Genomic DNA, 57,671 nt, shown 5'->3' with positions numbered 1-57,671 from the left:
TTCAACCTGCCACACGCCGTAGCCAAGCTGGGGGATGGTGTTGCCGTCATTGAAAGTCAGTTCCGGTGAAAAAGTCATATAAGTATCCTGCCAACTTCGGCGCCCTCCGGCCAGCGACAGGGCGCCGCTAAGCTAGGCGCGTAACCGGGAATACCCGGGAAATTAAGGGAATGTCGGGAAACCCAGCCATGCCGGGGCGGGCCTGTGCAAGAGACTAATTCGCGTAGCGGCTCAGGCTGGCGTCGGGCCGCCGCCGTCGGCTTCCGCAAGCCGCCGCTCGGCGTCGTGGACCTGTTCCAGCACGGAATCGGCGCGCCGCCGCACCGACGCGGCGCCCGCCGGGACCGGACCCACGGCAAGCCGGAGCATCGCGGCCGCCTCAGCCGTCATGGCCAGGGAGTTGCCCGCCGTCGACAGGGCGCGGTGGACCCCTGCCAGCGGCCCCGGGATGTCCAATCCATTGCTGGGAAAGCGCCGCTGGGCCTCCACGCAGACCTGCCGGACCCGGGGCGCGAGCGCGGAGAGCTGATTGGCGATCTCGACGAGCTCGCCGTACAGGGCCTCGTCTTCGACCCCCTCGAGGACCTGGTGGTAGCGGTCAAGCCCGCGGTTGAACCGGTCGTGGGCGCGCCGCCAGAGCCCCTTGCCAAGTTCTGCGTCGTCCCTGCGGCCTTGCCGTGCTGCGCTGAAGAAGCCCAAGGTCGCGCTAAAGGTACTGGCCCGGGCCATGGTCCGGGTCCGCGGGTTCGGGCGGCTCGGGGGACTCCGCGCCGTGACGCGGCGCGGCGGCGCGGACCGGTTCGCCGTTTTCCCCGATGATGACGCCCGGCGCGATCACGGTTCCGGGCGGCAGCTGGCGCAGCTGCATTTGGGCGTAGGTGTGCTCCCTGGCGGCGTGCTGCGCCGCGATGGCCGTCTGGATGCCGTGGAAGAGCCCCTCAAGCCAGCCGACCAGCTGGGCCTGGGCTATCCTCAGTTCCGCGTCGGAGGGGGTTGCGTTCTCCGGAAAGGGGAGGTTGATCCGTTCAAGCTCCTCAACGAGCTCCGGGGCCAGGCCGTCCTCGAGTTCCTTGATGGACCTGTCGTGGATTTCGGCCAGCCGGACGCGGGCAGCGTCGTCCAGGGGCGCGGACTTCACCTCGTCCAGCAACTGCTTGACCATCGTGCCGATCCGCATGACCTTGGCGGGCTGGTCCACGAGGTCCTGAAGTTCGCTGCCCCGGGGCGGCCTGGGCCCGGCACCGGGTCCACCGGCGCGGCCGGGCGGCACTGCAGCCGGTGGCGCCAGGGGCGTCCCGGGCAGGGCGTCATCCACGGGTGTGCCTTCGACGGGCACGTCGTCGGCAGTTTGGGCGCTGGGCTGAGTGTCGTGCTGATCGCTCATGGCTTCATACTCTCACGCGCCGGGCGGCCCGGACCCGGCGTCCGCCGGGAGCGGAGGGGCGGCGTCGGACACCGTTGTGCCCCACGCCGCCCTCCCCCGGCCCGGCCGGGCCAGCTGCCCAGCATCAGCCGCTCAGCAACACCGGCTCAACAACACCGCCCCTGCGGGTTGGTGTCCTGCCGGTCGGTCCGGTCACGCCAGAACTCCCGCTCGGTGAGGGGAAGGCTGGTGTGCCCGGAGGCCTCATGGTGCTCCAGGTACTTCTTGTAGGCATCGGCGCCCAGCACACGGCCGAGGTACCCGGCAAACCCGCGGAACCCCGCGAGGACCGCGTTCACGTCCGGCCCGGCATCAGTGGTGCCCGGACTTTTCGAGCCGGTCTCCGGCCGGGAGCTGGTTCCACTCGGCCACGAGGTCACGCTCCGCCGCCGTGGGGACAAATCCTGCCGGGGCGAAGACTCGGGAGGCCTGTGCGGGGTCTTCGTGCTCGGCGTTGGGCAGCCCCGCGGCGGTGTTCCGCAGGGCCTTGATGGTTGCCATCACTGCCGTGATGATGACGACGATGCTCAGCACCACGAAGATGATCGAGAGCCATCCCTGGATCATCGTGTTGCGGACCACGGCCTCCATGGCGGCCTGGGTCTTGGCGGTCCCAAAGGAGGTCTTGCCGTCCGCCAGAGCCTTGGCGAAGGCTGCGTTGTTGGCGAAGTAGCCCACCGCCGGAACGGGCGAGAAGATCTTGTAGAAGCTCGCCGTGATGGTCACGACGGCGGCCAACGCCAGCGGCGCCGCCACGATCCACAGGAACTTCGGGGCGGTGCGCTTGGCGGCAATGGCCAGACAGACCGAGAGGGCGATGGCCGCGAGCAGTTGGTTGGCGATCCCGAACAGCGGGAACAGGGTGTTGATGCCGCCCAGCGGGTCGGTGACACCCATCAGCAGGACCGCGCCCCAGGCGGCCACCATGATGGCGGTGCAGAGCCAGGCGCCCGGGCGCCAGGAGTGTTCCTTGAACTTCGGGACGAAGTTGCCGATCGAGTCCTGGAGCATGAAGCGGGCAACGCGGGTGCCGGCGTCGACGGCCGTGAGGATGAAGAGGGCCTCAAACATGATGGCGAAGTGGTACCAGAAGGCCATCATCGCGGTGCCGCCGATGAACTGCTGCATGATGTGGGCAAGGCCGACGGCGAGGGTGGGCGCGCCGCCCGAACGTGACACGATGCTTTGCTCCCCCACGTCCTTGGCCGTCTGTGCGAGGTCACCGGCCGTGATGTTGACGCCGGACAGGCCCAGGCTGTTGACCCACGCGGCCGCGGTCTCGACGGTCCCGCCGGTCAGCGCCGCGGGGGCGTTCATGGCGAAGTAGATGCCGCGGTCAATGGAGATTGCGGCGACGAGGGCCATGATGGCCACGAAGGATTCCATGAGCATGCCGCCGTACCCGATCAGGCGCGTCTGGCGCTCCTTCTCGATCAGCTTCGGTGTGGTGCCGGAGGCGATCAGCGCGTGGAACCCGGACAGCGCGCCGCAGGCGATCGTGACGAAAAGGAACGGGAACAGGGCGCCGGAGAACACCGGACCGTTGTCCCGGCCGGCGAACTCGCTGAAGGCAGGCACGGTGATTTCGGGGCGGACCACAATGATGGCCAGCGCCAGCATCACAATCACGCCGATCTTCATGAACGTGGAGAGGTAGTCGCGGGGGGCCAGGAGGAGCCAGACGGGCAGGATGGCTGCGATGAAGCCGTAGATGATGAGGCCCCAGGCGATGGTGACCTTGTCCAGGTGGAAGAACGCGGCACCCCATTCGGTGCCCGCCACGGCGCCGCCGCCGATGATGGCGGCCATGAGCAGCACGAAACCGATCAGGGACACCTCCATGACCTTGCCCGGCCGTATGAAGCGCAGGTACACGCCCATGAAGAGGGCGATCGGGATGGTCATGCCCACCGAGAAGACGCCCCAGGGGCTCTCGCCGAGGGCGTTGACGACCACCAGGGCGAGGATGGCGACGATGATCACCATGATGAGCAGGGTTGCGATGAGGGCGGCCGTGCCGCCGATGACGCCGAGTTCCTCGCGGGCCATCTGGCCCAGGGACCGGCCCCCGCGGCGCATGGAGAAGAACAGGACGAGGTAATCCTGGACGGCGCCGGCAAGGACGACGCCGATGATGATCCAGATCGTGCCGGGCAGGTAGCCCATCTGGGCCGCGATGACCGGGCCCACCAGTGGGCCGGCGCCGGCGATGGCGGCGAAGTGGTGGCCGAAGAGGACGTTGCGGTCCGTCCGGACGTAGTCCTTGCCGTCGGCCTTGTATTCGGCCGGGGTGGCACGGCGGTCGTTGGGCTTGGTCAGGTAACGCTCAATGACCTTGGAGTAGAAGCGGTAGCCGATCAGGTAGGTGCAGACGGAGGCGAACACAAACCAGATGGCATTGACGGTCTCGCCGCGGATGATGGCGAGCATGAACCAGGCGATCCCGCCCAGCAGCGCAATGGCCGCCCACAGCGCGATCTTGGCGGGCGTCCAGGCGCGGTCCGCGGCGTCGCGGACCGACTCATCCACCGACGTCGGCGGGAGGGACGGGTCCGGAACGACCCCGTCGTCGAGTTGCGCGGTGCCACGCGCGCTGCCCTGCGTGAGGTTGTTTGTGCTTTCGCGTTGTGTGCCATCTGGCATTGTGCCCATGTCTCCTCCTTGAGAAACCCAGCTGGGCAGTCCACCGGTACAGAACTGCCCTCCGGCACCCTACCAATGCGGGCGGGTCCCGGCCGCAGCCCTGCGCCCGGCGGTGTGGATTGCGCGACGAGCGGTCGGCCCGGCTACGCCCGGAGGTTGCTGAGCTGCACGAGGCGGGCCTCGCAGAGGTCCAGCCAGCGCACCTCGGCTTCGGTCTGGAAGATGAGGGAATCCAGCACCAGGAGCCGGGCGGTGTCGGCCGGGCGCTGAAGCGCGGCCGTGTCGCGGCGGGACTTGGTGTAGTCCTGCAGCGCGCGGATGGAGACCGTCCGCTGGGCCTGGATGATGGCGCCGACGTCTGTCCCGGGAATCGTGAGGCCGAGGGCGAGCTTGATGGCCAGTTCATTCCGGGGCGGATTCGCGCGGGATACCGGGGCCGTGAACCAGGCGCCGACTTCGGTCCGGCCGGCCGTGGTGATGCTGTAGATGACGTGCCCGTCGCCGTCGCCGCCGTCTTTGCGGACCAGCCCGTCGCGTTCCAGCCGGTCCAGGGTGGTGTAGACCTGTCCGATGTTCAGCGGCCAGGAGGACCCGGTGCGGTCCTCGAATTCGGTCCTGAGCTGGTACCCGTAGCGCGGGCGGTCCTGCAAGAGGGCGAGGAGACTGTGACGTATAGACATGGCGCCCCCCGGAATCGCTAAGTCACGAAATCACACAGCATACACGCGCCCCAAGACGCGTGTATACCGCGTATGGAACCACGCTATCGTCTTTGGTGTCTTTGCCGCAAAACAGCGCATGCCCCGCACGGAATAAGTCGGCCCGGACCTGCGGTTTTAGGCCGGATTCCACACCCCGTTACATGACTAGAAGGACCTTGCCCACGTGGTCGCCGGAGTCGAAGTAGGTGTGTGCGGCGGCGACTTGGTCCAGCGGGAAGCTCTTGGCCACGAGGGGCCGGATCCTGCCGTCGGTCAGCATCGGCCACACGGCGTCGCGGACGGCGTTCATGATCACTGTCTTTTCCTCCACCGGGCGGGGACGCAGTGCGGTGGCGATGATGGCGGCCCGTTTCTGCAGCAGCTGGCCAAGGTCCAGTTCCGCCTTCGCGCCGCCCTGCAGCCCGATCACCACGAGGCGTCCGTAGTCGGCGAGCGCATCGATGTTCTGCTCGAGGTATTTGGCCCCGACGACGTCGAGGATGACGTCCGCGCCTTTGCCGCCGTTTTGCGCGCGCAGGCTCGCCGGGAAGTTTTCCTCCGCGTAGTTGATGGCGATGTCCGCCCCGAGGAAGGCCTTGGCGGTGCCGACTTTTTCCGCGTTCCCGGCCGTCGTGGCCACGCGGGCGCCAACGGCCTTGGCCAGCTGGATGGCCATGGTGCCGATACCGCCTGTGGCTCCGTGGATGAGGACAGTTTCGCCCGGCTGCAGCTGCGCCGTCATGATCAGGTTGGAATAGACCGTCGCCGCGACCTCGGGCAGCGACGCCGCCGTGACCAGATCCACGCCGTCGGGGATCCTCAGGACCTGACCCGCGGGGACGGCCACCTGCTGGGCGTAGCCGCCGCCGGCGAGCAGCGCCACCACCTTGTCCCCCACGGAAAACGCCTTGGTCACGCCCGGACCGAACCCTGCGATCCGGCCGGAGACCTCCAGCCCGGGGACCTCCGAGGCGCCCGGGGGCGGCGGGTAGAAGCCCTTGCGCTGCTGGACATCGGCACGGTTAAGGCCCGCGGCCACGACGTCGATCAGCACCTCGCCGGGGCCGGCCACCGGGGCCTGAACCTCACGGACTTCGAGGACCTCGGGTCCGCCGGGCTCTGAGATATAGACGGCCTTCATGGAGCACTCCCGATTCCTAACTGGCTCCGCGCACGTTCGCCGCGATCGCCAGGTCCGATCAACATCACTCCCCAGAATATGGCGGGGAGCTGCACGCGTCCGCAAGCGCACCGTGTTTTTGGTTTTTGTTGCAGCCGACTGCCTATGAAAGACTACTCGTTAGGGAAGGTTGTCCGAGCGGCCGATGGAGCTGGTCTTGAAAACCAGTGTGCGGTGACCCCGTACCAAGAGTTCGAATCTCTTACCTTCCGCGGGAGCGCAGATCATGCGCGGTTCAGAGGCCGGCCCGGGGCGATCGAAAGATCGTTCCGGCCGGCCTTACTCGTCTCCGCCCCGGAGTGAAACTCCCGACCGGCCCAAGAATTATCGGCTGTGAATGTTGGTCGGGTTGGCGGCCAACTGGCAGCCCAAGGTAACGGTTCTGCACCGTCTTTCGGACCTGACAATAACTTCCGGGCCCATACCTGATACTGAGGTCTCGAGCGGGATATTCACCCCGCCGTCGCAATATTGGGGGAACAAAAAAGTGGGTCTCAACAGCACCGGGTTTTACGCGCATGTCACAATGGCGGGCATCGCGCTCAGCCTCGTCCTTGCCGGATGTGCATCACAGCCAGGAACTGATCCTGCCGCTGCCGCTCCGCGCTCGACCACGGGGGCCACGGCTGGGGCCGCGCCGACCGTGACGGCCACACCAACCGCCACTCCAGCACCGGTGGCCCCGACCGCCAGCGCGGCACCCCCGGTTGCGGCGCCTGCCCCGTCAGCGAAGCCTGCAGCACCTGCGCGGAAGACGTTCACTTTCCCGGATGGCCACATTTCCTTCACGTATCCGTCGACCTGGACCGTGCGAACGGTCCTCCCGCCTGCCCGAACCGTCCCCGGCGTTGAAGCGATCGTTTCCGATGGCGCCGGCAACGATCTGCTTTCACTACAAAATGGCTTTACAACTGGTTGCGCAACTGCGCCCACCTCCCGCGAAGTGTTCGATAAGGTGCAGACTCCGGGAATGACCGCACCGGGCGGCACTAAACCCGTTTTTGGGTTCGCCGTGGAATCCTCTTCGACCCGCGATTTTTACGGAATGGGTCTCCGCGACCCTCGATACCTGGAGCAGGGCAAAGGCGTCACCTCAAGCTGCGGGCTCCTGGCCACGGGGAACGGCGGGCTCACCACGAGTGTTCTTTTCAACGACCCCGCGTTCCCGACCCGGGCCGCCGCAAAGGCCTGGATGGCAACAGACCAGTACGCCCAGCTTAAGGCGCTGCTCATCAGCCTGAACTACGTCTAAGGCAACTCCGGCGCCGGGTAGCACGCTCTCTGGCGGGCACGGAACTTGCCTCCCGTCAGCTGGTTGCCCGCCGCCGTTCGATCGTGGCGTCTTCGCTTGCACTCCAACTGGCGAGGAGGTGCAGCCGTTCCGCTGAGGGCGAGCCCGGCTCGGCGGTGTAGACCAAGAGGACCAGGCCCGGTTCCGCGGTGATCGCCAGTTCCTCGTAGGCCAGCGTGAGTTCGCCGGCCACGGGGTGGTGAAAGCGTTTCGTGCCGGACCCGTGAGTCCGCACATTATGGGCGCCCCACAGTGTCCGAAACGTCTCACTGCGGGTCGACAGTTCGCCGACCAGGTCCTGCATGGTGCGGTCGTGGGGGTCGCGGCCGGCTTCAGCGCGCATGATGCCGACGCACATTTCACCGAACAAGTCCCAGTCTGGGTAGAAGTCGCGCGAGGCGGGGTCGAGGAACTGGAACCGCGCCAAGTTCGGGGTGCGGCCGCCGTCCCCGATCACTGGAGAGTAGAACGCCCGGCCCAACGCGTTCGTCGCGAGCAGGTTCTGGTACGGGTCGCGAACGAATGCGACGCCCTCGGTGATCGCTTCCAGCGCCCACTGCAGGCTCAGACGCGCCCCGGCCTGGACGGTCGCGCGCCTGCGCGACCGTCCAGAGGTCGGGATGCCGTCTGCGGCGCGGGCCAGATCGAACAAGTGGGCACGCTCGGTGTCGTCAAGCCGGAGGGCACGCGAGATGGATTCGAGCACGGACGAGGACGCACCGGCGATGGAACCGCGCTCCAGCTTGGCGTAATACTCCACGCTGACGTCGGCGAGAACCGCAACCTCGCTGCGCCTCAATCCGGCCACCCGTCGGTTCGAGCCTGCCGCAAGGCCCGCTTGTTCCGGCGTCAGTCGTGCACGGCGCGACATCAGGAACTCACGCACTTCACCCCGGTTATCCATGCATCAAGGGTAAATCGCTGCGGCCGAACAAGGGGTTCCCTCCCGGTACACGTCTCACCGGGGACTCCCCCGCCCGCGGAAATCGGGATTGACTGGCCGGAGGGTTGAGCGGTGCTTCGCGGCCTGCGGAACGGTCGACGACGTCGGGCGAGGCGCCGCTTCCGGTGGCTACGCAGCCACGCGTGACCAACCCCAACGCTGAGGCACTACCGCCACGCACGAAAGGAACCGCATGACGACCGCCCCCACCCGAACACCGGCACAGGAAGCCAGTGCCTTGGTCGACGCCACACCAGAGGGCAGCGCACAAGAAAACAATGCACAAGAAAACAGCGCACAGCAAAGACTGCCCCTGACCGCACTGGTGGTCCTGGCCGCCATGGGATTTATCCTCGTCGCCACCGAGACGATGCCCGCCGGCCTGCTTCCTGTCATTGCCGCCGGCCTCCACACCGGCGAAGGTACGGTGGGTCTGCTGGTCAGCGCGTACGCCCTCGGAACGGTCATCGTCACCATCCCCGCGATCATGCTGACGCGTGGCATGCGACGAAAGCCGCTCCTGCTCGGCGGTATCGCCGGTCTCGTGCTTGCCACCACGGTCACCGCAGTCTCCCCCGATGTGACGTTGTCACTCGTGTCACGATTCTTTGCGGGCGCATTCTCGGGAATCATCTGGGGAATGCTCGCCGCTTACGGGCGCCGCATCAGCCCGCCCCGGCACGCAGGGTTGTCCTTGGCCATCGTGTCCACCGGGGCGCCCCTCGGATTCGCGTTCGGCACCCCACTCGGCGCCTGGATCGGAACAGCTTTCGATTGGCGCTGGTCATTCGGTGCCCTGTCCGCCCTGGGGGTCATCGTGGCTGCGCTGATCCTCGGATGCGTCCCCGACGCCGCCGGCCAACCGCGGGCGTCACGGCTCCCCCTGGGCCGGGTGTTCAAAATCCCCGGCGTCGCCGTCATCCTGGCCGTCATCGTCGCCTGGATGCTCGCCCACAGCACCATCTACACCTACATCGCCCCCTACCTCCGGGCCACCGGCACCGGCCTCTCCGCCAGCCTGGTCCTGCTGGTCTACGGCATCGCGTCCGTCGTCGGGGTCGCCGTCACCGGTGCGCTGCTGGACCGCCACCCGAGGCCCCTCCTTCACCTCAGCGTCACCGTGTTCGTCGCTTCCGGACTCATTCTGCTGATCGGACATGCATCGGTAGTCGCCATCCTGATCGCCGCCGCGCTCTGGGGCCTCACCTTCGGCGGCGCATCAGCCCAAGTCCAGGGACCACTCACCACCGCCGGAGGCGACAACGCCGACGTCGCCAATGCATTCCTCCCGGTCGCCTTCAACCTGGCTATCTTCGGCGCGGGCATTCTCGGCGCGCTCCTCCTGACCCCATTCGACGGGCTGGCGCTCCCGGTCGTCATGATCGCCCTCGGCATCACCGCCCTGCTGCTCACCCTGTATGGCCGCCGCTCGGCATTCCCGCGCCGGCTCTGACTGGCTATTGGTGCCAAGAACAGCTACGGCAATGATCCCCTGAACGTTCCGGGGAGACCGGTGTCCATGCCTTGCGACAATGGTGACGGGACAAGAACGGCCGGCTGGTAGGCCGGCCGTTCCTGTTTCTCCTCGGCAAAGGAAAAGGATTCAGCCCAGCTGAATCCTTCTTGTCCTGCGTCCGGGCCGCGATGGAGGTTGTTGCCCCTGGTTAGCGCGGCACGGGTCCGCAGCTGGTGAGTGGTTGCTGTGCCCCTAGCCTCAGGCGCCTGCTTCCGCTCCGTAAAGCCTGTCGAGCAGCCGCAATCCCCGGTGCGCCCAGGAAATTTCGGCTTCAGAGTCGAGAATCAGCCCCTCGTAGGCATAGCGTTTGAAAGCCCGGGTACCTTCTCGGTCCTCCGGTGCCATTTTCTCGAGCCGACGGTTAAGTATGGGCGAGGCGCCGGAGTCGATCTGGTAAAGGATTTTCTCCCATCCTTGGATCTGGTCACTGTGGTGCTCTATATGCGCCCGAAGCTGTGCCCGAGCTGCCGAGGGCTCCGCGGTTTCCATGTAAGTCGCACGCAGGCGGACCTGGTCGCGCTCAGGCTGATAGGTGTTGGGTGTGTCCATCCAGGCCGCAAAGGCCTCTTTCCCTGACGCCGTGATGTGGTAACGGCGTTTGGTTCCGGAGCGCCCGCCCGGCATCTCCTCCCCCTCAAGGAGCCCTTCACGTTCCATCTTGCGCAGTTCGGGATAAATCTGGGAGTCAGGGACGCTATGGCACTTGCTCGCCCGAACCGACATCGACCTGACAAAACTTGAAAACCAGTGTGCGGTGACCCCGTACCAAGAGTTCGAAGCTCTTACCTTCCGCGGGAGCGCAGATTTTGCGCGGTTCAGGGGCCGGCCCGGGGCGATCGAAAGATCGTTCGGGCCGGCCTTTACTCGTCTATTCAGTCAGCATCTTTGGCCGGAATGTTGGCCACAGCATTACTTCTTGAACCATGCAGCGCGCACAGGAGTTCCGTGTTGCAGGGAATCCCGCAGCGACCAGGCACCCAGTCCGCGATCTTCGCACGCATCGACGATCCCGGCGGTTAGCTTTCCCCTGTCCAGCGATGGTGAGGGTCCGTCGTCGACGCCGTCTGCCGGGCCAGCGTGACCGTCGTGCGAAAGGAGGATAGCCCCGGGGACCGCACCGGTCATTGCCTTGCGGATACGGTCGGATTGGGGCATCTCCCTGGAATCCCAACTCGTGGCACCCCACATGACGGGCATAAGCCCGGCGGACTGGACCGCGCGCCAACTAGCCAATGTCTGCCGGCCGTATGGTGGACGGACCCACTCGACCCGGCTGCCGATCAAATCTTCGAGCTCGGCGCGGCCATCCCTGGTCCTTTGAGCAACTTCACGAAAAGAAAAGCCAGTGAGCCGCCGATGGTCAAGTCCGTGGAGGGCTATCTCATGGCCCGCAGCTGCGACTTCGCCCAGCAAGCCCGGATGCCGGCGTGCTCGGCTGAGCAGCACGAAGAACGTGGCGCTCAACTGCCGTTCATCAAGCACCTTCAGGATGCTGTCTGTCCCGCCTGGCTCTGGGCCGTCGTCATAGGTCAGGACAATATTCCGGACCGCCGTGTCGACGGCCACGACCGAGCCGACAAAACCTGAATGTGCGCGGATGAGGGGCTTGGCTGCGCGAACTACAACCCGCGCCAGGTGCTTCATCCGCTATTTCCCGGCCGGCGGACGGCTGGCCGCCTGAACCACGTCTGCGAGCGTCTTTCGCGCGCGTACTCAAGATAGGCGACTCCAATCGCCCCGGCGAGCATCCCTGCACCGCGGTAGGCTGTCCGCAATCCTCGCGCCTGATGGCGGTGGGATGCCATGAGCGTCCCGAAGCCGAACCGCAAGGACCCGCCGCACATTCGCAGTATGCCGCGGAAAACCGACATCAGGCGCGCCACCCCCCTTTGCATGGCTCTTTCCGCCGAGTGGATGTCGACCAATGCGGCCGAATTTCCGTGGCTCCATGCTCTTCGGAGAACCCAGTTCCGGGTCGTGCGATCAGCGGGAACGAAGTCCGTCGCCACCGATTCGTCGCACCAGAGAATCTTTCCGCCCTCCCGCACAAGCAACCGACTGAAAAGAGTGTCCTCGCCTCCTGAGAGACCGAAATTATTGTTGAAACGTACACCGGCTTTCCGGACTTGGCGCATGTCCAGCAAGAGATTGCCCGCCGCCGCCACCGGCACCACCGTCCCGGTCGGCAGCCTCCGGCGGCGGAAGAAAGAACCAGCGGCAATCCAGGGATCAAGTTCAGCATCAAACTGCGAAACCACTCTTCCCATGACTGCGGCTGGACGGGTCTGCCGCCACGTGTCCAGCAGCGGCTCCAGCCAGAGTTCCTGCGGCTCCTCGTCGTCGTCGATGAAGACGAGCAAATCGTGGTTGGCGGCTTCGTCCAATGCTCGATTTCGACCAGCCGATATGCCGGGTACCGGCTCGGGAACGTACCGGATCAGGTCGGAATGAAAGCCGATGACTGTGCTTCTCGCGCTTTCAGCCGGATCGTTGTCGACGACGACGATACTGGGCGAAATCGCCCGGTCCGTGTCCCGAGCGAGTTTCTCAACATGCCGGAGCATGGTTGCGAGGCCCCGTTCAAGTGTTGCAGGGCGTCGATACGTCAGCACTGCGACGAGCAGCGTCTGTTGTTTCACGGGTGGCCCGCATTCTGCGGCTGCGGTGAGCGGGCAACACCATTGGCAAGCGCCCGTTCATAGGCCTCCCTGTGGGCCACCGAGCCCGCTTCCCAGTCCCGCGAAGAGAGGTCCGGGCGCCTCCGGTGACCCTCCGCTGTAATTGACGACAACGTTTGAAGGATTATTTCGGGCGTTAGCGCCCCGGTGTACTGAAACACCCATCCCGGCCCGACTTCGACGGCCAACGCTTGGTTGACGTCATTGGCCGGAACCAGCACAGGTCGATTCAAAGACAGGGCGGCCAGGGTTCCGCCGGAATTGTGCATAAATCGGTACGGGAGGACCACGAGTTCCGAACTCGAGATGATGTCAACGAGCTCCGCGTCGGAGACATACTGCAAATTGAGGCTTATCCTTGGGTCGTCTTGCGACAAGGCCGTCATGGCTTGCCCCAGCTCCCCGGTGGAGGGTTTACCCCCCACCCGAAGTGATAGCTCGGGGTGGGTGTCCGCCGTTGCCCTAAACGACGTGATCAGGTCCTCAACGCCCTTATAGCGCCGGATCAGGCCGACGTAGCTTATGCGACCCGGTATCTGCTGCGCCTTCGGAAAGTCGGCGAACCATTCACGATAGTGGCCATGTGGAATCGTGGCGCTGGGCCGCTCCGTCGGCAGCTGCGTCCTCGAGTTCAGCCGAACGTAAAACGTGGTTTTGCGGTCAATAAGGCGGAGGAGAAACACCTCCCGGACGGAGATGCCCTCGGGCAGCTCTACGTTGTGGACAGTTCGCACTATGGGCGTCCTAGCCAGTGCGAGCCTCCCGAGGAGAGCCAGCGTGAGCACCTGTCGCCCGAGTTTCTTCAGCGGACTATGACCGCTGACCAAGATTTCAGGCCAGTGGATGTGGAAGACGTCGTACTTGGCAAAGAGAGCAGCGCGCCAGCTGAAGTTAATGACGCTGATATCGGGCAGTTCTTGCAGGCCGCCGGCCAGTTGCACCAAATAGGGATTGGTCGTGGATCGCGGCGCTGGGAAAGACTGCAGGACTGTTAGCGAAGTGTTCAATGGTCACCTCTCGCATTCGAGCAACATTAATGCGACACCCCGCCATTGGCATGCGGCGTGGTCGTATCCTCTCACAATCTGACCAGATTGCTAGACACTGCAGCGTCGGGCATCAAGGTGGCCATGGTTGGGTACAGCGTCAACGACACGCCGGCGTTGGCCGATGCCCCAACCCCTCGCTCGACCCACCTGTTGAAACTATCCGTGCACCGTCATAGTCTCTCTGTGTCTCCACCCCATCTCCACACAAACCAGAGTCCGGCGGGGGCACGTCAACGGCCGCCACAGAGAGCAGGAGCTTCCATGCCCACACCCGAGCACTCCAACGGCGCACCATGTTGGATCGACCTCATGACATCCGATGCCGAGAAGGCCAAGGCGTTCTACGGTGCGCTGTTCGGTTGGACGTACCAGACCGGCGACGAAGCAAAATACGGCGGCTACATCACCGCCTGGAAGGACGGCAAGTCCGTCGCCGGCCTGATGCAGAAGCAGGAGGATCAGGCCGCGTGGCCGGACATGTGGTCCACGTACCTGCGCTCGGAGGACGCCGCCGCCACCGTCAAGGCTGCAACGGAACACGGCGGCCAGGTCTACATGCCGCCCATGGACGTCCCCGAACAGGGCAGCATGGCGATGATCGCCGACGCCACGGGCGCATCGGTCGGCGTATGGCAGCCGGCTGAGATGAAGGGCTATGGACTGGCGGCCGAGCCCGGTGCTCCGGCGTGGCACGAGCTCCACGCCAAGGACTACGCCGCCGCCGTCAAGTTCTACCAGGACGTGTTTGGCTGGGACACCGACGTCATGAGCGACACCCCGGAGTTCCGCTACACCACCCTGGGCGCGGGCCCGGCGGCCAAGGCCGGGATCATGGACGCGTCTGCCTACCTTCCCGCCGAGGTCCCGTCCAACTGGCAGGTTTACTTCGCCGTGGAAGACGCCGACGCCTCCATCGATACGGCAGTGTCCCTCGGCGCCAAAGTCATCGACGGGCCGGACAACACCCCGTTCGGCAGGCTCGCCACACTGACCGACCCCACGGGCGCGTTGTTCAAGATCGTGGCTGACACCGGACAGGGCGGGCAGTCCGCCCCGGACGCCTAACCGGCCAGGACACCAGAGCTCTTCCCACCTAATTACAAAAATTGTTGTAGGAAATACCGGCCAGAGCCTTCCCTGAGGGCTACTGGCCGGTATTCTGCTGTGGAGCGTCCGGTGGAGGCACCCGGACACAACTCACCCGCATCACCAGTCACCATTGCCCGGGGCTTTCGAGCCGCTCCGGGAAGGCTGCGGCGCGTCCCGCTGGGGGGCGTCCCGCCGAATGCACGTTTAGTCCATACGTTGTTCATTCACCCCTGTTTGGATGGGCCCGGCACGACTTGACCAGGAGTTCTGGCCGGCCACTGTCCGCTGCACCCTGCGGACGCACTGCACCCTGCCCTTTACCCGGGGCACCCTAATGAGAGTTAGAGCGGATGAAACTAACACCCTGGAAAACAGCGCTGGGCTCAGCGCTGTCGGCGGCGCTGATAGCAGCCCCACTGGCGGCGGCCGTGCCGGCTAACGCCACCGAACCGTTGCCGGCAGCAGCCGGAACCTCGCCGGTGGTCATCAACGAGGCCTATCTCAGCGGCGGCAGCTCCGGCGCTGCCTTCAAGAACAAGTTTGTCGAGCTGTACAACGGCTCCGACGCGCCGGTCTCACTGGAGGGCTGGAGTCTCCAGTACCGCTCAGCCCCGGGCACCGGCGCGCCGAGCTCGGTGGCGGTCCTGGCCGGCAGCATTCCCGCCAAGGGCTACTACCTGCTCAAGGGCGGCAGCAACGGCACGGCCGGCGCCGACCTGCCGGCCGCCGACGCCACCGCTACCGGCTTCAACCCGGCCGGTGGCGGCGGCACGATCGTGCTGGCCAAACAGGCCGCAGCACTCAATCCGCTGCCGACAGGCTCGGTCATCGAACCGGCCAACGTCGCGGACCTCCTCGGCTACGGCACCTCCAACACCTTCGAGGCCCAGGCGGCCGCCGCGCCGTCGGGAAACACCGACGTCAAGAGCATGAACCGCAGCAACGGCGCGGACACCAACAACAACGCCGCCGACTTCGCACTGAACGCCGCCATCACGCCGACGGCGGCCAGTGGCGCTGCCGGCCCCGTGGACCCGCCCGTGGACCCTGGCACTCCCCCGGCCGCCAAGACCATTGCCGAAATCCAGGGCACCGGCGCCGCAAGCCCGCTGGCAGGATCCTCGGTCACTACGCGGGGCCGGGTCACTGCGACGTTCCCCACCGGCGGCTTCGCCGGCTACTACGTCCAGACCCCCGGCACGGGCGGCGATCTCACCCCGGCCAACCACGCGGCGTCGGACGCGGTGTTCGTCTACTCCCCGTCCACGGTCGACTCCGTCAGGATCGGCGACTACGTCGAGCTCACCGGCGCTGTCAGCGAATTCTTCGGCATGACGCAGTTGAACGTCGCCGCGGCGGCCGATCTGAAGAAGCTCACCGAGGCCGCCCCCGAGGTCAAGGCCACCGGCTTCGCGCTCCCCGCCGACGAGGCTTTCCGTGAATCCCTCGAAGGCATGCTGCTCACCCCACAGGGCCCCGTCACCGTGGCGGACAACTTCTCGCTGAACCAGTACGGCGAGATCGGCCTGGCCGGCGGCACCACCGCGCTGGAGCAGCCCACCGCCGTCGCGTCCTTCGGTTCTGCGGAGTACACCGCCACGGCCGCGGCGAACGCCGCCCGCGGCATCAAGCTCGACGACGGCGCCACCACGAACTTCCTCAAGGACGCCGCCACCAAGGCCCAAGTGCTCCCGTACCTGACCACGGCCGATCCCGTCCGGGTCGGCGCGCCGGTGACGTTCAAAACCAACGTGGTGCTCAGCTACGCGAACAGCGCCTGGAAGTTCCAGCCCCTGACGCAGCTGACGGCCGCCAACGCGGACACCGTGCAGCCGGCCAGCTTCGGCGCCACCCGGGCAGGGACCCCGGCCGCCGTGGGAGGCAATCTCAAGCTTGCCTCCTTCAACGTGCTGAACTACTTCCCCACCACCGGCGACCAGATCTCCGGCTGTACGTTCTACCCGGACCGGGACGGCAACCCCATCACGGTCAAGGGCGGCTGCGACGTCCGCGGCGCGGCGAACGCGGAGAACTTCAAGCGGCAGCAGGACAAGATCGTCGCCGCCATCTCCAAGTCCGGGGCCGACGTCGTCACGCTCATGGAGGTCGAGAACTCGGCCCAGTTCGGCAAGACCCGGGACGACGCGCTCGCCAAGCTGGTGGATGCGCTGAACATCGCCACCCCGGGGATCTGGGACTACGTCCGCACGCCGGCCAACGCACCCCCGCTGGCCGACGAGGACATGATCCGCACCGCGTTCATCTACAAGTTGGCTGCCGCCGAACCGATCGGCGAATCCATCATCCACAACGACACGGTCGCGTTCGCCAGCGCCCGCAAGCCGATGGCCCAGGTCTTCAAGCCCGTCGGCGCCGCCGATGACAAGAAGTTCATCGCGATCGCCAACCACTTCAAGTCCAAGGGCTCCGCCGCGACGCCGGAGGACACCGACAAGGGCCAGGGCGCCTCGAACCTGGCCCGCACCGCCCAGGCCAAGTCCCTGCTGGCATTCGCCGACGAACTGCAGAAGTCCAAGGGCACGGACAAGGTCTTCCTGATCGGCGACTTCAACTCCTACGCCAAGGAGGACCCGATCAACATCCTCACGGGCGCCGGGTACGTCAACCAGGATGAGAAGGCCAAGAACGCCGACGGTTCCGCCAAGCACTCCTACCTGTTCGGCGGCCTCGTGGGCTCGCTGGACCACATCCTCGCCTCCCCGGCGGCCAACGCCGCCGTCACCGGCGCGGACATCTGGAACATCAACTCCGTGGAATCCGTGGCGCTGGAGTACAGCCGCTACAACAACAACGTCACCGACTACTACGCTCCGGACCAGTTCCGGGCGAGCGACCACGATCCCGTGGTGGTGGGTCTGAACTTGCCCGTCACCCCGGCCAGCGTGGAGCTGAACTTCCTGGGCATCAACGACTTCCACGGCCGCATCGATTCGAACACCGTGTTCTTCGCAGGGACCATCGAGAAGCTGCGCGCCGCCGCCGCCTCGGGCGCCACCGCGTTCATCTCGGCCGGCGACAACATCGGCGCCTCGCTGTTCGCCTCGGCCATCGCCAAGGACCAGCCGACCATCGACGTGCTGAACGCCCTGGACCTGCGCACCTCAGCGGTGGGCAACCACGAGTTCGACGGCGGCTGGGCTGACCTGCGCGACCGCGTCACCGCCGGCGGGACCAACGCCAAGTTCCCGTACCTGGGCGCCAACGTCTACGCCAAGGGCACCACCACCCCGGTCCTGCCGGAATACACGGTCCTGGACATGAACGGCGTGAAGGTCGCCGTGATCGGTACGGTCACGCAGGAGGTGCCGTCACTGGTCACGCCGTCAGGCATCGCGGACCTTGAATTCGGTGACCCCGTCGACGCGATCAACCGGGTCGCGGCGAAGATCAAGGCGGACAAGCTCGCCGACGTCATCATCGTGGAGAACCACGACGGCGCCGGGTCGGGCGCGCCCGACGGGGCCACTTTGGAGCAGGAAATCGCCGCCGGCGGCCCCTTCGCCAAGATGGTCCAGAAGGTCACCCCGGATGTGGCGGCGATCTTCAACGGCCACACCCACAAGCAGTACTCCTGGGACGCACCCGTCCTGGATTCGGCGGGCCAGCCCACCGGCGAGACCCGCCCGATCGTCCAGACCGGAAACTACGGCGAGTTCATCGGCCAGATCCAGCTGACCATCGACACCAGGACCATGTCGGTGACCGGGTACAAGGCCGGCAACGTCCAGCGCACCACGAGCGCCGCGCAACCGGCAGCGGATCTTGTGGCGCAGTACCCGCGGGTCGCGGCCGTCAAGGCCATTGTGGACAAGGCCCTGGCCGACGCCGCGGTGGTCGGCAACCAGCCTGTCGGCAAGGTCACGGCGGATATCACGACGGCGTTCGCCGGTTCCCCGGCTGTGCGCGATGACCGGAGCAGCGAGTCCACCCTCGGCAATCTGGTGGCGGACTCCCTGGTGGATGCGCTGAAGGCGCCGGACCTCGGCGCCGCCGAAATCGGCGTCGTCAACCCGGGCGGCCTGCGCAATGAGCTGTACTACGCGCCCGACGGCACCATCACGTACGCCGAGGCCAACGCGGTGCTGCCGTTCGTGAACAATCTGTGGACCACGTCCCTCACCGGTGCGCAGTTCAAGACCCTGCTGGAGCAGCAGTGGCAGACCAACCCGGACGGCACGGTTCCCAGCCGCGCGTACCAGCATCTGGGCCTGTCCAAGAACGTGAACTACACCTACGACGCCGCCCGCGCCGCCGGTGACCGGATCACCTCGATCCGGGTCAATGGTGCACTGATCGACCCGGCGAAGTCCTACCGGATCGGGACGTTCAACTTCCTGGCCACCGGCGGCGACAACTTCCGCATCTTCAAGGAAGGCGCGGGCACCAAGGACTCCGGGCTCGTGGACCGCGATGCCTGGATCAAGTACCTGCAGACCCACAACCCGGTCTCGCCGGACTTCGGCCGCCGCTCCGTGGCTGTCGTGAACACGACGGCGGCCGAGGTCAAGGGCGGCGAATCCATCACACTGGCGGTTTCAAAGCTGGACCTCACCTCGCTGGGCAGCCCGGTGAATGCCTCGCTGCGCGCCGAGTTCACCGACGCCGCGGGCACGGTGACGGCCCTGGGCACGGTACCGGTGACCGCCGGCGCCGCTCAGGTGGACGTGAAGGTTCCGGCCGGAGCCGCCGCCGGCGCGGGCACCCTGGTGCTTACCGCCGTCGAATCCGGCACTGTAGTGAAAACGGCGGTGAAGGTCGCGGCCAGCGTCCCCGTCCCGCCGAAGTGCACGCCGCCGGTCAAGCCGACCAGGCCCGGGGATCTCGTGGGCCAGGTGAACTACGGGACAGCCATGGCCGCCTACCGGAAGTGCCTCAAGGGCTGATGCCTTAGCCCGGGATCCCCGGTCCCCACCACGGCACATGCCCTCCCCTGGCCCGCAGCACTGGACATAAGCACCACGCATCCACTGCCCGGCCCCAGGGGAGGGCATGTCCATTCTTGGAGGCAGGCAAGCCGGAGGGCATGCCCACTTTTGGGCGGCTCCTGAGCGGCGGGCGGGTGCGGGCTAGGGGGCCAGGATGTCGCGGGCGATCTCGTCGGCGTCGCGCAGGGTGCGCTGTCCGCTGCGGTAGACCGGGCCGGTCTTCGGCCGGGCCTCGGCGGCGATGGCCGTGCCCCATTGCGTGGCGGAGAGCTGAAGCCCGAGCACGTAAAGCCCCGGCGTCACGGACCCGTTGGCACCGAGCGGGCGGTACGGATGCGGGACGACGTCCAGCCCCGAAGTCTGCACCGGTGTCCCCTCCACGCTCATCATGAGGCGCGGCCGCACCAGCCCCTCGGCGAGCAACTGCTCCAGCAGGGGCGAGGAGTTGACGGCCACCCGGTTGGCCGGTGCCAGCGCCTCGATCATCGCCGCCGCGGACACGGCGCCCGCCCCGTAACCGGACACGGCGCCCGCCCCTGAACCGGACACAGCGTTCTCCGTCCGGTCCCATATCGCACCGGCCTTCGCCGTCCCTGAGGCAGCACCGAGCACGCCGGCACTGCCCACAAAACCGCGGACCCCAGCACCGCCCGCTGCAGCACCACCGACGCCGGCAGGCTCCATCGCAGCACCTTCCGCCCCGCCGTCGGCGCTTTCATCCATTCCGCCGCCCACCCATGGTGACGTCGCGGTGAACATCCGGGCCCGCCGGTCCACGCCGAACTTGGGGTCAGGGCCCACGAAGCGCACGATTCCCGCCCGGGCCAGTGCCGCGAGCTGCGCGGAGCGCAGCGCGGGCGGGCCGCTCGCCAGGCCTTCCACGAATGATTCGAACCAGCCCCGGAGGCCCGCGACCCAGGATTCGTCCGTGATGCCACTATCGGCCACAGCGGTCTTGAGCACGGCCCGGCCGTGGTGCAGGGCGCCGATCGCCATCTTCACCGGATCGTCCTCGCCAAGGGCCGAGCGCCGGGCGTCGTCGAGCAGGTAGTCGACGACGGCGGCGTCCAGCTCGGCTCTGGAGTCAAACGAGCGCCCGGCCAGGGGCGCCGCGAGGCCGAGCAGGTCCAGGCGGTGGGATGCCCGGACATGGACGGCAATCACCGATTGCGCGGTGTGCTCCCACTTGGCGGTCGAGTGGGCGTGCGGCCGCAAAGACTCGTCCAGGGCGCGCAGGAACTCGGCCGGGCCGGTCAGGATGGCATCGGGCTGCGAGCGCGCGAGCGTGGAGTAGTAGGCCCAGACCGCGTCCCGGTGCAGGAGCGGCCAGAGGTCGTAGTCAAAGGAGGGCCGGATTCCGGAGTCGGCGAACTTCGCGATCGCGCCCTCAGTGCAGTAGCGCAGCCGGACCGTTCCGGGGTAGTAGCCGGTGAGTGTCGCCTTCGCCCGGTAGGGGGTGCCGCGGCGTGAGGCGGCGATGATGAGCGGTTCGCGGCCGGACGGCAGATACGTCAGTTCAGCGGTGCCCTCCCCGGCAACGAACCGGCCGCCGCGCCCTTCCGTCAGCTGTCCCATCACGTCAAAGAAGTTCAGGCCCATGCCGCGCACCAGGACAGGTTTGCCTCCCGGCACCCGGGACCAGTCGACGTCGGCGGGCGCCGCCGGCGGCACGTACAGGAGACCGAGTTCCTCCGCCGCGGAAAGCAGCTCCCGCTGTTCAGGGTTCAACCGCGCGTCGAGGTGGCCCACGGCCAGCACCACGGAGTCGACGGTAAGTATGGTGCCGTCGTCGAGCACGACGTCGAACCGCACCGAAGCGTCCTCCGCGCCGGCCGGCCCGGAGGCGGCCAGGTCCGGGCCCGGCGCCGCAGCGGCCTCCGCGGCGGCGTGGCGGACGGACGTCGCCGCCGCCGCGTGGAAGTCCACGCTGACGCCGGCCGGCAGCACGGTGAGCAGTTCCTCGAGGGTGGACCGCAGGTAACGGCCGTAAAGGGCCCGGCTGGGGAAGTCCGCCTCGCCGAGCCGGGAGAGCTCGGCACGTTCGTCGTCAGTGAGCGAAGGGTGCGGGCGGGCCTGCTGGAATTCGCGCCACTGGTCGAATGTGCGCCCGGCCAGGGGCGGAACGAGTTCCGGGTCTTCGGGGACCACGGTGGGATAGAAGGACTGCGTGTTCATCAGGTACAGCCGCGACTGTCCGGGCTGCCAGACGTGCCCCGGGCCTGCCGGGTAAGGGTCGACCACGTCGATGTGCAGGGTGCCCGCGGAGCCGGCGGAGGCCCAGTTGGCGAGGAGCCGTTCCAGCACGCTCGTGCCCCGGGGACCGGCGCCTATCACTGCCGTCCGGATGCTTCGAGATATGCCCACGGCATCCAGCGTATCGGCAACCCGGCCGCCGGCTTGACCTCCGTGTGACTTGCCACTGCCGCACCGATGTTCTTGGATGGGAAAATGACCACCACAGAAGCTGACCACCCGTCCGCGTCCGGCGAGGCCACCGGCGCCCTCCCGGCTGGAGGGACTTCCCCCGAACCCGTCGACGAGAACATCTGGCTGGAGGACACCTACGGCCAGGAGCAGCTGGCGTGGGTCCGTGAACAGAACGCCCGCACCGAGGAGCTCCTCGAGGACGCCGACTACGCCGATCTGGAAGGCCGGATCCTGGAGGTCCTCGACTCCACCGACCGGATCCCCATGGTGGGCAAGCACGGCGAGTGGTACTACAACTTCTGGAAGGACCGGGACAACCCCCGGGGCCTGTGGCGGCGCACCAGCTGGGACAGCTACCGGGCCGGGACCCCCGAGTGGGATGTTCTGCTGGATGTCGACGCCCTCGCCGCCGCCGAGGGCCAGGACTGGGTCTTCCACGGCGCCAACTTCCTCCGCCCGGCCCCGGGTGAACCCCACCGGCGGGCCCTGCTGGCGTTCTCCCCCGACGGCGGGGACGCCAACCGCCACCGGGAGTTCGACGTCGAGGCCCGCGGCTTCGTGGACCCGGCCGACGGCGGCTTCGACCTCCCGACCGGCAAGGGCAATGCCTCTTGGCTGGACGGGGACACCCTGCTGGTCGCCACCACCGCCAACGATTTGCCGCGGACCACCTCGTCCTATGCCCGCACCGGGGTTAAGCTGCGCCGCGGCGAGTCCCTGGCCCAGGCCGAGCAGCTGTTCGACATTCCCGAGGACCACATGATGGCGATCGTGGCCCACGACTCCACACCGGGCTTCGAACGCACGTTTGCCGTCGACTGGATCAGCTTTTTCGAGAAGAACACCTCGGTGCTGCGCGATGGTGCGTGGGTGCAGATCGACGTGCCGGCGGACGTGAACCTGAGCTCGCACCGTGAATGGCTGCTGTTCCGCCCGCAGCGTGACTGGACCGTCAACGGCACCACCCACCCGGCGGGCTCCCTGCTCGCGGCCGGCTTCGAGGACTTCCTCGCCGGCTCCCGGGACCTCGCCGTGCTCTTCACGCCCGATCCGCACACCTCCCTGCAGTCCTGGAGCTGGACGCGGGACTTCCTGCTGCTGAACCTGCTCCGGGACGTGTCCTCGGAGATCCACGTCCTGGATCCGCGGCGCCCCGGCACGGACGCCGCCTGGGCGGCCACCGTGCTGGACGCCTGCCCGCCCCTGCACGACGTCAATGCCTTCGCGGTGGATGACGAGGACGACGCCGAAGGCTCGGACGACGACGGTACCGGCGGCGCCGCCTCGGTCGCCGAAGGCGAGGCGCCGGGCGCAGGGAACGACTTCTGGCTGGTGGCCACCGGCTTCACGACGCCGACCACCCTGACCCGCGGGACACTCGCCCGCGACAGTGACTGCGGGGCTGCCGAAGGCGTGACCAGCACGCACGAGGTGATAAGGACCTCGCCGTCGTTCTTCGACGAGACCGGCTACGAGGTCCAGCAGCACTTCGCGGCCTCCAGCGACGGCACGAAGGTTCCGTACTTCCAGGTGGCCGCCAAGGACCTGGTGCTGGACGGCCAGAACCCGACCCAGCTTTCCGGCTACGGCGGCTTCGAGATTTCGCGGACGCCGGCGTACAGCGGCGCGATCGGCCGGGCGTGGCTGGAGCGGCGCACGGCGGAGTCCAGCGGCGTAGAGGGCGAGGGCACACACCGCCGCGGCGGCGTCTACGTGGTGGCGAACATCCGCGGCGGCGGCGAGTACGGGCCCGACTGGCACCGCGCCGCGCTGCAGGGCAACCGCCACCGGGCGTACGAGGACTTCGCCGCCGTCGCGAAGGACCTGATCTCCCGCGGCGTCACGTCCCGTCAGCGGCTCGGCTGCGTGGGCGGCTCCAACGGCGGACTGCTGGTGGGCAACATGCTCACCCAGTACCCGGAGCTTTTTGGCGCCGTGTCCTGCGGGGTCCCGCTCCTGGACATGCGCCGGTACACCAAACTGTCCGCGGGCTATTCCTGGATCGGCGAATACGGCGACCCCGACGTGCCCGAGCAGTGGGAGTTCCTGAAGACGTTTTCGCCGTACCACCTGCTCAAGGACGGCGTGGACTACCCGGAGGCGTTTATTTGGACGGCGACTTCGGATGACCGGGTGGGGCCGGTCCAGGCCCGGAAGATGGCGGCCCGCATGCAGGCCATGGGCATCCCCAATGTCTGGTTCCACGAGGCTCTCGAGGGCGGCCACGCGGGAGCTTCGGACAACCGGCAGGCAGCGGCCCTGCAAAGCCGCAGCCAGCATTTCCTGTGGCGGGCCCTCGCCGGCACCGAGGCGTAAGGCCCGCACCCAAGCAACGCGGAGTCACTTAGTGCCCATCCGGAGGGCCCCGCATGGGCCGGATCTGACCCCGCGTTGCTCTGGAGCGGGCCGTTTTGCACTGCGTGGCACCTTCTGCGTATCCTTGGTTGGCTAGTTATTAGCAATTGGAGACGTGCCAGAGCGGCCGAATGGGCTTCACTGCTAATGAAGTGTGGGGCACAACTCCACCGGGGGTTCAAATCCCCCCGTCTCCGCGTTTGGCCCCGGTCCTCGGACCGGGGCCTTTTGCGTTCCCGGGCAGATCAGGGCGGATCGACGTCGTTCATTCGCGCTGGTCTGCCCCCAGCAGTCACGTCCCCCGCCCCGGCCCGTCCGGTGGCCGGACGCCTCACGCCCGGCGGCGGATCCGGATGGCAGGATAGGCCCATGTCGAGCGACACGGAATTTGACGCCATCATCGTCGGCGGCGGACACAACGGGCTGGCCGCGGCCGCGTACCTGGCCAAGGCCGGGCGGGACGTCCTGGTCCTGGAAAAGCTGGAACACGCCGGCGGCGCTGCGGTATCCGCGAACGCGTTCGACGGCGTCGACGCCCGCCTCTCGCGCTATTCGTACCTCGTCAGCCTCCTGCCCCGGCAGATCATCGACGACCTCGGCCTGCGCATCACGCTGGCACGACGGCGCTATTCCTCCTACACCCCGGACCCCGCAGACGGCAGCCGGGCCCTGCTGGTGGACAACGGGGACGAGGCCGCCACGGCCGCGTCGTTCGCCGCCGTCGGCGCTCCCGATGGCGAGTTCGGCGCCTTCACCGCGTTCTACGCCGCGTGCCGGCAGCTCACGGAGGCGCTCTGGCCCACAATGACCGCGCCGCTGCTGGCGCGGTCCGACGCCCGGGCCCTCGCCGCCAGGGCCGGGGCCGACGCGGCGTGGGAGGCCATGATCGAACATCCCATCGGGCAGGCGATCCGCCGGGAGCTGGGCAGCGACCTGGTCCGCGGTGTGGTCCTGACGGATGCGCTGATCGGTACCTTCGCCCGGGCTGAAGATGAGGACCTGCAGCAAAACATCTGCTTCCTCTACCACCTGATCGGCGGCGGGACGGGGGACTGGGACGTGCCGGTCGGCGGCATGGGCGCGGTCTCCGGCGAACTGGAGCGAGCCGCGCGCGACGCCGGCGCGACCATCCTCACCTCCGCGGACGTCACCGCCGTCCGGCCCGGCGGCGGCGTGGACTACCGCCACGGCGGGCAGGGCCACTCGGCAACTGCCCGGTGGGTGCTGTCCAATGTGGCGCCGGCCGTCCTGGACCGACTGCGCGGCCTGCCTGCCGCCGCCGCCGGCGCCCCTGCCGGCGCCCTTGGCATTTCACCGGTCGCCGCCACCAACCCGAACCACCGCCGCGAGGGCGCGCAGGTCAAGGTCAACCTGCTGCTCAAACGCCTCCCCCGGCTGCTGGACGGTTCCGTGAGCCCCGAGGCCGCGTTCGGCGGGACGTTCCACATCAACGAGACCTGGTCCCAGCTTGACGCCGCCTACAGCACCGCCGCGGCCGGATCCGTGCCCTCGCCGCTGCCGTGCGAAATCTACTGCCACTCGCTGACCGACCCCAGCATCCTGTCCCCGGAACTGCAGGCCGCCGGCGCCCAGACGCTGACCGTCTTTGGCCTGCACGTCCCGGACCGGCTGGTCACGGCGGAGAACAATGAGGACCGCCGCGCCGAACTGCAGGCGGCCGTCCTGGCCTCCCTGAACTCCGTCCTGGCCGAGCCCGTCGAGGATCTGCTCCTGACCGGTCCGGACGGGCGGCCCTGCATCGAAACCAAGACCACCCTGGACATTGAACGCGCCGTCGGGATGCCCCGCGGCAATATCTTCCACGGCGGCCTCGACTGGCCGTTCGTGGAGGACGGCGAACCGCTGGACACACCGGCGCGCCGCTGGGGCGTGTCCACGGACGATCCGCAGATCCTGCTCTGCGGCTCCGGTGCCCGCCGCGGCGGCGCCGTCAGTGCGATCGGCGGACACAACGCCGCCATGGCCGTGCTGGAATCGGAACCACCCCTGAGCCATGGGTGAACCAGTGCAATGGGTGAATCAGTGCAATGGATGAGCCGGCGCTATGGGTGAACCGGACCATGGGGACACGCGCATGAACGCCTTCCCGCGCGGCGCGGACCCGGCCGGGGGCAGCTGGAGCCCGCGGCTGGCCCTGCTGGTGTCCGCGACGTTCTTCATGGAATTCCTCGACGGGACCGTCCTGACCACCGCCATACCCAGTATCGCCGCCGATTTCGCGGTGCCTGCCGCCGACGTGAACATCACCATGACCGCCTACCTGATGACGGTGGCGATGGGCATCCCGCTCAGCGGCTGGCTCGCGGAGCGGCTCGGTGCCCGCCGGGTGTTCTGCCTCGCCATCGCCATCTTCACGGCCGCGTCACTGCTCTGCGCGCTCAGCCAGGACCTGACCATGCTCACGCTGAGCCGTGTCCTGCAGGGTGCCGGCGGCGCCATGATGGTCCCGGTGGGCACGCTGGTGGTGCTCCGCGGCACCCCGAAGAAGGATCTGCTGCGCGCGACGGCCTTCCTCGTGTGGCCCGGGCTGCTGGCCCCGGTCCTCGCCCCGCTGGTGGGCGGAGCGCTGACGACCTACCTGTCCTGGCACTGGATCTTCCTGGTCAACCTCCCCCTGGGCCTGGCGGCCTTCCTGGCCGCGCTGCGCCTGGTACCCCCAGTCCGCGGCGACAGCACGCGGCGCCTGGACTGGCTCGGACTGGTCCTGACCACGCTCGGGGTGGGATCCCTGCTGGTCGGCCTGGAATTGATGGGCGGCCGGGACGCCGGACTGCTGGCGGCCGCGGCGATCGCTGCGGGCCTGCTGTTCCTGGCCGCCGCCGCGGCCTGGATGCGTCGGACCAGCACGCCGCTGTTCAATCTGTCCGTCTTCGGCACGCGGACGTTCCGCGCGACGGCGACGGGAGGCTTCGTGTACCGCCTGACCATCAGCGCGGTGCCGTTCCTGCTGCCGCTGATGTTCCAGGTCGGTTTCGGCTGGGACCCGCTGCGCGCCGGGGCGATGGTGTCGGCCGTGTTCGTGGGGAACATCGGGATCAAGCCCGCCACGACGCCCCTGATCCGGCGTTTCGGGTTCAAGCCCGTACTGGTGTTCGCGTCTCTGGCCTCCGCAGCCACTTTCGCGCTGTGCGCGCTGCTCGACGCCGGCACGCCGGAACCGCTGATTGTCGCGGTGCTCGTGGCCAGCGGGGCGTTCCGCTCGATCGGATTCTCGGCCTACGCGTCCGTGCAGTACGCCGACGTCGTCCCGGCCCAGCTGCCGTCCGCCAACGCCGTCTCCGCGACGCTCGTGCAGCTCGCCACCGCGGCCGGGATCGCGGTCGGGGCACTCCTGCTGCGGGTCTTCGAGGCAGGCAGCCGCGCGGGATCCCCCGGGGTCGCCGGTGATCCGGCGGCGCCGTACCGGGCGGCGTTCCTGGCCATCGCTGTCCTGATGCTCCTGAGCACCCTGGACAGCCTGGTCCTCCCCCGCCACGCCGGTGCGGAGGTCAGCCGGCCTGGCCCAGCACCAGCGGCAGAACGGCGCCGGCGCCCGCGAGCCTGAGGGCCCGCCCGGAGACGGTCAGGGTCCAGCGGCTGTCCACGAGGTCGTCCACCAGCATGACGCTCTGGCCACGGATTCCGGCCAGGGCCTCCTCCAGCTCCGGTCCCACCACCAGGCGGTCCCAGACGCCGGCGAGCCGGTAGGCGCTGTTCCCGCCGCGGCCGCCGGTGGGTCCGCCGTGATTGAGCTGCAGCTGGCCCAGATACGGGATGCGGCCGATCTCCGAGATCCCGCGGGCCAGGGAATCCACCAGCAACGGCTTCCCGCGGGAGGGCAGGCTGATGATCGCGGCAGGCCGGCCGGCCCCGCTCCAGCCAGCGGTCCGGGCATCTCCGGTGCCCCACTCCCGGAGCACCTGGACGCAGGCCTGCAGCATGCCCGGGTCCACGGGCCGGTCGGGCGCACCGGCGGCGAAGGCCTCCCGCAGGGCCCCGCCCCAGCCAAGGTCCGTCAGGCGCGCCAGCACCCGGCCGTCCGCGAGGGCCTCATCCGGCTTGATCTTGCCCTTAACCGGCACGCCCAGGCGGTCCATGCCGCTGGGCCACTGCAGCCGCGGTTCCAGGGCGACGCCGGCCCGGCGCAGGGTCTGCCCGGCGGTCTCCGTGGCGTCCTCGGCGATGTCGGCGCGGAACCAGCGGCCCGCGCAGTTGTCGCAGCGGCCGCAGGCGCGGGCCGTTTCATCGTCCAGCACCGAGGTGATGTATTCCATCCGGCAGCCGGCCGTGTCCTGGTAGATGACCATCGAGTCCTGTTCATCCACCCGGGCCTCGGCGATCCGGCCGTACCGCTCGGCGTCGTAGTTCCACGGCTGTCCCGTGGAACGCCAGCCGCCGCCGACGCGTTCGACGGCGCCGTCCACGGCCAGGACTTTCAGCAGCAGCTCCAGCGGGGTGCGGCGGAGGTCCACCCGGGCCTCGAGTGCCACCGTGGACACCGCCGTGCCTGCCTCGGCGAGGGCCGTCAGGACCGCGGCAGCCTTCTCCTCGGACGGCATGGACGCCGTGGCGAAGTACTGCCAGATGTCGCGGTCCTCGGATCCCGGCAGCAGCAGGACGTCGGCGTTCGCCGCACCACGGCCGGCACGGCCCACCTGCTGGTAGTAGGCCACCGGCGACGACGGCGCGCCCAGGTGCACGACGAAGCCGAGGTCCGGCTTGTCGAAACCCATGCCGAGGGCGGAGGTGGCCACGAGCGCCTTGACCTGGTTGTCCTTCAGGAGCTGCTCGGCGCGTTCCCGGTCCGCGGGGTCGGTGCGGCCGGTGTAGGCGAGGACCTCGTGCCCCGCCTCGGCCAGGAGGCGGGCGGTGTCCTCGGCGGCGGACACGGTGAGGGTGTAGATGATGCCGCTGCCCTGCAGATCCTGCAGGTGGGTCAGCAGCCAGCCGAGGCGTTCGCGGGAATCGGGCAGGGTCAGGACACCGAGCCGGAGCGAATCCCGGCCCAGGGCGCCACGGATGGTGAGCACGTCCTTGCCGAGCTGTTCCTCGATGTCATGCACCACCCGGGAGTTGGCCGTGGCAGTGGTGGCGAGCACCGGGACCGTGTCCGGGAGCTGCGTGATGAGGTCCGCGATGCGCCGGTAGTCGGGGCGGAAGTCGTGGCCCCAGTCCGAGATGCAGTGGGCCTCGTCAATCACCAGCAGCCCGGTCCGGCGGACGAGCTCGGGCAGCTGGTTTTCCCGGAAGGACGGGTTGGTGAGTCGTTCCGGCGAGACCAGCAGGACGTCCACTTCATCGGCGGCGAGCTGCTCGCGGACAGTGTCCCAGTCCAGCTGGTTGGCGGAGTTGATCGCCACCGCCCGCACGCCGGCCCGCGCCGCGGCCGCGACCTGGTCCCGCATGAGGGCCAGGAGCGGGGACACGATCAGGGTGGGCCCGGCGCCGCGGCGGCGCAACAGCAGGGAGGCGACAAAGTACACGGCCGACTTCCCCCAGCCGGTGCGCTGCACCACCAGGGCCCGCCTGCCGCCGTCGACCAGGGCCTCAATGGCCTCGAACTGGCCGTCATGGAACTCGGCTTCAGGATGGCCCACGAGCTCCCGCAGTACGTTCTGGGCCTGTTCCCGGGTAGAGGATGTGGTGCCGGCTAGGGCAGTGCTGGAAAGGGCGTTCTGGTTACTGGCCATTGCTTCAGTATCCCAGCCCCCTCCGACAGCCACGAAGCCGGTACCCGCTATGTGCACAATCCAGGTGTGTTGACAAGGGTGCGGACAGGCCGGCGCGTCAGGGCCGCAACGTAAGATAAGACGCGTGAATACGGATAAGACAAAGACTTTTGACCTCTCGACCTCGTTCAAGGCCTACGATGTGCGCGGAATCGTGGGGCAATCCATCACCGCGGAGATCGTCGAAGCCGTCGGTGCCGCCTTCGTCGACGTCCTGGAACTCACAGGGCAGACCGTGCTGGTGGGCGGGGACATGCGCCCCTCTTCCCCCGAGTTCGCCAAAGCCTTCGCGAACGGCGCAGCCACCCGGGGCGCCAACGTCCAGCTGCTGGACCTGATCTCCACCGACGAGCTCTACTACGCGTGCGGGGCCCTCAACGCCGCCGGCGCCACGTTCACCGCGAGCCACAACCCGGCCGAATACAACGGCATCAAGATGGCCAAGGCCGGCGCCGTGCCGATCTCCTCCGAAACCGGGCTCATGGAAATCCAGGCCCGCGCCGAGGAATACCTCAACGCCGGCGCCATCCCCGCGGCCGGCAGCACTGGCCTGATTGGCGTGCAGGACGTCCTCAAGGGCTACGCGGAGTACCTGCGGTCCCTGGTGGACCTGCGCGGTTCCCGGCCGCTGAAAGTTGTGGTCGATGCCGGCAACGGCATGGCCGGTCTCACCACCCCGGCCGTGCTTGGCGATGCCCTGCTGCCCAAGCTTCCGCTGGAGATCGTGCCGCTGTACTTCGAGCTCGACGGATCCTTCCCGAACCACCCGGCCAACCCGCTGGAGCCGGAAAACCTGCGCGACCTGCAGGCCGCCGTCGTCGAACACGGCGCGGACATCGGCCTGGCCTTCGACGGCGACGCCGACCGCTGCTTCGTGATCGACGAGAAGGGCGAGCCTGTCTCGCCGTCGGCCATTACCGGCATGGTGGCCCGCCGCGAAATCGCCCGCGCCCAGGGTCTCGGTGAAGACACGCCCACCGTCATCCACAACCTGCTGACCTCCCGCGCGGTTCCCGAACTCGTCGAACGCCACGGCGGCCGGCCCGTCCGCACGCGCGTGGGGCATTCCTTCATCAAGGCCGTCATGGCCGCGGAAGGGGCCATCTTCGGCGGGGAACACTCGGCCCACTTCTACTTCCGCGACTTCTGGAATGCCGACACGGGCATGCTGGCCGCCATGCACGTCCTCGCCGCCCTGGGCGAACAGGAGGGCCCGCTCTCCGAACTCGGCCGCGAATACGAGCCGTACCGGTCATCCGGCGAGATCAACTCGGAAATCGAGGACAAGGCCACCGCGGTCGAGCGGGTCCGCGAGGACTTCCACGACGAGGACGTCGAGGTCGACTACCTCGACGGCAGCACCTTCATCGCCACCGACGGCAGCTACTGGTTCAACCTGCGCCCGTCCAACACCGAACCGTTCCTGCGCCTTAACGTTGAAGCCACGGACGCCGCCACCATGGAACGCGTCCGCGACCGCGTCCTGGCGCTGGTCCGGGGCTAGCGGTGGCAGTACACCCGGAAGAATCCGACAACACCGGATCCTGGCGCGAGTCCGTGCCGGACGCCAGCGCCACGGACCTGGAGAACCTGCTCGGCACCGGCGTCGGTGCCGCGCAGGAGCAGCTGGAACGCAACGGCGGCTTCCTGCCCTTCGCCCTGGTGGTGCAGAACGACGGCGAAGTCCGGCTGGTGGCAGTCACACCCGCGGACGCGAGCGACGGATCGGACGCCGACTTCGACGCGGACGCCATGATCCGGGACCTCCACGAGTTGCTCCGGCAGCACCGGGAGGAGTTCCGGGCCGCCGCCGTCGTCTGCGACATCACGCTGCTCGAGGAAGACTCGGACGCCATCCACGTCGCGGCAGAGCACCAGGACGGCTCTCTCTTCGCCGCCGTACTGCCCTACGCCGCGAACGCCGGGACGCACGAACTCGAATTCGGCCAGCTGGCCGCCGATACCAACGAGCCCGCCGTCTGGGTGGACTAGACCGCCCTTAGGCTGGGGATATGAAGATCAATGCGTTCGCCGATGTGAGCCTTCGCGCTTTGCTGGTGCTCGCGGCCGTTCCGGACGGCGGGCTCCTGACCACCCAGAGCATCGCCGACGCCGTCGGCACGCCGTACAACCACGTCAGCAAGGCGATGGCGAAGCTGCGCGCACTGGGCCTGATCGACGTCGAACGCGGCCGCAACGGCGGATCCCGGCTGAGCAGCGCCGGCCGGACCGCAACGGTCGGCCAGCTGCTGCGGCAACTCGACACCCGTTTAGACCCGGCCGACTGCGTCGCCACGGGCGGGACGTGCCCGCTCATCACCGAATGCCGGCTCCGGGCCGCGCTGGCCCGAGCCCGCGAAGCCTTCTACGGCGAACTCGACGGGATCGTGATCGCGTCACTGCCGACCTCCCGGCAGATGGCGCCCGTCTTTGCAGCGATCGGGCTGCGCCCGGGGCTTTAAGCGGCCCGGCAGGTTCGGGCCGCTTACCGGCGGGAATCCGGCCCAATCTGGGGAAAACCTTTGGTTTGGCGTCCAAACGCCCTTCCTGGCGGGCCTGCCCATTGACTTCAAGCAGGCACGGGGTGACAAAGTACCCCTAGGGAACGTCACCAAGCCGGTATTTTTGTCTTTCCGGCCAGTCGAAGGCCGCTGATGAAAAGTATCCGCTGGTTTGGCGCTGCCGGCGCCGCGGCGCTCCTACTGACGTTCATCACCGCCCCCAAACACTGACCGGCGCGATCCTGCGCATCCGCACCACCAGCCTGGCCTCCGCCGGCTCCGCCAACACCCTCAACGTCCGCTCAGCGGCCGACTCCTGGTCCGAGACCGGCACCCTCTACGCCAACCGCCCCGCGGTTTCCGGGCCCACCCTCGGGTCCCTGCCCGGCGGCACGGCCGCCGACACGGCCTACGACATTCCCCTGGACACCAGCCTGATAACCGGCTGAACCGGGTCCCGGACCCTGGCCCTGACCGGCACCGACAGCTCCTGGTTCTGGTCACGCCAGGCCTCCGCCACGCTGCGCTCCACCCTCACCTACACGGACGGAACCCCGCCCGACACCACCGCACCCGGCGCGCCCGGGACCCTGGCCGCCACAGCCACCGGAACCACCATCGCCCTGTCCTGGACCGCGGCGACCGACAACACCGGCGCCACTGGCTACACCGTCCACCGCTCCACCGCTCCACCGCGGCAGGCTTCACCCCCGCCACCACCAGCAGAATCGCCGACACCACCGGGCTCAGCTACACCGACACCAACCGCCCCGCCGGAACCTGGTACTACCGCGTCACCGCCACCGACGCCGCCGGCAACACCGGCCCCGGCTCCAACGAGGCCACCGCCACCACCCAACCCGGTGCCGGCGGGACTGCGACCGTGCTGGCTGTCGGCGACATCGCCTGTGCCCCCGGCTCAGTTGTCACCACCTCGGCGTGCCGCCATGGCGACGTGGCCGCGGTGGTCGCGGCCCAGTCGCCCGACAGGTTCATCGCCCTTGGGGACCTTCAGTACCAGAACGCCACCCTTGCCGAGTTCATGGGGGCCGGCGGCGGCGCTCTCCCCCGACCGGGATCCGGTCCTTTACCGCGGGCGCCGGCGGGGCGGATCTCCAGGCGTTGTCGGCCAACACCGACCCCCCCCTCCTGACCGCAATGGTGGCCCGTGGCCGAAGCGCCTTCGGGCCGCTCAAATTGACCCTGAACGCGACGTCCTACTCCTGGCAGTTCCTCCCCCTTCCCGGCATGACGTTGACGAACGTGGGCACTACCGGTTCCTTTTCCGGCAGCGACACTTGCCACTGACACCCGCCTGCGCCCGCCGCCGCCACGCCCGGAAGCCCGTCGATTTGGAATAGATTTCTACGCAGTGTAGAACTGAGGCATAGATATTCGTATTTGAAATGCAAGTATCGTCGCGGGCCCGACTGAAGAAGCCGGGCCACTACCTCAGGAGTCAACATGCTCTCGGACAAGTCCTTCCCCGTCATCGAGGCCACCCTGCCGCTGGTCGGTTCCCGGATCGGGGCCATCACCCCCAAGTTCTACGCCCGCCTCTTCGCCGCCCACCCCGAACTGCTGGACGGCCTGTTCAGCCGCTCCAACCAGCGCTCGGGCAATCAGCAGCAGGCCCTGGCCGGAAGCATCGCCGCCTTCGCCAGCCACCTGGTGAACAACCCGGACACCCTGCCGGAGACCGTGCTGTCCCGGATCGCGCACCGCCACGCTTCCCTCGGCATCACCGAACCGCAGTACCAGGTGGTCTACGAGCACCTCTTCGCCGCCATCGCCGAGGACCTGGCCGAGGTCATCACCCCGGAAATCGCCGAAGCCTGGACCGAGGTCTACTGGCTCATGGCTGACGCCCTCATCAAGCTCGAGAAGGGCCTCTACGCCGCACAGGCCAACGCCAAGATGTGGACCCCCTGGAAGGTTGCCGCCAAGACCCCGGCCGGCACCGGTTCCATGACCTTCACCCTGGAACCGGCCGACGACACCCCCATCACCGCGGCGCTGCCGGGCCAGTACGTCAGCGTCAAGGTCACGCTTCCGGACGGGCTCCGCCAGGTCCGCCAGTACTCCCTCTCCGGTGACGCCGGCACCAGCCGCAGCTTCACCACCAAGCTCGACGACGGCGGCGAGGTCTCCCCCGTGCTGCACAACAACGTGGCCGTGGGCGACGTCATCGAAATCTCCAACCCCTACGGCGAAATCACACTCGCGGCGGGCGACGGCCCCGTGGTCCTGGCCTCGGCCGGCATCGGCTGTACGCCCACGGCGTCCATTCTGCGCTCCCTGGCCGAGTCCGGCTCGGACCGCCAGGTCCTGGTCCTGCACGCCGAAAGCACCCTGGACAGCTGGGCGCTGCGCTCCCAGATGACGGACGACGTCGAACGCCTGGACGGCGCCGACCTGCAGCTCTGGCTCGAGCAGCCCGAAGCCGGTTCCAACGCGGGCTTCATGTCCCTGCGCGAGGTGGACCTCCCGGCCAACGCCTCGCTCTACCTGTGTGGCCCGCTGCCGTTCATGAAGAACATCCGCAACGAGGCCATCAACGCCGGCATCCCGGCCACGAAGATCCACTACGAGGTCTTCGGCCCGGACATCTGGCTCGCCAGCTAAAGCACTCATCGGCTGCTCCGCAACGGCCCTTTTGAGGGGTCAAAAGGGCGTTTTCGGAGCGATCGATGAGAGTTCGACGGCGGCCCGGCATCTTTCGCAATAAAGGTGCCGGGCCGCCGTCGTGGTTAACCTGGCCAGGCCTGTCCAGGCTCAGCCCGCCGCCGGCACCCCGGTGATCGCGTGGCCGAAGCGCAGGAGGTTGCCGGGGTCGTACGTGGACTTCGCGGACCGCATCCGCTCATATACCTCAGGAGACCACGCCCGGGCCCGGTCCTCCTCGTCGCCCGGCTCGCCATGGAAATTGACCAGCGTGTACCCGGTGGAGTGGGGAGCCATCGCGGCCAGGATCCCGCTGATGGAGGCCGATACGGCCTCGGCAAGGGGCGGTATCTTGAACCCGACGAGGAACAGCAGGAAGGCCGCGTCCCGCCCCGACACGGCGTCCGGCAACGCATCCGGCACTGCAGCAGTCCGCGCCAGCGCGCCACCGAGCGGCCGGACCTCCACCAGCAGCAGCGGGCAGTCCGAACCGTCCCCGGTGAGCTCGAGCAGGTCAGCCACGGCATCGTCGCCGAAATCCTTCAGGAGCGCGCCGCCGTCCATGAAGGGCAGCGGGTCCGCCGGGTCCATGTGGATCTGGTCAACGTCGAGGTAGCTCATGGGCCCGGCCGTGTCCATCAACGGGGTGGAGACCGCCCGCATCGGGGCCAGCAGCGCGTCGCCGGCCTCGCGCTTGCCCAGGAAGGCAAAGCGCAGGTGCACGACGAACTGGTTCCGCAGCGGCTCGGGAACGAAGTCCATATCCGGAAGCCGCAGCAGCGAGATCGAGGGTGAGGCATCTTCGGGCAGCGTGGGCAGCCAGTGGCGGAAGGCAGCCAGGACGGTGGCCGCATCTGCCCCGGGATAGATGATGCCGCCGCCGTAGAAGTCACTGAACGGAAAGAGACTGAACTCGAGGGCGGTCACGATCCCCAGGTTGCCCTTGCCGCCGCGCATCAGTGCAAACAGCTCGGCCTCGGCGTCGGCGTCGATCCGCCGCAGCGCGCCGTCGGCCGTGACAATCTCCATGCTGCGGACATGGTCCGCCGCGAAGCCGTGCGCGCGGCCGAGCACGGGCAGCCCGCCGCCGAGCGTGTAGCCGACGACGCCGACGTCGGTGCTGGAACCGTGCAATCCGACGAGCCCGTGCGGCACGCTGGCCTCCAGGAGGGTGCGCCACTTCACCCCGGCGCCGACGCGTGCGGTGCGTTCATCCGGATCGATCTGCAGGTCCTGCAGCCTGCGCGTGTTGATGAGCAGGCCGCCATCGATCGCCGATTCGGCGCCGTGACCGGTGGACTGGACGGACACGGGAAGCCTGCGCTCGGCCGCCCATTTAACCGCGGCCACGACGTCCCGGGCATCTGCGGCCCCCAGAACGACGTCGGGCCGGTGCACTGTTGCGACGTTGAAGGCGAACGTCTCCTCCGCGAATTCGGGGCTGTCCGGCAACGCGACCGGGCCGCTGACAGCGCTGGACAAAGCATCGATGTCGTCGTTGACAAGCATGAGGAACTCCTGAATCTCGCTTACCGCGAGCAGGTCGGGGGCGCGGCCGCACCCGCCCGGAATGCCCCCAGCGCACGCTCCAATCGGCGGCCGGCCCGGCTGATGGAATGCGGACAAGCCTAGGGATCCGGCCTGACGCGGCCTAGGGACCTAAGTCCCGGCGTCACGCACCCAACGAAAACGGCGGCCCCGCATCTTCCGGGAAGATGCGGGGCCGCCGTCGCTATTGCACTGTTATAGGTGCTGTTGTGCCGGCTGCTACTGCTCGGCAGCCATGCGCTCCTTCAGCCCTGCGAGTTCGGCGCGCAGCGCCTCGGGCAGCGAGCTGCCGAAGTTGGCGAACCACTCCTCGATCGAGGCCAGCTCGGTGGTCCACTCCGCGGGGTCGACGCGGACGGCCTCTTCAACCTGGGCCGGGGTCATGTCCAGGCCCTTGAGGTCGATCGCGTCAGCGGTGGGGACGAACCCGATGGGGGTCTCCACGGCGTCGGCCTTGCCCTCGAGGCGTTCGATGGCCCACTTCAGGACCCGGGCGTTGTCACCGAATCCGGGCCAGGCGAATCCGCCCTCGGAATTGCGGCGGAACCAGTTGACCAGGAAGATCTTGGGCAGCCGCTCCGGGTTAGCCTTCGCGGACAGGTTGACCCAGTGGTTCAGGTAATCGCCTGCGTCGTAGCCGATGAAGGGCAGCATGGCCATCGGATCCCGGCGGACAACGCCCACGGCACCGGCTGCCGCGGCGGTGGTCTCCGAGGACAGGGTGGAGCCCATGAAGATGCCGTTGGACCAGCTGCGCGCCTCGGTGACCAGCGGGATGGTGGTCTTGCGGCGGCCGCCGAACAGGATCGCGGAAAGCTCCACGCCGTTCGGGTTGTAGTACTCCTCGGCCAGCATGTCGATCTGGTCGATCGGCGTGCAGAAGCGGGAGTTCGGGTGGGCGGCGGGCTTGTCCGAATCCGGGGTCCAGGAGTTGCCCTGCCAGTCGGTCAGGTGCGCGGGCACCTCGTCGGTCATGCCCTCCCACCACACACCGCCGTCGTCCGTCAGGGCGACGTTGGTGAAGATGCTGTGGCCCTTGGCGATGGCGCGCATCGCGTTGGGGTTGGTGCCCCAGCCGGTGCCCGGAGCCACGCCGAACAGGCCGGCCTCGGGGTTGACGGCGCGGAGCTCGCCTTCCTTGCCGAACCGCATCCAGGTGATGTCGTCCCCGAGGGTTTCGACCTTCCAGCCCTCGATGGTCGGATCCAGCAGGGCGAGGTTGGTCTTGCCGCAGGCCGACGGGAAGGCGGCGGAGATGTAGTAGTTCTTCTGCTCCGGCGAGGTCAGCTTGAGGATGAGCATGTGCTCGGCAAGCCAGCCTTCGTCCCGTGCCATCACCGAGGCGATGCGCAGGGCGTAGCACTTCTTGCCGAGCAGGGCGTTGCCGCCGTAGCCCGACCCGAAGGACCAGATGGAGCGCTCCTCCGGGAAGTGGACAATCCACTTGTCCGGGTTGCAGGGCCACGGGACATCGGCCTGGCCGGGGGCCAGCGGGGCGCCCAGGGAGTGCAGGGCGGGGACAAAGAACGCGTTGGTCGCGGTGATCTTGTCCAAGACCTCGGTGCCGATGGTGGCCATGATCCGCATGGAGGCGACAACGTAGGCGCTGTCGGTGATCTCGACGCCGAACTTGGGGTCCTCGGCGTCGAGGTGGCCCATCACGAAGGGGATCACGTACATGGTCCGGCCACGCATGGAGCCGGCGAACAGGCCGCGCAGCTTTTCCTTCATCTGCGCCGGGGCCATCCAGTTATTGGTGAAGCCTGCGTCGTGCTCGTTCTCGGAGCAGATGAAGGTCTGCTCTTCGACCCGGGCCACGTCGGCGGGGTCGGAGAAGGCCGCGAACGACTTGGGGAAGAGGTCCTCGTTGAGGCGGGTCAGGGTGCCGGCGGCAACGAGCTCGTCGGTCAGCCGGGTGTTTTCCGCTTCCGACCCGTCAACCCAGTAGATCCGGTCCGGCTGGGTCAGTTGAGCTACCTCTTCTACCCATGCCAGTAGACCGGCATGTGTGGTGGGTGCTTTTTCAAGCAACGGCAGTCGCGCCAGATCTCCCATTACGGTTCCCTTCCTCGGGTTCAGTGGTGTGTCCTAAATGCTAGGGCTCGGCAGGGGGCCCATTTCGGGCCCGGACGTGGGATGACCGGGGCGGAGCAATTCAAAAACCGCGGAAATTCAAGGAACTGGCCGGCCATCATCCCTCCTTTTTGTGACTAAGGTCACGTAGACCGGTCTAGTCGGCTAGATTACACCCGTTTCGATTTGTAACTGGGCCCGGGCTCGCGTAAAGTAATTCGAGGTTCGGGGAGAGAGAAGTTCTCCAAGAGCCAAGAATGCGCCCATAGCTCAGCTGGATAGAGCGTCTGTCTACGGAACAGAAGGTCAGGGGTTCGAATCCCTTTGGGCGCACAGTTGAAGATCCGCCCCGGTTCGCCGGGGCGGATCTTTTGCTTTAACCGCCTACTGCCCTAGGCGCCAGGGCGCCGGGCCGGCTGCCTTAGGCGCCGGGCTGGGCGCCGGCGGCAGCCGTTGGGCCGGAGCGGCCCGGCCGCAGGGCTCAGGCCGTGGTCCGGACGATGATGGTGCGGATGTCGTCGAAATGCGTGCTGAGCCGCTCGGAGGCGAGGGCCTTGTCCGCCGTTGCGACCGCCTCATAGATCCCCCGGTGCACTGCGGCCGTTGCCTGCAGGTCGACGGCGTACGGTCCGCCGAGTTCGAGGTGGATCCGGCGGTAGACCTTCCAGAAAACGTCCATCAGGCTGATCAGCAGGTCGTTGTTCAGCGGCTCGAAAAGCCTGCGGTGGAACTCCGCGTCGGCCTCGATGAAGGGCTCCCCCGCGTCGGCCAGCGCTTCCATGCGGTTCACGGACTCCTCCACGGCGGCCAGCTGTTCTGCGCTGATCCGGTCCATGGCGGCGCCGACCAGGCCGGATTCGAGTGCTTGCCGGACCTCCACGAGCTGCAGGGCTTCCTCGCCCTGATGGCGCAGCGACAGCCGGGCGCGGAAGGTGAGCCCATCGGTCAGGGCCTCGAAATTGCTCGGCGCCACGAACATGCCGAATCCGTGGCGGATCTCAATGACGCCCAGCGCCTGGAGCGCCTTCAAGGACTCCCGCAGGGTGTTGCGGCCGACGCCAAGTGCCGCCGTCAGCTCGTTTTCGGTCGGCAGCGGGTCGCCGGGAACCAGGTCGCGTTCCAGGATCAGCTCCAGGATGTCCGACTGGAGCGCCCGGAGCCGGGCCTGGGCGCTGAACCTTGCCAGCGGTATGGCCGGGCCTGTTGTCATGTTGCGTGCGGCCATGGCCGCCTCCTCCCCCAAGTATGGTCCCAACAGTATCGACCGTCCCCCGTCCTGCAAAGGGTTCGGCCCGGCACATTACGCCGGAAGCCCGCATCGCCGGAGCCCGGAGCTCCCCCGGATGCGGCCATGGCCCCGGCGTAGGCTGGTGCCATGACGGCACAGATTGAGCGGGAATTCGATGTCATTGTGATCGGCGCCGGGGCCGTGGGCGAGAATGTGGCGGACCGTGTGGTCCGCGGCGGCCTGACAGCAGTGCTCATCGAGGCGGAGCTGGTCGGCGGCGAGTGCTCGTACTGGGCCTGCATGCCTTCGAAGGCGCTCCTGCGGCCGGGCACTGCGCTGCATGGCGCGCAGACGGTCCCCGGCGCCCAGGAAGCGGTCACCCGCACCCTGGATCCGGCAGCCGTGCTGAAGCGCCGGGATTACTTCACCTCGAACTGGCAGGACGACAGCCAGGTCAAGTGGGTGGAGGAGACAGGCATCGAACTGATCCGCGGCCACGGCTGGATCACCGCCCCGCGGCACGTCGAGGTGGCCGGGCTGGACGGCAACAGCTACGCACTCACGGCCCGGCACGCCGTGGTGGTCGCCACGGGCTCCGCCCCGAACCAGCCGCCGGTCGAGGGGCTTCACGACGTCGAGTACTGGACCACCAGGGAGGCGACCTCAGCCCGCGCGGTTCCCGCGCGGCTTGCGGTCCTCGGCGGCGGCGTTGCCGGCGTCGAACTCGCCCAGGCCTATGCCCGGCTTGGTTCGTCCGTGACGCTCGTGGCCCGCGGCGGGCTCCTGGGCGTTTTCCCGGAACAGGCCGCAGACCTGGTCGCTGCCGGCCTGCGCGCCGATGGCGTGGACCTGCGCCTGCACACCGGTACGCGGAGCGTGCATGAGAACGACGACGGCTCCCTTACCGTAATGCTCGACGGCGGCCCCACGGGCGGCCCCACGGACGGCCCGGGCGCCGGTCCCGCTACCGGCACGGCCCATGGCGCCACGATCACGGCGGACAAGCTGCTCGTCTCCACCGGCCGGCACCCCGCCCTTGAGGGACTCGGCCTGGACAGCGTCGGCCTCCCGGCACCCGAGGGCGGGACCCTGCGGCTCACCACCGATTCCACCGGACTAGTCCACCACGCCACCGAGAACGATGTGTCCGGCAACCCCTGGCTTTACGCAGCCGGCGACGCCGCCGGACGGGTCATGCTGACGCACCAGGGCAAGTACGGTGCCCGGGCCACCGGAGACGCCATTGCCGCCCGGGCCAAGGGCGAACTCCGCGGCGAGCCGGCACCGTGGAGCCGCTTTGCCCAGACGGCCTCCGAGCACGCTGTGCCGAACGTGGTGTTTACCGATCCGGAACTGGCGAACGTCGGCCGGACCATGGCGCAGGCGGAGCAGGACGGCTTCCGGGCCTCCGCCGTGGAACTCCCCATCCAGGTGGCCGGCTCCTCCCTGCATGCCGAACACTACGAAGGGTGGGCGCAGCTGGTCATCGACGAGGACCGAAAGGTGCTGCTGGGCGCCACGTTCGCCGGCCCGGATGTCGCTGAACTCCTGCACGCAGCCACCATTGCCGTGGTGGGGGAAGTCCCGCTGGACCGGCTGTGGCACGCCGTGCCCTCCTATCCGACCATCAGCGAAGTCTGGCTCCGCCTGCTGGAAAGCTATGGCCTGTGATCCGTTGATCACAAGCGACTATTTCTATTTGAACTGACCGGTCAGTTCGGTTAGCCTTGAAGCAGACTAGACCCTGCGAAAGGCTTACATGCTCTCCGTGCAACAGCTCCGTGTGAACGGGCGCCGGAATGACCTGCTCCCACCCACGTCCCTTGAGGTACGTGCCGGGGAGCTGCTCTTGGTTGAAGGCGACGGCCAGGACCAGCGAACAGCCCTGGCCCTCACACTCAGCGGCCGGATGAAGCCCTCCGGGGGGGTGCTCAGCTGGGACGGAAATTCCAGGATTAAGCGCCTCCGGTTGGCCAGTGCACTGGTGGACTCCCCCGGTGTCAACGAGCCCGAACAGCATCTCAGCGTGGGCGACCTCGTCACCGAGGACCTCGCGCTCATCCCCCGGCGCTATCGGGGTGCTCTGCTGAGCAAACCCTGGCTCAAGGTCAACCGCTTCGAGGACATTGCCGGCCTCTGGACCGAACAGATTCCGGCCCGGCGACGCGTCGAACTGCTCACCGCCCTTGCCCTGGCCAACCCCGGAACAGATCTGCTGGTGGTCGATTCTCCGGACAGGCACAGCGCAGATCCCGCGGACTGGCTTCCCAGACTGGAAGACCTGGCGCACGACGGCGGCCGGCCGCTCGCCGTCGTCGTCACCGTCGCGGCACTGCCGGACGGCTGGACCGGGCCGTCCGCCGCAATCGGGAACGCCGTTAAAGCTGCCGCCGCAACGGGTTCCATCGTTGACGCATCCGCGGACTCCGCCCAGCCTGATGCGCAGGAGACAGAAGGCCATCCCGCGAAACACCGGAACCCTGAACCCATCCCGTTCGAAACCGAGGCCTTAAAGTGACTGTTCTGCGGCTGGCCCGCTCCGAGCTCAAGCGCATGACTGGCGGGCTCCTGCCCAAACTGACCATCCTGGCGCTGACCATGGTGCCTTTGCTGTACGGCGCGGTGTACCTCTACGCCAACTGGGATCCGTACGGGAACCTGGACCAGATCGACGCCGCCTTGGTAGTCGAGGACACCGGCGCGTCCGCCAGCAACGGGACCCGGCTCGAGGCCGGGAAAAAGGTCGCCGACAGCCTCGTGGACGGCCACGTCTTCAACTGGCAGAAAGTCACCACCGCCGCGGAAGCGGACCAGGGTGTAAGCAGCGGCAAGTACGCGTTCGCGCTCAAAATTCCCAAGGACTTCTCGGCCAACCTAGTCTCCCCGGGCAGCTTTGACGCCGCGAACCAAGCCATGCTGAATGTCACCACCAACGATGCCAACAACTACGTCCTCAGCAACATCGTGGACAAGCTGACCGCTGCCGTGCATTCGACGGTTGCCAAGGAGGTGGGCGAGGAGACTGCGAACCAGCTCCTGACGGGCTTCGGCACAATCCATACTCAGATAGTCCAGGCCGCCGACGGGGCCGGAAAACTCTCCGACGGCATTGCCAGGCTCCGGGACGGGGCAGTCAGTTTGCATGCCGGAACGAGCCAGCTGAACGGCGGAGTCGCCGAACTCGCCGCCGGTCAAATGAAGCTGCGCGATGGCGCCAACCAGCTCAATTCCGGCGCCGGCCAGCTCAGCGCCGGCCTGACGCAGCTGAAGGACTGGACGGCCACACTCCCTGCCGACTCGCAGAAACTTGCGGACGGCGCCGCGCAGGTCGCGGCGGGAAACGCGGCACTGAACACGAAAGTCCAGGACGTCGTCGGGCAACTCAGCGCTGCTGACAAGGGCCTCCGGGACCGTGTGGTCCAATCCAACAGCCGTCTGATTGCCGCCGGGATCATCACCCCCGACCAGGCCGGCAAAATCCTGGCCGATTTCGATACCGCCGCAGCCTCAAGCCCAGTGGCCGATGCGAAGTCCAGAATCCAAACGGATGCAGCCCAGATCCAGCAGCTTGCCGACGGGTCCGCCGCCGTAAGTTCCGGGACGGCCAAACTTGCGGGAGCAACGCCGGCTCTGACTGATGCCATCTCAAAGGCTTCAGCCGGCGCCAACCAGCTCTCAGCTGGCTCGGCCGCGCTGGCCGCGGGCGAGCAGAGCGCCGTTGACGGCACTGCCAGGCTCGCAGATGGCGCCCGGCAGCTCGACGACGGGGCGGCCCAGCTGGAAGACGGCGCCCGCACGGCCTCCGACGGCGCCGCCACCCTGGCCTCGGAGCTGGACAAGGGAGCCGGGAAGATCCCCAATCCCGATGACGCCCAGAAGAACAGCCTGTCCAAGGTGATCGCGGACCCTGTCGCCGTCAGCGACGTCTCTCAGGCCAAGGCAGCGTCGTACGGTGCCGGCCTGGCGCCATTCTTCCTGACCCTGGCCCTGTGGATCGGCGTATTCATGCTGGTCCAGGCCATGCGGCCCATCACCCAACGCGCACTGGCGTCCAACGCCCCGTCATGGAAGATCGCCGTCGGCGGCTGGCTGCCGTTCTTTGCCGTTTCAGTCATCCAGGCCACGCTGCTCACCCTCGTGGTGGACCTGGGCCTGGGCCTCAAGCCCGCCCACCCGGTGCTGATGTGGTTGTTCATGTTGGCGGCCGCCATGGCCTTCAGTGCCATCATCCAGGGCGTCGTGGCCCTGCTGGGAACTCCCGGGAAATTCGTGGTGCTTATACTGCTGGTCCTGCAGCTGGTTTCCTCCGGCGGAACCTTCCCGTGGCAAACCACCCCGCAGCCGCTGCACTTTGTCCACGAGGCGCTGCCTATGGGTTATGTGGTGGCCGGCATGCGGCACCTGATCTACGGCGCGGACCTTTCCTTGATCGTGCCCACGGTGGTTGGCCTCCTTGGGTACACTGTGCTCGGGGCGGCGCTTTCCACGCTGGCCGTTCACAAGCACAAGTTCTGGACCCTGAAGTCCCTAAAACCGGAGATCGCCGTATGAGCACAGTGGACGCCGGGAAAAAGCTCCGTCCGGCCCGCACGAACGCCACTAAACAGAAACTGTTCGAGGCGTCCATGGAACTGATCGGGGAGCGCGGCGCGGCGGGCGTAACGGTGGACGAGATCGCCACGGCCGCCGGGGTGTCCAAAGGCACGGTGTACTACAACTTTGGCAGCAAGTCGGACCTGATCGCCCAGCTGCTGCGCCACGGCGTGGACATCCTGCTGGCGCGGCTGCTGAGTGTCCGCGACGGCTCCGCCGACCCCCTCGCCGCCATGGAGGAAATGATCGGCCAGGCCATGGACTTCATGGCCGAATACCCGTCCTTCGCCCGGCTTTGGGTCAGCGAGAGCTGGCGCACCCCCAGCGAATGGCAGGACACCTTCGCCGAGCTCCGCGGGCGCCTGCTCGCGGTGATCGGCTCTGCCATCGACGGCGTCGCCGCCGTCTACCCCGTGGATTCCGCCGTTTCCCGGGGCAGCCTGGAAACGGCAATCTTTGGGGCCTGCTTCGTGGTCGGACTGGACCGCCAGACGTACAACCCGGAGCGCACCAGGGAGCAGAGTGTGGCCGCAATCATGGCCTCCATGCGCGGCTACGTCGTGAAGCAGCCGCCAGCTCAGGCATGATTGTTCACATGCGTCACATGGGTACCAACGGGAAAGTCGCCATCGGAGCGTTTCTCACTGCCCTGGCACTTCTGGTCCTGACCGGAATCACCCTGCAAGAGTGGGTGCTGGTGTGGTTCGTCGGGGCTGCCGCGACGGCATATGTGGCCTGCGTGGCGGAGGTGGTGGTCCGGCGCCGGCACAAGACTTTGGCCGCGAGCGGGGTCGGCAGCATCCTCTTCATCGCGTTCGGGGTCGCTTTCCTGCGTCAGTGGGGGCTGGCCTTCAACCCCGATCCCGACGCCCTGTCCACGCGCGTCGATTCTGAGCATCCGGATTTGTACTTCTATCTGGCCGTGGCCGCCGGAGCCGTCACCTTACTGTTGCTGTTTGCCGGCACCGTCCTGCCCGGCAGGAGCCACGGCCGGCGTTCCCCGGGCCGTGCTCCGCGACGCCGCCCGTCGCCCGCCGCGCGGGGAGCGGGGGCCAAGTCTGCGAATCCGAGGCCTTCCACACCGCGGCCGACGCCGAGAGGAACCGCCGCGCGTCCGGCGGCTCCGCGCGCGGCTTCTCCGCGGTCCACTGCCCGGCCCGCGGCCAAGTCACCGGCGAAGACACCGCTCAAGCCGGCAGCGAAGACACCGGCCAAGTCGCCTGCCCCCAAATCACCCGCCCGGGCCTCGGCCCGCCGCTGAGTCCCGCGCATCACCACCCGGCGAAACGTTCAGCACAGGATTTTTCGCCTGGGCCAGTTCAGGAGTCCAGCTCAGAGGTTTCGAGGCTTGTCTTCCCGTGGGGTGGCATCCGGGCCCGGGGCCGTGTCGGTCCGGGTTACGTCCTCGCGGCTGCGCTGGTCGGCTGACACTTGCTGGCCGGACGCTGGCTCGCCGGACGCTTGTTCGCCGGAAGACACTTGCTGGCCGGACGTTTGCTGGCCGGGGACGTGGCTGCCCGTTGCGGGCTCGGCGGCGGCCCTCTCGGCGCGCAAATCCCCGCGGGTCGGCATCTGCCCGCTTTCGCCGCCGCGTTCAGATGTGACTACGTCAGGGTCCACTTCGTCGGCTTTGCGCAGTTGCTCCTGCGCGCCGGAGCGGACGCTTTCGGCCTCTTCCTGGCGCTTGCGGGCTTCCTGCCGCAACCGCTCGGCCTCGAGGTCAGCCTCCTGCGCGTCGGCCTCGGCACGGGCCGCCTTGGCGTCGCGTTCCCGCGCAGCGAATTCGTCGGCCTTGGCCTGTTCACGCATCTCGGCCGCACGGTTCCGGTCCGCCGCCACCTTGCGTTTGCGGCTGACCATGACCGCCACCGCTACGATCGCGAGCACCACGACGATGCCGACAATAATTCCTATGAGCTGCCCTGAATCCACGTTGATCACCTTTTCTCCGGGTTGCAACAGATGCCCCAAAACCACTGGAAAAAACCACATGACTAAACAGCATCAGTAAACCGCAGATCGGCGCAGGTTGCTATGGATTCCGCAGCCCTCGCCGGGCGGACCTGCGGCTATTTGGCGCGGGGGACCTTGAAGTGGGTCAGCTTGGCGTCCTGCCCGTCCAGTTCGGCCCAGGACTTTTCCGTTTCCAGGACGGTCAGCCCGCTGGTCGGATAGCGCGTGGCGGCGTCCATGTAGGCATCGTGGTCGGAGTCGCGCGACGCCAGATGCATCGCAAGGTCCTGCACCCCGGGCATGTGGGAAATCACCATGAGGGTGGTGACGGTGTCAGGGACGTGGTTGATGACGGCCAGCATGCGCAAGGCGGAGGCGGCGTACAGCCCATCCTCGAGCTTGGGCGTCGGCGCCTTGTCTCCGAGGGCGTGGCACACCCACGTGCAGGTCTGGCGGGTCCGCAAAGCGCTGGAGCAGAGGATGAAATCAGGGACCACGCCGTGCTTGAGCAGCCACTTTCCGGCGACTGGGGCGTCCTTGTGGCCGCGTTCTTCGAGCGGCCTTTCGTGGTCGGCAACCCCGCCGGGCCAATCGGACTTGGCGTGCCGCATGATCACCAGCCGTTTGATGTGATGCGCGCTCATGCCCCAATCCTAGTGCGGCGGCTGGCCCACGGGCGCGCATCCCACCAGCGTCCGTTCAGTCTTCAAGGACAAAGGTCACTTCCAGCACGACGTGCCAGGCAACGACGGCACCGTCGCTGATTTCGACCTTCTGTTCCTTCACCCATGCCCCCGTGACATTGCGAAGGGTCTTATTGGCCCTGTCGATGCCCTCCTTGATGGCGGCATCGAACGAGGTCTTGGAGTTCGCGCTCAGGGTAGTAATCCGTGCAACAGACATGTCTTCCTCCCAATAGTCGGCTCAACGGTCCGAGACTACGCCGGACCCCCAAAAGGCAACAGAGTCTAACCGCGACCCACCAGCAGCGGCGGCAGAGGCCCGTCAGCCAGCCCACCCAATGCGCCCGTCGGGGAATGCGGCTGCCGGCGGAAAGCCACTGAAGCTTCCGGAAACGCGAAAGCGCCCGCTCCCTGGGCAGGGAACGGGCGCTTTGCGTGGGCTGGAAGCTAGATCGAGTATTCCGGAGCGGCCCAGACAACCACCTCGGGGTGCTCGTAGAACCGGTAGCCCTGGCCGCGCACGGTGCGCACGGTGTTGGCGAGGCGGCCGAGCTTGGAACGCAGGCGGCGGATGTGGACGTCGATGGTCCGCTCGTTCGGGACCTCTTCGGCGTTCCGCCACAGGCCTTCGAGGAGCTCGTCGCGGCCCACGGTGCGGGTGCCGTTCTCCACGAGGTAGTTCAGGAGTTCGAATTCCTTGAACGTGAGGTTCAGGGATTCGCCGTCGAGGTGCACCTCACGGCGGGCGAGGTCGATCAGCACCCCGGAAGGCCGCGGATCCTGCGGCTGCTGCAGGCGGGCGGTCTCGGTGCGCTGGCGGGCCCCCGCGGTGGGGTCACCGAAGGTCGAGCGGACGACGTCGAGGGCGGAACCCGGGGCACTGGCCGGCGCGACGGCGACGGCGGCATAGCTTTCGGCACCGGCCACGAGCGACTGTGCGTAGGCCCGGATTTCCTGGGCAAGCTTGGCGATGGATGTGCCGGCTGCAGCAGCGGTTTCCTCGTCGATGCCCATGTACAGCACGAAGCCGCGGGCGACGTTGTCGCTGGGGGCCGGACGGACCGGGCTGCCGGCACCCGGGGCGATCACCGGGGTGGGTGCCGTGGCGGGGGCGGGGGGGACGGCACGGAGCTGGCCGTAGGAGTCAGGGTTGTAGCCCTGCGCTGCATATCCGGGGGCGGGGAAGCTGCCCGCGGATCCGGCGGGGGCGAACGCGGAGCGCCCGCCAAAGCCCTGGCGGATCCCTGAGGCCTGGCCGGCCTTGCTGGCGTTACGGACGGAGATGTGGACGTATCCGGATGCAACTGACATGGAATGCTTACCTCAATGTGAATGGCCGTCATCGCGGCTCGAATGCTTCTTTCCCCGCAATGAAATTGGGGAGGGGCGCCCGACTCTGGGCTTGGGGGCGAATGCCTAGAAACCTTTAGGGGTGTAAAAGTTAGGCGTGCATTCGACAACAGCGCATCTCGGTACCAGCGGGTGTGCTGATCCAGGAAGCTGCGGCTGCAGGTGCTGTTGAGTTCTTGTTCACAATTGAAGTGTGCAACGTAACAATGTAAACGTGCAAGTAACAATGGACCCCAGGTTCCACATAGTGAGACAGATCGAGGATTTGTAGCGCAAGTCACAATTCTGTAGCGGCAATAAAATAACAAGTGTTTTACTGACCGGGAGGTCAGCAAGTGCGCTTCATCGAATATTATTCGGTCAACGTCGATGACCTCGGGTAAATCATTCACAGCACGGCAAGTTGGGCCAAACCGCGCCTGCCCACCGCTGCCTGCGAGGCGGTCCACGGAGTGGGCAGCCGGCATCGCCGCCCGCAAGGCACGGCGGCGATGCCGGCCAGCCACGGTGGCGACGCCGGCCGCGGCGGTTCAGTTCGACTGGCCGGTGGCTGTCGCCGCGACCAGCATGACGGAGGCCGCCGTGTAGCCGGAACCGTCCTTGGCCGCCACGATCCGCACCGTCCCGCCCGCGACGATGTCCGCGACGCTCAGCTGCGTGCCCGTGCCGCCGGCCTGCTGGCGCCGCTGTTGCAGATTACTCACCACCACGTCGCTGCCCAGCGCATAGCTGCGCGTGAAACCGTCGCTGCTCTTGACCGTCACGGAGGACGAGCTGACCTCGCTCACTGTGCCCAACTGCTCGGCCATCGTGGTGTATGCGCTTCCTTGCAGCACCACGTATTCGGCGTGCACTGCCGCGGAAAGCCCGCTGCCCATGCCACCGGCAGCGAAGTGGCCGGGACCGCCCTGCCCCGGCATGCCGCCGCCCGCGAAACCACCTTGCGCGGAACCGTCTTGTGCTGAACCTGGCACGCCTGGGGCGACACCCTGGCCGCCGGGTCCGCCGGCTGCCGCCCCGCCGGCCGCACCGGTGGCTGCCGTTGCGCTTGAGGTGAGGGCATAGACGCCGGCCCCGGCGCCGACGGCCAGGACTGCGGCGGCGCCGGCGACGGCGAGCCCCCGCTTGAGGGTCCAGGGCTTCGCCGCCGAGGCCGTCTTGGCGGAAGTTCCCGGCGCGCCCCAGCCTGTGGCTGCGGCGGGGACAGGTTCCTGCCGGGGCATGCCCCAGGCAGGTTCCGATGCCGGAACCTTCCAAACCGGAAGCGCGCCCCAGCCCCCGGCAGCGCCTGCTTCCGGCCGCCCGGCCTCGGCGTGCCCGCCGCCGGTGCGTCCGGCGTCAGCGTGTCCGGCATCGGCGTGCCCGGTTTGGACTGTTCCGCCGTCGGTGTGTCCGGCGCCGGACTGCCAGGCAGTACGGGGTGTGGTTACGGGCGCGGGCGCCGCTGGCGCGCCGGTGGTGGGCGTGGGGGCGGGTACAGGGGCTGACTCGGGGGCTGCTCCGGAACCGGCTCCGGGATGCTGACCGCTCATGGTATTTCTCCTTTAGGGTGCGGATCGGTGTTCACCCCAGCGTGGTGAGCGATCCTGTGCTTGGGCTGTGCGGGCCGACAGCCCGGCCTGTGACGTTGCCGGACGGGAAGGGCGGATTGAACATGGCCGTTGCGGCCCGTACGATCCCGCAACGGCATCCAGCTCGCTAGGCTGGGATTCACAGGTGCCGCACAGGGTCCCCAAAGCCCCGCCTAACCGGCAGATCGGAGAGTTGTCCCCATGGCCACTTCGCACTCCATGACCAACAACCTTCCCCAGCTCACGCATCCGGACGGCTCCCCCATCCGCGCCCTCGTGGTGGATGACGAGCCCAGCCTCTCCGAGCTCATGAGCATGGGGCTGCGGATGGCCGGCTGGTCCGTGGCCGTGGCCGAGGACGGGCCCGGAGCCGTCCGGCTCGCCAAGGAGTTCCGCCCCGACGTGCTGGTGCTGGACGTGATGTTGCCCGGGTTCGACGGCGTCGAACTGCTGAACAGGATCCGCGCGTTCGCGCCTGAGGTGCCGGCGCTGTTCCTCACCGCCAAGGATGCCGTTCAGGACCGCATCACCGGACTGGCGGCCGGCGGCGATGACTACGTCACCAAGCCGTTCAGCATGGAAGAGGTGCTGCTGCGCCTGCACCGGCTGGTCCAGCGCTCCGGAGTGGCCGCGATGGACACCGCCGAACTGGTGGTGGGAGACCTCGTGCTCAACGTCGACACCCGCGAAGTCACCCGGGCCGGTGAGGAAATGCACCTGACCGCCACGCAGTTCGAGCTGCTGCGCTACCTCATGGAAAACCCGAAACGGGTCATCAGCAAGGCCCAGATCCTGGACCGTGTCTGGGACTACGACTTCGGCGGCCAGGCGAACATCGTGGAACTGTACATTTCCTACCTCCGCAAGAAGGTCGACGCCAACCACGCTCCCATGATCCACACGGTGCGCGGAGCCGGGTACGTCCTGAAACCGGCGGACTGATCCGTGCCCTCACTTTCCGGCATGACCCGCGTCCCCGGACGCGACTGGCGCAACCCGTCGACGTGGCATTTGCGCACCCGGCTGGTCCTGGTCGCCATGGCGCTGCTCGTGGCCATCTGCGGCGCTGTGGGCTTGTTCAGCTACGCCTCCATGGACCTCTTCCTCACCCGGCAGCTCGACACCCAGCTGGACCAGGCCTCCCACCGTTCGAGCGAGTTCGGCCGGCCCTCCTCGGACGATTCGGGCAGGCGCCCCGACCCCCTCGAAGCCCGGGGACAGGGCGTCGGGACGCTTAACGCACGGATAGTCGACGGCGAAGTCAGCAGGGCCGGATTCCTGGCCGGGGACGGCGCGGTCAAGAGCCTCTCCCCCTCCGACAACAAGGTTCTCCTGGCCCTGACCCCGAGCGGCGTGTCCGTGGACCGCAGCCTTTCGGCCGGCGCCTACCGGCTCACGGCCGCGCGTACACCGTACGGCGACGTGATTGTGACCGGACTCCCGCTGGCTGAAAAACAAAACACCTTGGCCTCCCTGGTCTGGACCATGGTGGTGGTGTCCGCAGGCGGGCTCGTGCTGATCGGGCTCGCCGGCACGGCCCTGATCCGGCGGACCATGAAGCCGCTGGAACAGCTCTCCGAGGTCGCCACCAACGTCTCCCGTCTCCCGCTGGACGCCGGCGAGGTGGCGCTCGGGGTCCGCGTCCCGACGTCGGCTGCCCATCCCGGAACGGAAGTGGGCAGCGTGGGCTACGCGCTGAACAAGATGCTGGACAACGTCTCCAACGCTCTCGAGGCGCGGCAGGAGAGTGAGATGAAGGTCCGGCAGTTCGTCGCCGACGCCTCGCACGAGCTCCGCACCCCGCTGACGGCCATCCGCGGCTACACGGAGCTGATGCGGATGACCGAGCATTTCACCCCCGACGGCGAGAGGTCCCTCGCCCGTGTGCAAAGCCAGTCCGAGCGGATGACCACGCTCGTGGAGGACCTGCTGCTGCTGGCGCGCCTGGACGAGGGGCAGCCGCTCAAAATCTCCGACGTCGACCTCACCCAGCTGGCCATCGAGACGGTCAGCGATGAGAAAGTCATGGCCCCGGACCGCATCTGGCAGCTGGAACTTCCGGACGAGCCCGTGGTGGTGCGCGGTGATGCGACCCAGCTTCACCAGGTCCTCGCCAACCTGCTGTCCAATGCGCGCAAGCACACGGAACCCGGGACCAAGGTGGTCACGGGCGTTATGCGCTCGGCTGACGGCAGTGCCGTGGTCACCGTGACAGACAACGGCAGCGGCATCGCCCCGGAATTTATCGGCCGGGTCTTCGCCCGTTTCGCCCGGGCCGACGCCTCGCGCACCAATCCGGCGTCGAACCCCGCAGCCGTCCCCGCCGATTCTGCCGTCGCGACGGCGAGGGTCGGGTCCGGGGCTCCCGCACGCTCGTCCTCCGGCGCCGTTTCCGGCAGCCGCGGAGGTCACGGCACGGCGACCGCCGCGCCGACGTCCGAGGGCACCAGCGGGTTGGGCCTGTCCATTGTCCAGTCGATCGTGGAGGCCCACGGAGGAACAGTCGAGGTCACGTCCCGGCCGGGCCGCACGGAGTTCGCCGTGCGGCTGCCCGCCGCGCCGCCGCCGGCTTAACCGGAACGGCCGCCGTCGGCGCAAACGGCCCGGACCGGCCGGCCCGTGAACCCGGCGCAACCCGACACCCCGGCACTGTGACTCCTGTTACCAAAATGTGACTTAAGCGGCCAGGTCCTGTAGCGTCGTTAGCGTGCGCCGCCATCGGTGCCGCATATCCGGACGGACGCCAAACTCTGCCGCTTCCCGGATTCCGCTGGACCAGGCAGAGGCGGGGGACCCAGAGTTCCCGGGCATTCTGCTTTCATGCGCCCTCGGGGTGAAGCCGACACGTGATGTTCCGTGCGGCCGGATGACCTCATCCGAACCCGACAGCTAACTCCGCCGGCGTTGAGAGGCCACCATGACTGAATTCCAGGTACAAACACGCCCTGACGGCGGTTCGCATTCCCGCTCAGTTGGCGCAGCCAAGTCGCGCCACCGCGCCGAACCGGTCAAGCAGGCATCCGCCCTGTCGCGGTTCGCCGCCGGGCTCGGTGTAACCGGCCGCCGTGCCGCCGTCGTCACCGCCGCGTGCGCACTGCTGCTGGGTGGCGGCGCCGCCAGCCAGGCGGCAGAGCCGGGCGCCCACACGGCGAATGTTGCGAGCCAGGCGGCCACGATCGCCGACCCGCTGGCCAAGCTCAACTTCGAGCGGGTCCAGGTGGCTGGGCCGGGCGCTCCAGCGGAAAAGAACGTGGCTCCCCAGATCTCGGAGGTTAAGGCAGCCGAAGCGCTGATCCCTGCCCCAGCTGCTGCCGCGCCGGCAGCAGCGGCAGCCCCCGCACCTGCTCCGGTTCCCGCGGCAGCCCCCGCTCCCGCTCCGGTTCCCGCGGCAGCTCCCGCTCGCGCTCCGGCACCGGCAGCCGCTCCGGCCCCCGCACCGGTCGCAATCGACGACCCCGCCGGCGCGCAGGCCTACGCCGCGTCCCAGCTGGGAAGCTATGGCTGGGCACCTGGCCAGATGCAGTGCCTGCACAAGCTGTGGACCAAGGAATCCGACTGGAAGACCACCGCCACGAACGCCAGCAGCGGCGCCTACGGCGTGGTCCAGTCCCTGCCCGCCTCGAAGATGGCGAGCGCCGGCGCCGATTACATGACCAACTACCGGACCCAGATCAACTGGGGCCTGAACTACGTCAAGTCGCGCTACGGCTCCCCCTGCGGCGCCCTGAACTTCCACTACGCACACAACTGGTACTAAACCGGCCCTAACCAGCCCGGACAGGAGGCCCCGGATCCACGTGGATCCGGGGCCTCCTTGCGTCTCCACTGCGGGACCGGCCCGGGCGGGCCAGACTTCCACAGCCCCCGCACAGCTTGACCCTAAAGCCTTCATATGGGCCGCCGGGAAAGTTGAGCCATGACATTCACAGACCAGGCCACAGGAACCCTGCCCCGCTCCACGGCGACGCCGGCCGGCCCGGCGGCCCCCGAGGCACCCTCGGGGCTTGCGCTGGCCGGCGCACCCGTCCCGGGCCCGATCGCCGGGGCGCTGACCGGCCCCGGCGGCCGGCGCACGGCCATTGATACGCGCGCCAGCACGCCCCTGCTGGACGTCACCATCCCGGTCTTCAACGAGGAACGGGACCTCGAGGCCTGCCTGCGCCGGCTCCACGCGTACCTGCTCGGCGCCTTCCCGCATTCCTTCCGGATCACCGTGGCGGACAACGCCAGCACCGACGAAACGCTCAAGGCCGCGGAACGGGTAGCCCGCGAGCTGCGCGAAGTGACGGTGGTCCATATGGCAGAAAAGGGCCGCGGAAACGCGCTTCGCAAGGTGTGGCTGGCCTCGCCGTCACCGGTCCTGGCGTACATGGATGTGGATCTCTCCACTGATCTGGCGGCCCTCGGCCCGCTCCTTGCCCCGCTCATTTCCGGGCACTCCGACCTGGCGATCGGGACGCGGCTGACCCGCAACTCCCGCGTGGTCCGCGGACCCAAACGGGAATTCATCTCGCGCAGCTACAACTTCCTGCTCCAGGCCCTCATGGGCGCCCACTTCAGTGACGCGCAGTGCGGCTTCAAGGCGATCCGGGCGGACGTGGCCCGGCAACTGCTTCCGCACACGCTGGACAACGCCTGGTTCTTCGACACCGAGCTGCTGGTCCTGGCAGAAAAGTGCGGCCTGCGCGTCCACGAAGTCCCAGTGGACTGGACCGACGACCCGGATTCCAGCGTGGACATCGTCCAGACGGCCCTCGCGGACTTGCGCGGCATGGCACGGTTGAGCCGGGACCTGGTCTCGGGCCGGATCCCGGTTCCCGACCTGCGCGCGGCCCTCGCCCGCGGACCGCTGCCGGCCGCCTCCCGGGCCCAGGAACAAAGCCCCGGCGGAAGCCTCTTCGGACAGCTCGTCCGCTTCGGCAGCATCGGGGTGGCCTCCACCCTGGCCTACCTGGCGATCTTCCTGCTCTGCCGCGGGTTCATGGACCCGCAGCTGGCAAACTTCCTCGCGTTGCTCACCACCGCCGTGGCCAACACTGCGGCCAACCGGCGCTTCACGTTCGGCATCCAGGGCAGCAGCCAGGCGGCTCGCCACCATTTCGAGGGGTTGCTGGTCTTCGGCATCGGGCTGGCCCTGACCTCGGGCGCACTCGCCGTCGTTCACGCCGCGTCGGGAGCGGCACCGGACCGCTGGCTTGAACTGCTCACGGTCACCGCCGCCAACCTGGCCGCCACGGCCGTCAAGTTCCTGCTCTTCCGGCTGGTGGTTTTCCGCCACAGGCCCGCCGCTGCCGTTCCGGCGCCCCCGACCCTTCCCTCCCCCGCACAGAAAAGGCCAAGTAAATGACGGCAACCATCAGCCCCACCGCCGGAGCCCAGGGCGGTTCCCCGGCCGGCAGGCCGCCGGCCGCCGAGGAACAGCCACACCCGGTTCCCGGAGACGGCGGGACGGCCCCCCATCTGCCCGCGTCCCCGGCGCCGGCCACACAAGGCCGCTGGGACCGGCTGCTGTTCGGACCGCAGCCCCGCTGGGTGCGGCCTTCGGCAGGGCTGCTCCTGGTGGTCACCGCGGCGTTGTACCTGTGGAATCTGGAGGCCACCGGCTACGCCAACTCGTTCTATGCCGCGGCGATCCAGGCCGGGACCAAGGACTGGACCGCGCTGCTCTTCGGCTCCCTCGACGCCGGCAATGCCATCACGGTGGACAAGCCCCCGGCCGCACTCTGGATCCCCGCCCTCGCGGGACGGATCTTTGGTTTCTCGGCCCTGAGCATGCTCATTCCCCAGGCGCTCATGGGAGTGGCCGCCGTCGGGCTTCTCTACCTGACCATCAAGCGGGTGTCCGGGCCGGCCGCGGGCCTGCTCGCCGGCGGCGCCCTGGCACTGACCCCGGTGGCCGCCCTCATGTTCCGGTTCAACAACCCGGACGCGATGCTCACCCTGTGCCTGGTACTGGCGGCCTACCTCACCACCCGCGCCATCGAGAAGGCCGGCTGGAAGTGGCTCGCCGCGGCCGGCGCGGTCATCGGCCTGGCCTTCCTGAGCAAGATGCTGCAGGGCTTCCTGATCGTTCCCGGGCTGGCCCTGGCCTACCTGTGGGCGGCGCCCGCCACCCTCGGCCGCCGGCTCCTGCACCTGCTGGCCGCCGCCGCCGGGATCGCCGTCGTGGCCGGAAGCTACGTTGTCCTGTTCCAGCTGACCCCGGCCTCGGTCCGGCCGTACATGGCAGGGTCGGAGACCAACAGCTTCCTGGAACTCACGTTCGGCTACAACGGCCTGGGCCGGATCACCGGGTCAGGCGGGGGCATGCCCGCCGGAGGAAACCTGGGAGGCAACGCCGGCGGCCCGGGAGGCACCGGAAACGTCGGCTTCGGCGGCGCGGCCGGGATCACCCGGATGTTCGGGACGAGCTTCGGCGGCGAGGTGTCCTGGCTGCTGCCGGCGGCCCTGATCCTGCTGGCCGCCGGGCTGTGGTTCACCCGGCGCGAAGCCAGGACCTCGAAAACCCGGGCGGCGCTCCTGCTGTGGGGCGGCTGGCTGGTCATCACGGCCGGAATCTTCAGCTTCATGAGCGGCACCGTGCATCCGTACTACGCCGTGGCGCTGGCCCCCGCCATCGCGGCGCTGGCCGGCATCGGTTCCCTGGAACTGTGGCGGGGCCGGACCTACTGGGCCGCCCGGGTTGTCCTGGCCGTGACGGTGCTGGCCACCTCAGTCTGGTCCGCCGTGCTCTTGGGCCGCGACCCGTCCTGGCTTCCCGGGCTCCGGGTGATCGTGGTGGTCCTGGGCGTCCTCGCCGCCGCGGCCCTGCTCCTGCTCCTGCGGGCGGACGGCATGGCGGCTCTCCCGGCGCGGTTCCGCAAGGCCGCCACGGCCGGCGTCGTGATCCTCTGCCTGCTTGCCGGCGGGCTCGGAAGCACCGCGTGGACACTGGCGACCGTCGCCCAGCCGCATTCCGGTTCGATCCCCACGTCGGGCCCCACCGCGTCCGCGATGGGCGGCGGCTTCGGGGCAGCAGGCAGGACCGGCAGTGACGGAACCGGCACTGACGGCGCGGGCAGTGCCGGCATGGGCGGCGGCCCCGGCGGGGAAACGTCCTCGGCGGAGTTGACCGCGCTGCTGAAGTCCTCCGGCGCCAAGTGGTCCGCGATTGTCTCCGGCGCCACCCAGGCCGCGAGCCTGGAACTCGCCACCGGCACCAGCGTGATAGCCCTCGGCGGCTGGAACGGCGGCGACCCCTACCCGACGCTCGCACAGTTCCAGGCGATGGTGGACGGCGGCGAGATCGGCTACTTCATTTCCGGCGGCATGGGCGGCATGGGCGGGGGCCGCGGCGGCAACTCCGAGGTCGCCACCTGGGTCGCGGCCAACTACCAGGCCCAGACCGTGGGCAACGCCACCGTCTACAAGCTGGGCGCGTAGACCGCCATGACTGACACCTTGAGCCCCCGCCCCGACACGGCGCCGGCCCGCATGCCGGGGCGGCCGCGGCCGCAAGCCTGTCTCTTATACACATCTCCGAGCCCACGAGACCATT

Annotated in this window: 44 protein-coding genes, 3 tRNA genes and 1 riboswitch (1 of these 48 running past the window's edge); of the genes, 25 read left to right on the top strand and 22 right to left on the bottom strand. The window is 68.0% G+C overall.

Features of this window, described 5'->3' with window-relative positions:
• The 7 genes from ARTB_RS18705 to ARTB_RS18675 all read right to left on the bottom strand — a co-directional run.
• Positions 1-78 carry the 5' portion of an aldo/keto reductase gene (locus tag ARTB_RS18705; protein ID WP_243181842.1) on the bottom strand. 768 nt of this gene lie to the left of the window's left edge, so 78 of the gene's 846 nt are visible here — the first part of the coding sequence; the start codon lies at positions 76-78; its stop codon lies off the left edge, out of view.
• A 153-nt stretch (positions 79-231) separates the two neighbouring features.
• Positions 232-699, bottom strand: coding sequence for a hypothetical protein (locus ARTB_RS18700; RefSeq protein ID WP_243181865.1), 468 nt, complete (start codon positions 697-699; stop codon positions 232-234).
• 7 nt (positions 700-706) lie between these two features.
• The gene (locus tag ARTB_RS18695) at positions 707-1,384 is read right to left on the bottom strand and encodes a bacterial proteasome activator family protein (protein WP_243181841.1); all 678 of its coding nucleotides are present in this window, start codon (positions 1,382-1,384) and stop codon (positions 707-709) included.
• A gap of 146 nt (positions 1,385-1,530) precedes the next feature.
• The gene (locus ARTB_RS18690; protein ID WP_243181840.1) at positions 1,531-1,722 is read right to left on the bottom strand and encodes a YbdD/YjiX family protein; all 192 of its coding nucleotides are present in this window, start codon (positions 1,720-1,722) and stop codon (positions 1,531-1,533) included.
• A gap of 13 nt (positions 1,723-1,735) precedes the next feature.
• Complete coding sequence (locus ARTB_RS18685) at positions 1,736-4,075, bottom strand: carbon starvation CstA family protein (RefSeq protein ID WP_243181839.1); 2,340 nt, start codon at positions 4,073-4,075, stop codon at positions 1,736-1,738.
• Positions 4,076-4,209: 134 nt separating this feature from the next.
• The gene (locus ARTB_RS18680) at positions 4,210-4,746 is read right to left on the bottom strand and encodes a PadR family transcriptional regulator (protein ID WP_243181838.1); all 537 of its coding nucleotides are present in this window, start codon (positions 4,744-4,746) and stop codon (positions 4,210-4,212) included.
• Between the two features lie 178 nt (positions 4,747-4,924).
• Complete coding sequence (locus tag ARTB_RS18675; protein WP_028276366.1) at positions 4,925-5,908, bottom strand: NAD(P)H-quinone oxidoreductase; 984 nt, start codon at positions 5,906-5,908, stop codon at positions 4,925-4,927.
• A 163-nt stretch (positions 5,909-6,071) separates the two neighbouring features.
• Here ARTB_RS18675 and ARTB_RS18670 point away from each other — a divergent pair.
• A tRNA-Ser gene (locus ARTB_RS18670) sits at positions 6,072-6,159 on the top strand.
• Positions 6,160-6,917: 758 nt separating this feature from the next.
• Positions 6,918-7,199: a hypothetical protein gene (locus ARTB_RS18665; RefSeq protein WP_243181837.1), complete on the top strand. Its 282-nt coding sequence runs from the start codon at positions 6,918-6,920 to the stop codon at positions 7,197-7,199.
• A gap of 55 nt (positions 7,200-7,254) precedes the next feature.
• On the opposite strand, the gene ARTB_RS18660 is transcribed toward ARTB_RS18665, so the two are convergent.
• The gene (locus ARTB_RS18660; protein ID WP_243181836.1) at positions 7,255-8,142 is read right to left on the bottom strand and encodes a helix-turn-helix transcriptional regulator; all 888 of its coding nucleotides are present in this window, start codon (positions 8,140-8,142) and stop codon (positions 7,255-7,257) included.
• 232 nt (positions 8,143-8,374) lie between these two features.
• On the opposite strand from ARTB_RS18660, the gene ARTB_RS18655 reads away from it, so the two are divergent.
• The gene (locus tag ARTB_RS18655) at positions 8,375-9,634 is read left to right on the top strand and encodes an MFS transporter (protein WP_243181835.1); all 1,260 of its coding nucleotides are present in this window, start codon (positions 8,375-8,377) and stop codon (positions 9,632-9,634) included.
• A gap of 261 nt (positions 9,635-9,895) precedes the next feature.
• Here ARTB_RS18655 and ARTB_RS18650 read toward each other — a convergent pair whose 3' ends face one another.
• The 4 genes from ARTB_RS18650 to ARTB_RS18635 form a co-directional block, all read right to left on the bottom strand.
• Positions 9,896-10,420, bottom strand: coding sequence for a helix-turn-helix transcriptional regulator (locus ARTB_RS18650; protein ID WP_279294426.1), 525 nt, complete (start codon positions 10,418-10,420; stop codon positions 9,896-9,898).
• A 186-nt stretch (positions 10,421-10,606) separates the two neighbouring features.
• Entirely contained in the window at positions 10,607-11,341 is a 735-nt protein-coding gene (locus ARTB_RS18645; RefSeq protein ID WP_243181833.1) for a polysaccharide deacetylase family protein, read from the bottom strand.
• Positions 11,338-12,336: a glycosyltransferase family 2 protein gene (locus ARTB_RS18640; RefSeq protein ID WP_243181832.1), complete on the bottom strand. Its 999-nt coding sequence runs from the start codon at positions 12,334-12,336 to the stop codon at positions 11,338-11,340. Before ARTB_RS18640 ends, ARTB_RS18645 begins: the two co-directional genes overlap by 4 nt.
• On the bottom strand, positions 12,333-13,316 hold the full coding sequence (locus tag ARTB_RS18635; protein ID WP_243181864.1) for a glycosyl transferase: 984 nt from the start codon (positions 13,314-13,316) through the stop codon (positions 12,333-12,335). The genes ARTB_RS18640 and ARTB_RS18635 overlap by 4 nt, the downstream gene beginning before the upstream one ends.
• Positions 13,317-13,685: 369 nt before the next feature.
• Here ARTB_RS18635 and ARTB_RS18630 point away from each other — a divergent pair, with 369 nt between their 5' ends.
• On the top strand, positions 13,686-14,489 hold the full coding sequence (locus tag ARTB_RS18630; protein WP_243181831.1) for a VOC family protein: 804 nt from the start codon (positions 13,686-13,688) through the stop codon (positions 14,487-14,489).
• Positions 14,490-14,863: 374 nt separating this feature from the next.
• Positions 14,864-19,417, top strand: coding sequence for an ExeM/NucH family extracellular endonuclease (locus ARTB_RS18625; RefSeq protein WP_243181830.1), 4,554 nt, complete (start codon positions 14,864-14,866; stop codon positions 19,415-19,417).
• 183 nt (positions 19,418-19,600) lie between these two features.
• Here the strand turns inward: ARTB_RS18625 and ARTB_RS18620 are convergent, their stop codons facing one another.
• On the bottom strand, positions 19,601-21,823 hold the full coding sequence (locus tag ARTB_RS18620; RefSeq protein ID WP_243181829.1) for an FAD/NAD(P)-binding protein: 2,223 nt from the start codon (positions 21,821-21,823) through the stop codon (positions 19,601-19,603).
• Positions 21,824-21,907: 84 nt separating this feature from the next.
• Here ARTB_RS18620 and ARTB_RS18615 point away from each other — a divergent pair, with 84 nt between their 5' ends.
• The 4 genes from ARTB_RS18615 (at position 21,908) to ARTB_RS18600 (ending at position 27,806) form a co-directional block, all read left to right on the top strand.
• Positions 21,908-24,202: a prolyl oligopeptidase family serine peptidase gene (locus ARTB_RS18615; protein WP_243181828.1), complete on the top strand. Its 2,295-nt coding sequence runs from the start codon at positions 21,908-21,910 to the stop codon at positions 24,200-24,202.
• A gap of 148 nt (positions 24,203-24,350) precedes the next feature.
• Positions 24,351-24,438: transfer RNA gene (locus ARTB_RS18610), tRNA-Ser, on the top strand.
• 172 nt (positions 24,439-24,610) lie between these two features.
• Complete coding sequence (locus ARTB_RS18605; RefSeq protein WP_243181827.1) at positions 24,611-26,263, top strand: phytoene desaturase family protein; 1,653 nt, start codon at positions 24,611-24,613, stop codon at positions 26,261-26,263.
• 73 nt (positions 26,264-26,336) lie between these two features.
• On the top strand, positions 26,337-27,806 hold the full coding sequence (locus tag ARTB_RS18600; RefSeq protein WP_243181826.1) for an MFS transporter: 1,470 nt from the start codon (positions 26,337-26,339) through the stop codon (positions 27,804-27,806).
• On the opposite strand, the gene ARTB_RS18595 is transcribed toward ARTB_RS18600, so the two are convergent.
• Entirely contained in the window at positions 27,751-29,931 is a 2,181-nt protein-coding gene (locus ARTB_RS18595) for a RecQ family ATP-dependent DNA helicase (protein ID WP_028278123.1), read from the bottom strand. The two genes, ARTB_RS18600 and ARTB_RS18595, sit on opposite strands and share 56 nt — an antisense overlap.
• 124 nt (positions 29,932-30,055) lie before the next feature.
• On the opposite strand from ARTB_RS18595, the gene ARTB_RS18590 reads away from it, so the two are divergent.
• From ARTB_RS18590 to ARTB_RS18575, 5 genes are all read left to right on the top strand, one after another.
• Positions 30,056-31,474, top strand: a complete 1,419-nt coding sequence (locus ARTB_RS18590; protein ID WP_243181825.1) for a phosphomannomutase/phosphoglucomutase — start codon at positions 30,056-30,058, stop codon at positions 31,472-31,474.
• A gap of 2 nt (positions 31,475-31,476) precedes the next feature.
• Positions 31,477-31,962 carry a hypothetical protein gene (locus ARTB_RS18585; protein ID WP_243181824.1) on the top strand — a complete coding sequence of 162 codons (486 nt, stop codon included), beginning with the start codon at positions 31,477-31,479 and terminating at the stop codon, positions 31,960-31,962.
• A 20-nt stretch (positions 31,963-31,982) separates the two neighbouring features.
• Complete coding sequence (locus ARTB_RS18580) at positions 31,983-32,432, top strand: RrF2 family transcriptional regulator (protein WP_028278121.1); 450 nt, start codon at positions 31,983-31,985, stop codon at positions 32,430-32,432.
• Between the two features lie 206 nt (positions 32,433-32,638).
• Positions 32,639-32,920 carry a CBM96 family carbohydrate-binding protein gene (locus tag ARTB_RS21990; RefSeq protein ID WP_439954151.1) on the top strand — a complete coding sequence of 94 codons (282 nt, stop codon included), beginning with the start codon at positions 32,639-32,641 and terminating at the stop codon, positions 32,918-32,920.
• Between the two features lie 1,015 nt (positions 32,921-33,935).
• Positions 33,936-35,096 carry a globin domain-containing protein gene (locus ARTB_RS18575; RefSeq protein WP_243181823.1) on the top strand — a complete coding sequence of 387 codons (1,161 nt, stop codon included), beginning with the start codon at positions 33,936-33,938 and terminating at the stop codon, positions 35,094-35,096.
• Positions 35,097-35,246: 150 nt separating this feature from the next.
• On the opposite strand, the gene ARTB_RS18570 is transcribed toward ARTB_RS18575, so the two are convergent.
• Both ARTB_RS18570 and ARTB_RS18565 read right to left on the bottom strand, forming a co-directional pair.
• Positions 35,247-36,644: an FAD-binding oxidoreductase gene (locus ARTB_RS18570; RefSeq protein ID WP_243181822.1), complete on the bottom strand. Its 1,398-nt coding sequence runs from the start codon at positions 36,642-36,644 to the stop codon at positions 35,247-35,249.
• A gap of 258 nt (positions 36,645-36,902) precedes the next feature.
• The gene (locus tag ARTB_RS18565; RefSeq protein ID WP_028275179.1) at positions 36,903-38,738 is read right to left on the bottom strand and encodes a phosphoenolpyruvate carboxykinase (GTP); all 1,836 of its coding nucleotides are present in this window, start codon (positions 38,736-38,738) and stop codon (positions 36,903-36,905) included.
• 277 nt (positions 38,739-39,015) lie between these two features.
• Between ARTB_RS18565 and ARTB_RS18560 the strand changes: the two genes are divergently transcribed.
• A tRNA-Arg gene (locus tag ARTB_RS18560) sits at positions 39,016-39,089 on the top strand.
• Between the two features lie 148 nt (positions 39,090-39,237).
• Here the strand turns inward: ARTB_RS18560 and ARTB_RS18555 are convergent.
• Positions 39,238-39,966: a FadR/GntR family transcriptional regulator gene (locus tag ARTB_RS18555; protein ID WP_028275178.1), complete on the bottom strand. Its 729-nt coding sequence runs from the start codon at positions 39,964-39,966 to the stop codon at positions 39,238-39,240.
• Positions 39,967-40,131: 165 nt separating this feature from the next.
• On the opposite strand from ARTB_RS18555, the gene ARTB_RS18550 reads away from it, so the two are divergent.
• The 5 genes from ARTB_RS18550 to ARTB_RS18530 all read left to right on the top strand — a co-directional run bounded on the left by ARTB_RS18550 (position 40,132) and on the right by ARTB_RS18530 (position 45,838).
• Positions 40,132-41,655 carry a dihydrolipoyl dehydrogenase family protein gene (locus tag ARTB_RS18550; protein WP_243181821.1) on the top strand — a complete coding sequence of 508 codons (1,524 nt, stop codon included), beginning with the start codon at positions 40,132-40,134 and terminating at the stop codon, positions 41,653-41,655.
• 88 nt (positions 41,656-41,743) lie between these two features.
• A complete protein-coding gene (locus ARTB_RS18545; protein WP_243181820.1) occupies positions 41,744-42,502 on the top strand; it encodes an ABC transporter ATP-binding protein in 759 nt (252 codons plus the stop codon).
• Positions 42,499-44,535: a YhgE/Pip domain-containing protein gene (locus ARTB_RS18540; RefSeq protein WP_243181819.1), complete on the top strand. Its 2,037-nt coding sequence runs from the start codon at positions 42,499-42,501 to the stop codon at positions 44,533-44,535. Before ARTB_RS18545 ends, ARTB_RS18540 begins: the two co-directional genes overlap by 4 nt.
• Positions 44,532-45,164, top strand: coding sequence for a TetR/AcrR family transcriptional regulator (locus ARTB_RS18535; RefSeq protein ID WP_243181818.1), 633 nt, complete (start codon positions 44,532-44,534; stop codon positions 45,162-45,164). The genes ARTB_RS18540 and ARTB_RS18535 overlap by 4 nt, the downstream gene beginning before the upstream one ends.
• Positions 45,165-45,181: 17 nt before the next feature.
• Entirely contained in the window at positions 45,182-45,838 is a 657-nt protein-coding gene (locus ARTB_RS18530) for a hypothetical protein (RefSeq protein ID WP_243181817.1), read from the top strand.
• 71 nt (positions 45,839-45,909) lie between these two features.
• On the opposite strand, the gene ARTB_RS18525 is transcribed toward ARTB_RS18530, so the two are convergent.
• The 5 genes from ARTB_RS18525 to ARTB_RS18505 all read right to left on the bottom strand — a co-directional run bounded on the left by ARTB_RS18525 (position 45,910) and on the right by ARTB_RS18505 (position 50,095).
• Positions 45,910-46,509: a hypothetical protein gene (locus ARTB_RS18525; protein ID WP_243181816.1), complete on the bottom strand. Its 600-nt coding sequence runs from the start codon at positions 46,507-46,509 to the stop codon at positions 45,910-45,912.
• A 137-nt stretch (positions 46,510-46,646) separates the two neighbouring features.
• Complete coding sequence (locus ARTB_RS18520; protein WP_243181815.1) at positions 46,647-47,174, bottom strand: SixA phosphatase family protein; 528 nt, start codon at positions 47,172-47,174, stop codon at positions 46,647-46,649.
• Positions 47,175-47,229: 55 nt separating this feature from the next.
• Positions 47,230-47,433: a dodecin family protein gene (locus tag ARTB_RS18515; RefSeq protein ID WP_018774263.1), complete on the bottom strand. Its 204-nt coding sequence runs from the start codon at positions 47,431-47,433 to the stop codon at positions 47,230-47,232.
• A gap of 227 nt (positions 47,434-47,660) precedes the next feature.
• The gene (locus ARTB_RS18510; RefSeq protein WP_243181814.1) at positions 47,661-48,524 is read right to left on the bottom strand and encodes a winged helix-turn-helix domain-containing protein; all 864 of its coding nucleotides are present in this window, start codon (positions 48,522-48,524) and stop codon (positions 47,661-47,663) included.
• A 569-nt stretch (positions 48,525-49,093) separates the two neighbouring features.
• Positions 49,094-50,095: a hypothetical protein gene (locus tag ARTB_RS18505; protein WP_243181813.1), complete on the bottom strand. Its 1,002-nt coding sequence runs from the start codon at positions 50,093-50,095 to the stop codon at positions 49,094-49,096.
• Between the two features lie 240 nt (positions 50,096-50,335).
• Between ARTB_RS18505 and ARTB_RS18500 the strand changes: the two genes are divergently transcribed.
• From ARTB_RS18500 to ARTB_RS18480, 5 genes are all read left to right on the top strand, one after another.
• The gene (locus ARTB_RS18500) at positions 50,336-51,076 is read left to right on the top strand and encodes a response regulator transcription factor (protein ID WP_079551963.1); all 741 of its coding nucleotides are present in this window, start codon (positions 50,336-50,338) and stop codon (positions 51,074-51,076) included.
• 21 nt (positions 51,077-51,097) lie between these two features.
• Positions 51,098-52,708 carry a sensor histidine kinase gene (locus ARTB_RS18495; RefSeq protein WP_243181812.1) on the top strand — a complete coding sequence of 537 codons (1,611 nt, stop codon included), beginning with the start codon at positions 51,098-51,100 and terminating at the stop codon, positions 52,706-52,708.
• A gap of 184 nt (positions 52,709-52,892) precedes the next feature.
• A riboswitch (cyclic di-AMP (ydaO/yuaA leader) is annotated at positions 52,893-53,052 on the top strand.
• Entirely contained in the window at positions 53,052-53,891 is an 840-nt protein-coding gene (locus ARTB_RS18490) for a hypothetical protein (RefSeq protein ID WP_243181811.1), read from the top strand. (Overlaps the previous riboswitch by 1 nt.)
• A gap of 159 nt (positions 53,892-54,050) precedes the next feature.
• A complete protein-coding gene (locus ARTB_RS18485) occupies positions 54,051-55,481 on the top strand; it encodes a bifunctional glycosyltransferase family 2/GtrA family protein (RefSeq protein WP_243181810.1) in 1,431 nt (476 codons plus the stop codon).
• The gene (locus ARTB_RS18480; protein WP_243181809.1) at positions 55,478-57,556 is read left to right on the top strand and encodes a glycosyltransferase family 39 protein; all 2,079 of its coding nucleotides are present in this window, start codon (positions 55,478-55,480) and stop codon (positions 57,554-57,556) included. Before ARTB_RS18485 ends, ARTB_RS18480 begins: the two co-directional genes overlap by 4 nt.
• Positions 57,557-57,671 lie beyond the last annotated feature (115 nt).

Origin of the sequence: Arthrobacter humicola (assembly GCF_022803015.1) — a bacterium.
Taxonomy (GTDB): Bacteria; Actinomycetota; Actinomycetes; order Actinomycetales; family Micrococcaceae; genus Arthrobacter; species Arthrobacter humicola_A.
This window is presented reverse-complemented; position numbering and strand designations above follow the sequence as displayed.

Coding starts and splice junctions, on each gene's coding strand:
- ARTB_RS18480 (WP_243181809.1), top strand. CDS start 55,478: ATGACGGCAACCATCAGCCCCACCGCCGGAGCCCAGGGCGGTTCCCCG.
- ARTB_RS18650 (WP_279294426.1), bottom strand. CDS start 10,420: ATGTCGGTTCGGGCGAGCAAGTGCCATAGCGTCCCTGACTCCCAGATT.
- ARTB_RS18530 (WP_243181817.1), top strand. CDS start 45,182: ATGGGTACCAACGGGAAAGTCGCCATCGGAGCGTTTCTCACTGCCCTG.
- ARTB_RS18595 (WP_028278123.1), bottom strand. CDS start 29,931: ATGGCCAGTAACCAGAACGCCCTTTCCAGCACTGCCCTAGCCGGCACC.
- ARTB_RS18500 (WP_079551963.1), top strand. CDS start 50,336: ATGGCCACTTCGCACTCCATGACCAACAACCTTCCCCAGCTCACGCAT.
- ARTB_RS18680 (WP_243181838.1), bottom strand. CDS start 4,746: ATGTCTATACGTCACAGTCTCCTCGCCCTCTTGCAGGACCGCCCGCGC.
- ARTB_RS18515 (WP_018774263.1), bottom strand. CDS start 47,433: ATGTCTGTTGCACGGATTACTACCCTGAGCGCGAACTCCAAGACCTCG.
- ARTB_RS18665 (WP_243181837.1), top strand. CDS start 6,918: ATGACCGCACCGGGCGGCACTAAACCCGTTTTTGGGTTCGCCGTGGAA.
- ARTB_RS18580 (WP_028278121.1), top strand. CDS start 31,983: ATGAAGATCAATGCGTTCGCCGATGTGAGCCTTCGCGCTTTGCTGGTG.
- ARTB_RS18675 (WP_028276366.1), bottom strand. CDS start 5,908: ATGAAGGCCGTCTATATCTCAGAGCCCGGCGGACCCGAGGTCCTCGAA.
- ARTB_RS18545 (WP_243181820.1), top strand. CDS start 41,744: ATGCTCTCCGTGCAACAGCTCCGTGTGAACGGGCGCCGGAATGACCTG.
- ARTB_RS18570 (WP_243181822.1), bottom strand. CDS start 36,644: ATGCTTGTCAACGACGACATCGATGCTTTGTCCAGCGCTGTCAGCGGC.
- ARTB_RS18555 (WP_028275178.1), bottom strand. CDS start 39,966: ATGACAACAGGCCCGGCCATACCGCTGGCAAGGTTCAGCGCCCAGGCC.
- ARTB_RS18520 (WP_243181815.1), bottom strand. CDS start 47,174: ATGAGCGCGCATCACATCAAACGGCTGGTGATCATGCGGCACGCCAAG.
- ARTB_RS18565 (WP_028275179.1), bottom strand. CDS start 38,738: ATGGGAGATCTGGCGCGACTGCCGTTGCTTGAAAAAGCACCCACCACA.
- ARTB_RS18495 (WP_243181812.1), top strand. CDS start 51,098: ATGACCCGCGTCCCCGGACGCGACTGGCGCAACCCGTCGACGTGGCAT.
- ARTB_RS18630 (WP_243181831.1), top strand. CDS start 13,686: ATGCCCACACCCGAGCACTCCAACGGCGCACCATGTTGGATCGACCTC.
- ARTB_RS18615 (WP_243181828.1), top strand. CDS start 21,908: ATGACCACCACAGAAGCTGACCACCCGTCCGCGTCCGGCGAGGCCACC.
- ARTB_RS18575 (WP_243181823.1), top strand. CDS start 33,936: ATGCTCTCGGACAAGTCCTTCCCCGTCATCGAGGCCACCCTGCCGCTG.
- ARTB_RS18605 (WP_243181827.1), top strand. CDS start 24,611: ATGTCGAGCGACACGGAATTTGACGCCATCATCGTCGGCGGCGGACAC.
- ARTB_RS18645 (WP_243181833.1), bottom strand. CDS start 11,341: ATGAAGCACCTGGCGCGGGTTGTAGTTCGCGCAGCCAAGCCCCTCATC.
- ARTB_RS18485 (WP_243181810.1), top strand. CDS start 54,051: ATGACATTCACAGACCAGGCCACAGGAACCCTGCCCCGCTCCACGGCG.
- ARTB_RS18600 (WP_243181826.1), top strand. CDS start 26,337: ATGAACGCCTTCCCGCGCGGCGCGGACCCGGCCGGGGGCAGCTGGAGC.
- ARTB_RS18535 (WP_243181818.1), top strand. CDS start 44,532: ATGAGCACAGTGGACGCCGGGAAAAAGCTCCGTCCGGCCCGCACGAAC.
- ARTB_RS18655 (WP_243181835.1), top strand. CDS start 8,375: ATGACGACCGCCCCCACCCGAACACCGGCACAGGAAGCCAGTGCCTTG.
- ARTB_RS18505 (WP_243181813.1), bottom strand. CDS start 50,095: ATGAGCGGTCAGCATCCCGGAGCCGGTTCCGGAGCAGCCCCCGAGTCA.
- ARTB_RS18550 (WP_243181821.1), top strand. CDS start 40,132: ATGACGGCACAGATTGAGCGGGAATTCGATGTCATTGTGATCGGCGCC.
- ARTB_RS18660 (WP_243181836.1), bottom strand. CDS start 8,142: ATGGATAACCGGGGTGAAGTGCGTGAGTTCCTGATGTCGCGCCGTGCA.
- ARTB_RS18685 (WP_243181839.1), bottom strand. CDS start 4,075: ATGGGCACAATGCCAGATGGCACACAACGCGAAAGCACAAACAACCTC.
- ARTB_RS18695 (WP_243181841.1), bottom strand. CDS start 1,384: ATGAGCGATCAGCACGACACTCAGCCCAGCGCCCAAACTGCCGACGAC.
- ARTB_RS18510 (WP_243181814.1), bottom strand. CDS start 48,524: ATGTCAGTTGCATCCGGATACGTCCACATCTCCGTCCGTAACGCCAGC.
- ARTB_RS18490 (WP_243181811.1), top strand. CDS start 53,052: ATGACTGAATTCCAGGTACAAACACGCCCTGACGGCGGTTCGCATTCC.
- ARTB_RS18625 (WP_243181830.1), top strand. CDS start 14,864: ATGAAACTAACACCCTGGAAAACAGCGCTGGGCTCAGCGCTGTCGGCG.